The following is a 57,671-nucleotide window of genomic DNA, read 5'->3' as shown; positions in this document are numbered from 1 at the left end:
ACAGATCGAGCAAATGGATTCCGAAGAGCAGGAAGCGAATACCTGTATTATTTGCGGGCAGCAGAAATCGCAGGGCATTACCATTGTTTCTGAATTTATCTGTGAGGACTGTGAAACGGAAATGGTTCGGACCGACGTCAAAGACGATAAATACGATTACTTCATCCATCGAATGAAACAGATTTGGGTGCAATTAAATGCTTAAATCGATCTGATTAGGGCCTGCATGGGGATGTGGGTCCTTTTTAGTGTACATCGGTAGGCGAAGAAATTTTTTTACGTTAAAATAGGGTAAATGCTATTTTCGGAAGGACCCTTAACGTGAACAAGCATAAAGAAGGATCTGCCCCCTTATGGGAGGCTTTGAATCGGTATATGAAACGTGCGGATACATCTTTCCATGTCCCGGGGCATAAGAATGGAAGAATGTATGCCCAGACTGACAGCGGACCGCTCGGGAATGCCATGAAGATAGATGCAACCGAGATCACCGGGTTGGATGATCTTCATCATCCCGAAGGGGTTATCCGCGAGGCGCAGGAGCTGGCGGCTGATTATTTTGGAGCGGAGGAAACCCACTTCCTGGTGGGAGGAAGCACAGTGGGCAATCTGGCTTTGCTTCTTACGGTGTGCACAGCACCGGGCGACATCATTCTGGTGCAGCGGAATGTGCACAAATCCGTGATCCACGGATTAATGCTGGCGCGCGCACAGGCGGTGTTTCTTGCGCCGGAGATTGGCGGCGCAAGCGGTCTGGCAACCATCCCGGCGCTGCAGACGGTGTGTGAAGCCCTGCGCCGGTATCCCGGCGCCAAGGGCGTACTGATCACACACCCTAACTACTACGGGATGGGCGGTGAGCTGGCCGCGCTTGCGGAGCAGTGCCATGCGGCCGGTGTCCCGCTGCTCGTGGACGAAGCCCACGGAGCGCATTACGGGCTGGCCGCAGAGCTGCCGCCGAGCGCGCTGTCGCAAGGCGCGGACGGGGTCGTGCAGTCCACGCACAAAATGCTCGGCGCCCTGACGATGGGCGCCATGCTGCATGTGCAGGGACCGCTGCTGGACCGTCCGCTGCTGCGGCAGCGGCTGGCGATGGTGCAGAGCTCCAGCCCCTCCTATCTGGTCATGGCTTCGCTTGACCTATGTCGGGGCTGGCTGGAGCGCGAAGGCAGAGCGGCCTTCGCGGAAAGCCTGAATGCGGCCAGGAAGCTTAAGGCCGCATTGAAGCAGCTGAAGCGGATCAAGATGCTTGACTGTACCCGGCAGTCTGAGAACCGGGAGCAGAACGGCTCATCCGTGTTTAGCAGACCGGCTAGCGGTGGTAATAATAAAGGTGATATCCATCCGGACCACCTGCACTTGCACGATATGGACAATCCGGTTGTACACTCCTACACCAGCCAGGATCCCTTTAAAGCCGTGCTGTATGACGGAGAAGGGAAGTGGAGCGGATACAGGCTGCAGGAACAGCTGGAGCGCCATGGATGTGTGCCTGAGATGAGCGACGAGCGCTATACAGTTTTGGCGCTTGGGCCGGGCACTCGAATAGAGGATATTGATCATTTGCTGGGCGTTTTGCATAGTATGGAGGCAGAGATGGTTTTTGATTCTGCGCCGAATAGCGGAGATGACGGGATAACGAATATTGCATGCGTGGAACTTTCCACGTGGAACAATTTTGAGGGAGAAGCCGTCTCCGAACCCACCCCATTTGGACTTGAGCCTCCGGTGAAAGAGGAAATAGAAATGATAGAGCTGCAGCAGAGCGAGGGGAGAAAGGCAGCGGAGATGGTCATTCCTTATCCGCCAGGCATTCCGCTGCTGTATCCCGGCGAGCCCATTGCAGCAGGAGTTGTACAACGCCTGATCGCTCTAAGAAATGCCGGAGCGAGGTTTCAGGGAGCAACCGATCCTTCGCTGTGCCGGCTTCAAGTATACAAAAAACAGCAGGATACCGGAGGACGAAGATGAACACAGCCCATAAAAAAGGATTATTCATTACGCTGGAAGGAGGAGAAGGATCAGGAAAAACGACAATGATGCAGCAGCTTGCCGAATTGCTGGAGAGCAGAGGGCTGCCTTATATCGCAACAAGAGAGCCGGGAGGAATACGGATCGCTGAAGGCATTCGCGAGCTGCTTCTGCATCCGGACCATACGGAGATGGATATTCGCACCGAAGCGCTGCTATATGCGGCGGCACGGCGTCAGCATCTGGTCGAGAAGGTAGAGCCCGCGCTTGCGCAAGGAACGACAGTGCTGTGCGACCGGTTTATTGACAGCAGTCTAGCTTACCAGGGATATGCACGCGGCATTGGCATTCCGGAGGTACTATCCATCAATGCTTTTGCGACGGAAGGCCGTTTTCCGGATCTAACTTTTTATTTGGATGTGAAGCCCGAAACAGGCCTTGCCAGAATTGCAGCGGGCCGCGGGAGGGAAGTCAACCGGCTTGATCTGGAAGCTTTGCAGTTTCACCATAAAGTAAGAGAAGGCTATCAAAGGGTAGCAGCCATGTATCCGCAGCGGATTGTCATGATTGATGCCGAGAAACGGCCGGAGGAAGTGGCAAGGCAGGCCAAAGAGCGTTTATCAATGTTCTTACAGGAATTTTCAACAGATTTGTCAAATAAATAATAAAATATGCGATATAATAGAAGATAGATAAATCGATAGCATTTATCTATAAACCTAATGAGGAGGGGCTGCAATATGAAGCTGATTGTTGCGATTATCCAGGACAAGGACAGCAACCGTTTATCCGGAGCGCTTGTAAAAGCGAACTTTCGGGCAACGAAACTGGCAAGTACCGGTGGGTTTCTTCGTGCGGGAAACACAACGTTCATGATCGGGGTTGACGACAGTCAGGTTGAAACCGTACTGGACGTTATTCGAAGCAGCTGCAAGGTGAGAGAGCAATTGGTTACGCCTGTGACACCTATGAGCGGAACGACAGATTCGTATTTGCCGCTTCCTGTTGAAGTACAGGTTGGAGGAGCTACGGTATTTGTGCTTCCTGTAGATCGGTTTGAGCATTTTTAAGGGTTTCGTTCCCCTTTTAAAGATAGAATGTTTCTTCAAACTATAAGAAAGTATAAGCGAGAGGGGCCCCTATACTTTTTATAGTTCTCGCAGAAACGGATGCCGTCTTTTATAGGACGGCCTTGCGGTTTCTAATTGGCGCCAAAGAATGCTGCTGAATGGTCAGGCGGTTACGAGATCCTGTGGATTATGTAGCCGTTTTGCGCATGTTTTAAAATAATACGCTGTAGATGGGCGGAGATGACAGGTGAAGATCGAACCGGGGTATAGACCTTTAACCAGCAGAAGAGGCATATCGGAAGGAGCAGCGAAGCAGGTCACGGCCAAAAGCTTTTCGGACGTCATGCAGCAGCATGGTGAACAGGCGTCTCAGCAGGAATTGAACCGCCGGCTGAAGGAAATTCAGCAGCAGGGCGACCGTTTGGCCAGATCCATGACCGTACGCGAACTGAAAGCATACCGATTGATGGTCAAACGGTTTTTGGAGGACACAGTACGTCGCGGTGTCGGAATGAAGGAGACCAAGGGCTGGGACCGAAGAGGACGGGGGAAACGCTACAAGCTGCTCGACGAGATTGATTCCGCATTGCTGGAGATGGGCGAAGAATTGCTTGGCACCGAACAAGGAAGGCTTGAACTTCTGGAGAAAATCGGAGAAATTCGCGGACTGCTCATTAATTTAAGTTTTTAATATTGATCATAGAGGGATTATGCATAATCCGGGTAGAAAGTGTGAGCCTAATGTCATTTAAAGAATTGATCCGGCAGGATACGGCCAAAAAATTGCTGCAAAACGGGTTGAAGCGTAACCGAATATCGCATGCTTATATTTTTAACGGGCCTCCCGGAAGCGGACAGATGGAAATGGCGCTTGCTTTCGTTCAGGCTCTCTTCTGTTTGGAAGGGACGGAAGACGCGTGCGGCAAATGTCTGGAGTGCCGCAAGCTGCTTCATGGCAATCATCCGGACCTTCATGTCATCAGACCGGAAGGTTCGGCCATCAAGATTGACCAAATCCGTGATCTTCAGCGCATGTTCTCTTACCGTTCGGAAAGCGGAAATCCTAAAGCCTATATTATTGATCAGGCCGATAAAATGAACGTCCAGGCTGCCAACAGTCTGCTGAAGTTTCTGGAGGAACCGCCTTCTCCGGCGGTAGCTATTCTGCTGACGAATAACGGAAGATCACTGCTTCCTACCATTCAATCCAGAGGGCAATGGGTGCCTTTTGTACCGCTGGACCCCATGCACATGCTGCAGCGGCTTAGCGATGAAGGAATCCCCGATGCGATCGCCCGCTGTGCGGTTCATTTGGCTGCGGGAATCGACGCCTGCCGTGATTTGGCAAGCCAGAATTGGTTTGCAGAAATTAGAAACGTAGTGTTACAATTAGGGAAGGAATCTGCAGGCAGAGGCGGATCTCCTTTGATTACCGCTCAACAGAGCGTTTTTAAAGCCGGTTTGGGTGACCACTTGGAACTCATATTCGATATGTTCCATTTATGGTTTAAGGATTTGATTCAAGCTCAGGCGAACAAGCACGATAGTATCGTTTTTATAGATGAATGGGAGTTTATCTCCAAGACAGCCGGAACCCGCAGTGCCGGAGCCTGGGTTTCCTGTATGGCTCAAGCGGCAGAGGCCAAGAAAAAGCTCCGGTACAACATGAATGGCCAGCTTTGTTTAGAGCAATTTTTGATAGGTGTAGGACAAGCGGTTCCGGTCTGGAACTGAAGAGACAAGCTATCTCCCGGTAGTTTAAGGTTTACGGGAAACGGTGTTATCCCGGGAAGTGTTCTTTTGAACAATGTGCTGTAATACAAGGGGGTTAGTTTTTGTACACTGTAGTGGGCGTCCGTTTTAAAAAAGCGGGCAAGATTTATTATTTCGATCCGCTTGATTTCCCCGTAGAGAAGGATAACTTCGTGATCGTGGAAACCGCTCGCGGAGTGGAATACGGTAAAGTGGTGATCGGCAGGAAGACCGTAGATGAGTCGGATGTAGTGCTGCCGCTGAAGAAAGTCATCCGAATCGCCGATGAATCGGACAGTCGTGTTGTAGAGGAGAACAAGCTTGCGGCAAAGAACGCCTTTACGACATGTTTAAATAAAATCAAGGACCATGATTTGAAAATGAAGCTGGTTGACGTGGAGTATACGTTTGATCGCAACAAGGTCATTTTCTATTTCACGGCCGAGGGGCGTGTCGATTTTCGTGAGCTTGTCAAGGATCTGGCCAGCATTTTCCGGACCCGGATTGAGCTGAGACAGATCGGAGTCAGAGACGAAGCCAAGATGCTGGGAGGTATCGGTCCTTGCGGACGCATCCTCTGCTGTTCCTCCTGGCTGGGCGACTTTGAACCGGTGTCGATCAAGATGGCCAAAGATCAGAGCTTGTCCCTCAATCCGACGAAGATTTCAGGCTTATGCGGAAGATTGATGTGCTGTTTGAAATTTGAGCATGACAATTACGAGAGCATCAAAGAAGAGCTCCCGAGCGTAGGCAAGTTCGTTATTACCTCCCTCGGGGAAGGCAAAGTGGTCGGACTCAATTCCGGTTCTCGTACCGTGCATGTTCAACTTTTTGAAATCGGCAAAGTCAAGGAACTTTCGCTAGATGACGTTGTCATCAAGTAAATACCATAGAGACTGACTCTGGGGTGGGAACTTGGAGAAAAGAGATATTTTTGCACATTTACAGCAAATGGAATCGCAAATGGGCGAGGCTCAAAGTGAACTTGGAGTTTTGAAGCTGGAAGTCAAGAAATTGCTGGAAGAGAACCAGCGCCTCTCTACGGAGAACGAGCAGCTTCGCAAAGTGTTGAAGAGGGAAACCGAAGAGCGGGGAGACGCTTCTGTCCCGAACCGTGCAGAGCAGGCAGAAGGGGAGTCCAAATCCGATGTGGTTGGCGAAGGACACGATAATTTGGCGCGTCTTTACCACGAAGGCTTTCATATTTGCAATGTGTATTATGGGCATTTACGAACCGAAGGCGACTGCCTGTTTTGTCTGTCATTTTTGAATAAGTAGAAGGCCGTAGGTGAGAACCTACGGTTTTTTTTAAAGTATAGGGCCTAAAAGCGCCGCAATAAAGAGGGATCGAACTGGAATGAACGGGAACGTCGACATTTATGAAAACGAGCGGATCGATGATCTGATGAATGAAGGACTGCAGCTGATTCAAAGCGATGAGGTGTTTAGCTTCTCTATGGATGCCGTACTGCTGTCCAGGTTTGCCGCTGTGCCCAAAAAGGGAAGAATTCTTGATATGTGCACGGGCAACGGTGTCATTCCGATTTTGTTATCGGCCCGGACAAAAGCAAGGATTGAAGGCATTGAGATCCAGGAGAGACTTGCGGATATGGCGAGGCGCAGTGTCCGGCTGAACGGACTCGAAGATAGGATTGAAATCCGAACAGGCGACCTCCGCGATTTATCGAACGCAGTCGGTCCTAATATTTATGATGCGATTACGGTCAATCCGCCTTATATGCCGCTGCAGACGGGAGACCAGAAGCTGAACAGGCACCAGGCAATGGCCAGACACGAAATCCATGGCAGCCTGGAAGAAATCATTGCTGCTGGAATGCGATTGCTTCGTCCCGGGGGTAAAATATTTATGGTACATAAGCCCCAGCGTCTAGGAGAGATTATTACGCTGCTTCGGCAGTACAGGCTTGAACCGAAGGTGCTGCGTTTTGTCCATCCAAGAATTGACCTTGAGGCCAATATGGTATTAATAGAGGCGCTGAGAGATGGGAAACCGGATATCCGGTTGAAGCCGCCACTGATTGTATATGGGGAGGACGGAAAGTATACCGGGGAAATTATGGATATTTATTATGGAACCAGCGGAGGAAGAATATGAATGTAAGCGTACAGAAAAGTTTTGCGGAAGCGCGCCAGCCTGGGGCCGGAAAACTATACTTGGTGGGAACTCCTATAGGTAATTTGGAGGATATGACATTCAGAGCGGTCCGGACGCTTCAGGAAGCCGATCTGATTGCTGCCGAGGATACCCGGCAAACACGCAAGCTGCTCACCCATTTCGATATTGCAGCCAAAAAGCTGTATAGTTATCATGAACATAATAAAGCAGCCAGTGGTCCTGAACTGATTCGGTTTATAATAGAAGGAAAAAATCTGGCGCTTGTCAGCGACGCCGGTTTACCGGCAATTTCCGATCCCGGAAGCGACCTGGTCCGTCTCGCGATTGAGCACGGAATCGACGTCATTCCCGTTCCTGGAGCAAATGCGGCGCTGTCAGCACTCATCGTATCCGGGCTTGGGACCGAGCGTTTTCAATTTGTCGGCTTTTTGCCGCGGGACAAACGGGGGCGGGAGCAGGCGGTCGGTCAGGTGAGGGATTACGACGGCACCCTGTTGTTCTATGAATCGCCGCACCGGGTGATCAAGACGCTGCAGGATTTGCTTGCCCTTCTCGGCAATCGCCGGATTGTACTCGCGAGGGAATTAACCAAGCGGTATGAGGAAATGACCCGGGGAACGATTCAGGAATGTCTGGAGCGGCTTGAGGAGCATCCGCCCCTGGGGGAATATTGCCTTGTGGTTGAAGGCGCTTCGGCCGGGGATATTCAGGAAAGAAAGGAGCTGTGGTGGCAAGAGCTATCCATTGAGCAGCATGTGGCGCATTACGAGCAGGAAGGCATGCAGCGCAAGGAAGCCATGAAGAAAGCAGCAGGAGACCGCGGAGTGTCCAAGCGGGATATTTATAACGCCTTATTGTAAGCAAAGCACCTATTGGCGCCCTTTCGAAGATGTTGCCTGGGCCTTCACTTCGGGGCACATTCAGGTATTTTGCGGGGGCAAGCAAAACCGTATAGCGATGCATTGCACCGCTGCCGCTCGAGTATTTAAAAACAAGCAAAAAAAAAGACCTTCACTAGGCCGGGTTCAAGCCTAGGAAGGCGCCAAGGAGATATGAAAAGGTTAGAATTAACAGTTTGAGTAAACCTATTATATACTATAATTCTTAATTTGTCACAGGTGTAGGCATTTCACTGAGACATTCGTGGCACACAATTTTTCCTTTGAAATACGTTACGTTCTCAGCATTGCCGCAGAAAATACAAGCAGGCTCGTATTTCTTGAGCATGATGCGCTCACCGTCAACATAAATTTCAAGAGCGTCTTTCTCGCCAATACCCAAGGTGCGGCGGAGTTCAATTGGGATAACAACGCGTCCCAGTTCGTCTACTTTTCTAACAATACCTGTTGATTTCATCATAACCGAAGTTTGCCCCTCTCGCTATAATTTTTAAATGTCATAATTCGACAACATTCTATCTTTTATGATATTCATAATACCAACGATTGCCATAATAGTCAACCTATTAATGGAAAATATGCGTTACAATTCCTGAATACTTGCTGAATAAATTAAATTATCGCTGTAATATCAAGCAAGTTAGCGAGTTCGGCAACTTTTGCAAAAGTCATACAATATATTCTGTGATTCTACATAATTCGACAAAATTTGTCGAGAATTTTTATTTTGTCGATTATAAGGAGGCTGTGTTATGCGTCAATCTCTTGGCGAGGAAAAAGTATTCAAAGATCCGGTTCATAACTATATCCATGTCCAGGATGAGCTTATCTGGGCCCTTATCAATACGCCCGAATTCCAACGGCTTCGGAGAATCCGCCAGCTTGGAACAACCTTTTTGACCTTTCACGGGGCAGAACACAGCCGCTTCTCGCATTCCCTCGGGGTTTACGAAATTACACGGCGGATTATCTCCCAGTTTGAGCGAAACGGTTATGCGGATTGGCCCGAGGATGAGCGCATGGTGGCTCTTTGCGCAGCCCTTCTCCACGATTTGGGCCACGGGCCGTTCTCCCATTCCATCGAAGAAGCTTTCCATATGGATCACGAAGACTGGACCTGCAAAATATTGCTCGGCGATACGGAGGTCAATCGGATTTTAAAGCAAATTTCGGGAGATTTTCCGGAAAAGGTTGCCGGTGTCATTCGCAAAGATTATGACAAACGGATTGTGGTCAACCTGGTATCCAGTCCGCTTGATGCGGATCGGATGGATTATTTGCTCAGGGATGCTTATTTTACAGGCGTCAATTATGGTACGATCGACATTGATCGCATTTTGCGCATGCTTCGTCCGTTCCATGGGCGGGTAGTGGTCAAGGAATCGGGCATGCATGCCGTAGAAGACTATTTGATGTCCAGATATCAGATGTACTGGCAAGTCTATTTCCATCCGGTAACGCGAAGTTCGGAAATTTTGCTGAGGCAAATTTTCCGTCGGGCGAAGGAGCTGTGGGCATCCGGATACTCTTTTCAGTTTATGTTGGATCCCCTGCCCGGATTGTTCACCCGGGAGTTGACGGTACGGGAATATTTGCAGCTTGATGAAGCTTTGATCCAGACGGTCTTTATGAAATGGCAGAGTGAACAGGATCCGATTTTGAGCGATTTGTGCGGAAGATTTATGGAGCGCAATTTGTACAAGTATGTGGAAATGGAAACGATGGACTCGGAATTTATTGACGAAATCAAACAGTCTTTTGAAGCGGTCGGACTGGACCCTCTGTATGATCTGGAGATTGATTCTCCTGCCGATCTGCCTTATGATGTTTTTCGGCCGGAAGACGAACTGAGAACGCACCAAATTCTGCTGCTGGACCGGCAGGAAAGGCTGAAGGAAATCTCGGAGGTGTCGGATATAGTCCGTTCGATCAGCGGCATCCACCGGGGAAGATATCATTTGTATTTTCCAAAAGGTAAGCTGGAAGCCGTAGCAGACCGTTTGCCTGAGCATATTTCAACCTTTTTTAAGGCATGAGCTTGAAGCATAAGGAGGATTCATAAATGCTGTTCGATACACATACACACTTGGATGCCCCCCAATTTGACGGCGATCGGGAAGAAACGATTGCAAGAGCGGTTCAGCAGGGCGTAACGCGGATGGTGAATGTCGGATTTAATCGCGAAACGATTCCGTCCACGATGAAACTTGCCGAAACGTACGACTTTATTTATGCAGCGGTTGGCTGGCATCCGGTCGATGCGATTACGATGAAAGACGGGGATTTGGAGTGGATTGCCGAGCTTTGCAAACATGACAAGGTAGTGGCCATCGGAGAAATCGGCCTCGACTATCATTGGGATACGTCACCTAAAGAGGTGCAGCATGAAGTTTTTCGCCGTCAAATCGGACTGGCCCGGGAGTTGAAAATGCCGATTATTATCCATAACCGGGAAGCGCATGAGGATGTGATCCGCATTTTACGCGAGGAAAAGGCAAGTGAGGTCGGGGGCATTATGCATTCCTTCTCCGGAAGCTGGGAAACAGCCAAGCTGTGTCTTGACATGGGGTTCCATATCTCCTTCGGGGGGCCGATTACGTTCAAAAACGCCAAACAGCCCAAAGAGGTGCTCGTAAAAGTTCCCGATGACCGTTTGCTCATCGAAACGGACTCCCCTTATCTTACTCCGCACCCCTTCCGCGGAAAGCGGAACGAGTCCGGATATGTCCGTCTGGTTGCCGAAGCGGCAGCCGAGCTAAAAGGAATTGATTTGGAAGAAATTGCAAGAATAACAACCCGGAATGCACTGGAACGATTTGGGATTCGTTAAAATTCGAAGCAAAAAGCGAGAAAAAAAGAGCATGCGAGACAAATTAAAGTTTTTTAATCAATAAATCGTAGTTTATTACAGTTTTTTAACCATATTTTTTAAAATACGTGGTTGATTACTCCTTTACAATCGGCATCGAAACAGGATAGAATCTTTTCAGTAATCGAATTGCGTAATGGACTGACGCCATTACGTCACTTTGATCTATTGGTTCCATGAACCAGTCTCGCTGAATCTCCTTCTTTGGAGAACGGGGGAACCGATGCGGCAAGCCGCGAAGAACCTGTGATCATCACAGGCGGCTTTAAGCATTTGATTTCTTTACGTGAGTCTTTGGGGTGAATTTGAGATCATACGCCATGAGCGAATGAATCAAGATAGGACGTCTCTCATTCGTCCGAACCCGACAGCTAACCTCGTAAGCGTTCATGAGAGAGGCAACCTCGTGCATCCTACAACACCCTAGACAGTAACGGAAGCCACGGAAGAGTTCCTCTAACTCTTTCCTGGCTTCTTTTTGTTTTTGAATAAAAGGGGGTAGGGTCATCATACTGTTGTATAACAGGTGATGAAACCTGAGCAGAGGCAGACTGGGGAAGGATGCGGGATGCGGTTTTTTACGTATTCCGTATAAAAATCGTCATATAGTCGCGTCATATGTATTCTTATTTCGACCTAGGACGACGGGGCTATGGAGGAGGACTGAAGAAGTGGGCTTTTTCCGAAAGAATGAAACCCATGAATCACGATCATCCAGTATGTCTTACGTTTTGCGGTGGAGTTTTCAAAATACTCGTCAAATTGCAATCTATGCCATACTTGCTATTGCGGTGTTATCCAGTTTTTTTGCCTATCTTTACAGTCAGGGCAGGAAAAGCATCCAGCTGAAGGTTGACGGCAAGACCATGGCCGTGGAAACCAGGCAAACGAATGTAGAGGATTTCCTGAAGGAGCAGGAAATCGTCATTAAGACGGAGGATGCGGTAACCCCGGCAATAGACAACAAGCTGAAGGACGGGGACCAGGTTGTCGTTGACCATGCCGCCCCGGTAACGGTTATAGCCGACGGCAAGAACAGCAAGCGCTTCACAACAGCAGATACCGTCAAGATTGCACTCTTGGAAGCCGGCGTATCCGTAGCGGAGCAGGATAAAGTGTATCCCTCCCTGGACAGCCAGGTCACGCCAGAGATGAAGATTCGCGTAGTTCGTGTAAACAAGATTACCGTCCGGCAGCCTGTGTCAGTCCCTTTCCAAACGGTAAAGACTTCGGATCCGAAGCTTCTTGCCGGCAAGACGAAAGTGATTCAGGACGGCAGCAACGGACAGACCGTTCACTACGTCGAGAAGGTGTTTCAGGATGGGCAGCTGATTTCGAAGCGATGGGTGAGCAAAGCGGTTGCAAAGCCGGCAACAGCCAGAGTGATTGCGGTCGGCACGAAGAAGCCTGAACCTGTAAAGACGGCAGTGCTTGCGGCCAGCATCACGCGAACTTCGAATAAGGTCAAGATCAGCGGAAGTGGTTCTATTACGAAGAACGGCATCAGTTTTAGTTACAAAAAAGTATTGAAGAATGTATCGATGACTGCGTACTCAGCCGAAGAGGATGGAATCGGAACAAAAACAGCTTCCGGCACGCGAGTTACGGAAGGAAGAACCATCGCCGTGGATAAAAATGTGATTCCGCTTGGCTGGTGGGTTTATATTGAGGGGCTCGGCTTCCGCCGTGCGGAGGATACCGGCGGCGCGATTAAAGGCAATAAAATTGATGTGTATTATGATACATTGAAAGCAGCCAATAATTTTGGACGTCAAAAGGGCCGGACGGTTTATGTGATCGGTCCAGTAAAACCTGAACTCAACTGATTCGTTTACTTTAGCTTGAGAATTCGCTATTATAATGATGATGTTATAGATAAGAATAAAGAAGAGGAGTCCTCCTCTTCTTTTTGTTTGCCATAATAAAAGGCGGCTTTGCCGTTTCTACATGTATAGAAAGGACGGCCCTGCAAATGATTAAAGAAGTCATTGTGGTGGAAGGCAAGGATGATACCGTCGCGATCAAGCGCGCGGTTGACGCTGATACGATTGAAACCGGCGGTTCGGCCATCGGGCCGGCAGTGCTCCGCAAGATCGCTTTGGCGCAGGAGCGGCGGGGGGTTATTATTTTGACGGATCCCGATCATGCCGGCGAGCGGATCCGCAAAATTGTGGCGGCCAAGGTGCTCGGCTGCAAGCACGCTTTTCTGACGGAGTCCGCGGCCACGAAGCGCGGCGATATCGGCGTGGAGAATGCTGCGCCGGAGGCGATCCGGGAAGCCCTTGCACGCGTGCGGAGCGAGGCTGCACAGGAGGAGCCCGAGATCGGCTGGGAAGACCTGATGGACGCCGGGCTTATTGTCCACCCGAGCGCTGCGGCAAGGCGGAGATTGCTCGGTGAGATTTTGGGGATTGGCTACTGCAACGGCAAGCAGCTGTACAAGCGGCTGTGCATCTTTCGGATCAGCCAGGAGGAATTTGCGGCAGCTTTGCGCCAATTGGAAGACAAAGGAGTCTGAAGCGAACATGAACAGGAGAGAAGAAATCTCCACGCCAAGGCGGACCAAGGAGATTATTCAGAAATACGGATTTTCATTCAAAAAAAGCTTGGGTCAGAATTTTCTGATCGATCAAAATATACTTGGCAAAATCGTCGGGGCTGCCGGGCTTGATTCCACAAAGGGGGCGCTGGAAATCGGCCCCGGTATCGGCGCATTGACGGAGCAGTTGGCGTCGGCGGCAGGGAAAGTCGTTGCTGTGGAAATCGATCAGCGTCTTATTCCGATTCTGGGAGAAGTGCTGGGCCCGTTTCCGCAGATCAAGCTGGTGCACGGGGATGTGCTGAAGCTTGATCTAAAGACGCTTTTTCAAGAGGAATTCGCTGGCCTTTCCGGAATAAGCGTTGTGGCGAATTTGCCGTATTACGTGACGACCCCGATTCTGATGAAGCTGCTGGAAGAACGGCTGCCGCTGGAGAATATCGTCGTCATGATCCAGAAGGAAGTCGCGGAGCGGATGGCGGCTGCTCCGGGAGGCAAGGATTACGGAAGTCTAAGCATCGCGGTTCAGTTCTTCAGCGAGCCTGAGCTGATCTGTACCGTGCCTCATACGGTGTTCATTCCGCAGCCGAATGTGGATTCTGCCGTCATCAGGCTGAAGGTGAGACAGCAGCGGCCGGTAGACGTGACGGACGAGAGCTTTTTCTTTCAGGTTGTACAGGCATCTTTTGCTCAGCGGCGAAAAACGATCTCGAACAATCTGAAGAGCCGCTTCTTCCCTAAGGGAGACCGGACCGAGCTCGAGCGGCTGCTGAAAGCCGCCGAAATCGATCCTGCCAGACGGGCGGAAACGCTCAGCATCCAGGAGTTCGCACGTCTTTCGAATGTTGTTCATGAAGCCGGACTTAAGTAGCGCCCGTTTGCTCTTCTAAAATCGCCCGCAGGCTGGAACCATTATCCTCATCTGCCCATAGGATGGGATGGAGGTGATGGACTTGACGAAAATAGGAGACCTGGTTGTTCGCAAATCGTACGGAAAAGACGTAACGTTCCGGGTAGAGGCGCTGGAACGGAGCCAGGCGATTATCAAGGGAACCGAATTTCGGCTGCTCGCCGATGCCCCCGTTAGCGATCTGGTCCCCGTAACGAGCGATATCCCGACAGGCAAAGCCAAGCAGGCCAGAATAAAAGCACAGCAAACCTTGCAGCGTCTTCATCAGGACCGGCACTCTTTGGATGCCCAGAATCAAGCGATTCTGGGAACCGACAGATCGGTTTCAGGCACTGGAATAGGCGCGCATTCTTATTTCGAGGTACCGGGCATGGTACTGCATCTGGACGGTGATCCGCTCTATCTGCAGAAGAGCCTGGACTTGTATGAAAAGCTCAGGGTGCCGGCTCAGGGCCACTATGTGCATGAGAAGACGATGGCAGATGCGCTCTACCGGCTTCTCCCCAGCGTACGTCCCGATATTGTAGTGATTACGGGGCATGACGGCGTGCTCAAGAACCGGATAAATACCGATTTATACAGCCTGGCGAGTTATAAAAATTCACGGAGCTTTGTGGAGGCCGTTCAGATCGCGCGCCAATACGAACGTAATTTCGATTCGCTTACCATTGTGGCCGGAGCCTGCCAATCCCATTTTGAAGCGCTCCTTCAGGCCGGGGCCAATTTTGCCAGCTCTCCTGGCCGCATTCTGATTCACGCGCTGGATCCCGTTTATATCGCGGCTAAGGCGGCCTTTACGTCAGTCCGCGATACGATTCATATTACGGATGTGCTCAGCCATACGGTCAGCGGCATTCAAGGAGTGGGCGGCATCGAGACAAGAGGAAGCTACCGGATCGGACTTCCCAAGTTTCAGGAATTGTCACAACTGAATGTTGTTCCTTCAGCCACTTAGAGCTAAAGGAGACGAATATAAAGCCAATGCATGCTCCGGCAACGGGCCTAAGGCTTGGCTAAGGAACTGGAAAGGATAAGCAGCTGCCTTATCCTTTTTATTTTTCTGGAAAGCGGTTACTGCCTTAAAAAACACGGACCCTTGAAATGATCTGTATTTCATTGGATTTCTTTCATTTTCCAAAAAAAATCGTTGACAATTACTTTTTCATCTTGGTATAATAATTAAATTTTGACATCACCTCTTTGATGTGGTACAATGGTTAAGAAAAGAGGTGGTCACAGGTATGGCAAAAAATGCATTGTCTGATATCAAAAACAGTCTCGATGCTTATGTAGGCCAGAAGATTACGCTTCGTGCGAACGGTGGCCGTCGGAAGACGGTGGAGCGGACGGGCGTGTTGGAGGAAACCTACCCCTCTGTATTTATTGTAAAGCTGGACGAGGAGCAAGAGACTTTTAAAAGAGTGTCTTACAGCTACGCCGACATCCTTACGGAAACGGTCGAAGTGACTTTGTTCGAGGATCCGGGCGAGCCGAATTTGCTTTCCTGAAGCAGCAAGTTTTGACCAAACAAGCGGCCCTATAGGGGTCGCTTTTTTCGATGGAATAACATTTAGACCTGAGACATGCTGCAGAACCTTCACAAGCGGATACAACAATTACCGGGGTATTTGAAAAGGGGCAGGGGAATACTACATTTTGTTCACTGAAGATAAGCTTTATGGGTTATTCCATCACTGTTATATGAGGAGGACTAGCCATGTCGCGAAGAAGACGAAGCATCATGTCGGACAATCTGAAGATCGAACTGGCCAAGGAACTGGGATTCTATGATACGGTCCGTGAAGAGGGCTGGGGCGGAATCAAAGCGAAGGATGCGGGCAATATGGTCAAAAGAGCGATCGAGCTCGCCGAGAAGGCGGCAGCCAAACGGAAATAGAAATGGCATGAGCGAGATCTCCGGCGTCATCCGGAGGTCTTGTTGTCCATATACGGGAAAACGCGCAACGGACAGCAGCAAGATTTATACGGACCCCGCTTCTAAATTGGGATCGGGCTTTCATTTCTGCTAAAATGGTGGAAAGCGGCTCTCGGACCTGTTTAGATAAAAGGCGATGGACTTTGGAAGCGGTTTTCCCCTATAATATGTTAAGTTGTTCAATGGAATTGCTGAAGGTGGGTGAAGCGCCTTGAAAATTTACGAAAAAGCACCGGCAAAGATCAATTTGATGCTGGACGTATTACATAAAAGACCTGACGGCTACCATGAAGTCGAAATGGTGATGACCATGGTTGATCTGGCGGATCGGCTTGAGATGAGCGCTTTGCCAAGGGACACCATTATTATTTCAAGTCAGGCCGGATATATTCCTCTGGATGAGAAAAATCTGGCGTTTCAGGCGGCCCGCCTGATCAAAGAGCGTTACAATGTCCGAAGCGGCGTTTATATCCATCTGGATAAGCATATCCCGGTCGCAGCCGGACTTGCCGGAGGCAGCAGCGACGCCGCTGCAACGCTTCGCGGCTTGAACCGGCTTTGGAATCTCGGGATCAGCGATGAGGAGCTGTGCCGGCTTGGCGCGGAGCTGGGGTCGGATGTGCCTTTTTGCGTGACCGGAGGAACAGCTCTGGCTACAGGCCGCGGCGAGGTCCTCACACCCTTGAACAATCCACCTCAATGCTGGGTTGTGCTGGCCAAGCTGCCGATTAATGTGTCGACAGCCCAGGTGTACGGGCGGTTCCGGGCGGATCGGGTAGAGAAGCATCCTTCAGCACGGCGGATGATTGAGGCGATCAGCCGGGAATCTTTTTCGGAGGTATGCCTGGAGCTTGGCAATGTGCTTGAAGATGTGACCTTCCAGCTTCACCCTGAGGTTCAGCAGCTGAAGGAGACGATGAAACGGCTAGGCGCCGACGGCGTGCTGATGTCGGGAAGCGGACCTACCGTGTTCGGTCTGGTATCGAAGGAAGCCAAAGTGGCGCGTGTTTATAACGGACTGCGCGGTTTTTGCAAAGAGGTATATGCCGTAAGGCTTCTTACCTGAGAGATAAGAACACTTTTTCTAATATCCGGAATTTTATTTGATAAACACGTACAAAGGTGGTATATTTTCTATAAAATATTCGGATTTTAGCGAGGGGTTTTTCGTGAAGAAATTGAAGAGAAGCGCGCGCCTGGTGGAAATGACGGAATATTTGCTGGTCCGTCCGCACCAGTTGATTCCGCTTACGACTTTTGCAGAGCGCTATGGAGCAGCGAAATCGTCCATCAGCGAAGACTTGGCGATCATTAAGGAAGTATTTGAAGAAGAAGGGATGGGAGAGCTTCATACCTTGGCCGGCGCAGCCGGAGGTGTGAAATTTATCCCCAAAGCCCCCCCCCATCAAGCCAAAGAATTTATCGATCAATTATGCCGTAAGTTATCCGAGCCGGACCGCATTTTGCCGGGCGGATATTTATATATGTCGGACCTTCTCGGATTGCCGGGATTGATGAACGAAGCCGGCAAGCTGTTTGCCACCGCTTTTGCAGACCTTGAAATTGATGTGGTTATGACCGTGGAAACGAAAGGCATCCCTCTCGCATACGCTACCGGGGCCCAGCTCAATTTGCCCGTTGTTCTCGTAAGACGAGACCATCAGGTAACGGAAGGTTCTGCCGTAAGCATTAATTACGTATCGGGATCGCATAAGAGCCTGCATACGATGACCTTGTCCAGACGAGCTCTTAAAGAGAACTCGCGTGTGCTGATTGTGGATGATTTTATGAAGGCAGGGGGAACCGTCCAGGGGATGGTGGATCTGCTCGCCGAGTTTAATGCCACCGTCGCGGGTGTGGGCGTCCTGGTAGAGTCAGGAGCTGTGGAGCAGCGTCTGCTTCAGGACTATGTGTCACTGGCTTCTCTCGGGGAAGTGGATGCGAAAAACAAAAGTGTGTCCGTTCATCCGGGGAACTATTTTGACCGTTTATAGCCAGCTAGCTTCGTTTGTCGAAACTTAGCAGAATGGCAACGGATTCGGGTGAATCCTGTCGAAAACACCGTTTTTCAAAAAAAATTCCTGAATTTAGGTTAATTTGTACGGAGAAAAAAAAGGATTTCGCTTTGCTGTGTGGAATAATACACCAAGTCTCAGTTGGAAAAAGGTGGTGAACACACATGCAAATAACGGACGTAAGACTCCGCCGAGTGAGCTCGGAAGGGCGAATGAAGGCAATTGCTTCCATTACGATCGACAACGAATTTGTTGTCCATGACATTCGCGTTATCGATGGAAACAATGGAATGTTTGTAGCAATGCCAAGCAAACGCACACCAGATGGTGAATTCCGTGACATCGCTCATCCAATCTCTTCCGGAACTCGTGAGAAAATCCAGGCTGCAGTGCTTGCCGAATATGAACGCGCTGCTGTTGAGGAAGAGGTCATTGAAGAAGGAGCCTAAGCTGCCGTTTTCATTTTTAACTTAATTGGGGTTCAGGGAAAAGAGACCATGTGGCATGGTTCTCTTTTCTTTTTGTCCAGAATGAGATATATTCAGTATTGAGTTTATGAGAAGGAGGACGGGAACTTGAAGAGATTAGCCATTGTTCTTGCTGCAGGGCAGGGCAAGCGCATGAAATCGAAACTGTATAAGGTGCTTCATCCCGTTTGCGGTAAACCGATGGTCGGACATGTTCTGGACACCGTGAATAAAGTGGGTTGCGATCGAAAAGTCGTAGTCGTCGGTCACGGTGCAGAAGCCGTCAGGTCCTATCTTGGAACAACAGCAGAGTTTGTATTGCAAGAGCAGCAGCTGGGTACGGGTCACGCCGTCAAGCAGGCGAAAGAGCTCCTCGGAAGCGAGAACGGAACAACCGTTGTCATCTGCGGAGATACGCCTCTCGTGACACCGGAGACGCTGGAGGCTCTTTTCGCGCTTCATGAAGAGCAGGGAGCCGCCGTGACTGTGCTTACGGCATCCATGGACGAGCCTCATGGCTACGGACGTGTGATCCGTGATGAGCAGGGCCGTGTGAAGCGGATTGTTGAGCAGAAGGATTGCTCCCCTGAGGAGAACCTTGTTAAGGAAATCAATACAGGCACCTACTGTTTCGATAATGCCAAACTGTTTGATGCTCTTGACAAGGTTACCAATCAAAATGCGCAGCAGGAATATTATTTGACCGATTGTTTAGGGATTCTTGTATCCCAGGGGGAGAAGGCTGCCGCTTATATGACAAGCGACGGGGCCGAGTCGATCGGAGTGAATGACCGTGTGGCGCTGTCACAGGCCGAAGCTTTTATGCGTGCCAGAATTGTAAGACAGCATATGCTGAACGGAGTCACCATTATAGACCCGGGTGCCACTTATATTGGCGCGGATGTGGAAATTGGCGCCGATACGGTGATTTACCCAGGCTCGATCCTTAGCGGCCGGACGAAGATCGGTGAAGATTGCAAGATCGGACCCCAAACCGAAATCGATAACAGCATCATTCATGACGGAGCCGCCGTGAAGCATTCGGTACTCTCTCAGGCCGAGGTTGGAAGCGGGACAACGGTTGGACCGTTTGCGTATTTGCGTCCCGGTGCCGTGCTCGGTGAAGACGTGAAGGTCGGCGATTTCGTTGAAATCAAGAATGCGACTTTAGGAAACGGCTCCAAAGTTTCCCATCTGAGTTATATTGGCGACGCCAAAGTGGGTAAGAACGTAAATATTGGCTGCGGAGCGATAACCGTAAACTACGATGGATATAATAAATCCATTACAGAAATTGAGGATGACGCTTTTATCGGCAGCAACGTCAATCTGATCGCCCCGGTAAAAGTAGGCAAGGGCGCTTATGTCGTAGCGGGTTCGACCATCACCCAATCGGTCTCCGACAACGATCTGGCTATTGCCCGCCAGCGGCAGGAGAACAAAGCGGGCTACGCGGATAAAATCCGGGCCCGGGCGAAAGCCAAAAAGCAAAAACAAGACAGCGAGAACAAGTAACCCGGTGCCTTGATGAACCGGTGAATATCAAACATGCACAACATTTATCAATGACCTTATAGATTGTTATGCCAATCTATTACAGCACGGAGGGTTTTTATTCTATGACTTATTGTGATTCGAAGTTAAAAATATTCACCTGCAACTCCAATCCCAAGCTTGCCCAGAAAATAGCCGATTACATCGGTATTCCGATGGGGGATTCCGACACAACGAGCTTTAGCGATGGCGAGATTCAGGTCAAGCTGTCAGAGAGTGTGCGCGGTTCTCACGTCTATGTGATCCAGTCTACCTGCGCGCCGGTCAATGACAATCTGATGGAGCTTCTGGTGATGGTTGACGCGCTCAAGCGTGCTTCCGCCAAAAGCATTAACGTCGTTATTCCTTACTATGGTTACGCACGGCAGGACCGCAAAGCCCGTTCCCGCGATCCGATTACCGCCAAGCTCGTCGCCAATCTCATTGAGAAAGCCGGAGCGCACCGCGTGATTACCATGGATCTTCATGCGATGCAGATCCAGGGCTTCTTCGATATTCCGGTCGATCATATGTTCGGCGTGCCGATTCTGGCCCAGTATTTCCGCTCCAAGCATATTGAGAATCCGGTAGTCGTATCTCCGGACCATGGCGGCGTGGTCAGAGCTCGCAAGCTGGCGGACTTCCTGAACGCCCCTCTGGCAATTATCGATAAACGCCGTCCTGAGCCTAATGTTAGCGAAGTCATGAACATCATCGGTAATATCGAAGGCAAAACGGCGATTTTGGTCGATGACATCATTGACACGGCAGGAACAATCGTGCTGGGCGCCAATGCGCTTAAGGAAGGCGGCGTGAAGGAAGTATATGCCTGCTGCACGCATCCGGTCCTTTCGGGACCTGCGATGGAACGACTTGAGAACTCTCCGCTGAAAGAAGTCATTGTTACAGATACGATTCCTATCACTCATCCGAATCCGACAAGCAAGCTTAAAGTGCTGTCCGTAGCACCGCTTATGGGTGAAGCGATTATTCGTGTGCATGAAGAGCTGTCTATCAGCAAGCTGTTTGAAATCGAATAAGCTGCTTTTCGAAGAGTAAAACAGGGGCTAACTCTTCCCGGTCCGGGAGGAGTAGCCCCTAGCTTGCTGTGAACGTTCTTTGGTGACAAGCGGATTTTTGAAAACCGGGTTTGGGTTCGAAAGGTCTGCAGCGATCAGTAACCCGGACGAGAAATAAACGAATAGGATTTCCGGTTGTAAAGCGTCCCTTCGATTTCGACAAAAAAGCGATTATAACCTGTTATTCGGCCGATTCCTTCATGGATGCCGCGAAAATAAATCTGAACAGGAATATGATGTTCGAGGTGCTCACGAAAATGGGAATCCAGGACAAGTTCGGAACCGAATGCAAGCAAGATGCGTTCACCTTCTTATGAGTAGTGCTATACCCGAAATCGATCAGGTTTATTGTAACAAAGAATAACAATTTGAAACAGGTTTACCTGAAGTCTTGCGGCCTCTTTATTTGCGAAAGAAAGGATTGTAACCTATGAAATGGATTGTCGGGCTCGGCAACCCGGGGCCAAAATACGAGAAAACACGCCATAATATCGGCTTTATGGCTTTGGATGAGATGGCAAAGCGCCATCATATAGACGTTAGGCAGCATAAGTGCAAAGCGTTACTCGGCGAAGGGATGATTGGCGGTACGAAGGTGTACCTGATCAAGCCGATGACGTATATGAATCTGTCCGGCGAGTCGGTCAGGGCTTTTATGGATTACTACAAAGTCCCGCTCGAGGATATGATCGTCGTGTACGACGACCTGGACACGGAAGTGGGAAGAATCAGGCTCCGCTACCAAGGCAGCGCCGGGGGGCATAACGGAATCAAGTCCATCATCCAGCATACCGGAACGCAAAGCTTCAACCGGATTCGCATGGGCATATCCCGTCCGGAGCCGGGCTATTCGATCATTGACTACGTGCTGGGCACCTTTCCGAAAAAAGAAGCCGAGCCGCTGCATGCTTCCATTGAGCAAACCTGCGACGCACTGGAATTCAGCCTTCAAGCTACCTTTGAGCAGACGATGGCGAAATTTAACCGCTAATCTATACGCTTTGGCGGCTAATAGAGACGGTCTCCGGGCATAATGAAGGTATAATTCAACCTTCAGGAGGCGTACAGATGGCAATAAACTATGTTTGCAGACATTGTAAAACGTTCATTGGAAGAATCGACTCCCCCTTTGTGTCCGAGGGGCAGCTCGGGTTTCATGCCTTGACCCCTGATGAACGTAGAGATATAATAGCGTATGATTCTAATGGGGAAGTAACCGTTCGGGTTACTTGCGATTATTGCAGGGAAGCAATGGAAATGAATCCGGAACTGATTCTGATCGGCAACCCTCTGCAGTAAGGCATGAAGCAGCGAGCCGGAAGGATCAGGGAACCGATCAAATGAGACGCTATAGAGCCTTGGCCATTTTGCTGAGGCTTATTTTGGTTAGTTTGGAAGAGAAATACTTAAAGAGAAGGATAGGAGGCAAAAACGCCTATCCGAAGAAGATAAGAGAGGTGCCGCTTTTGTTACAAGCACTCATACAGGCTTTTTCCAAGGATTCCGATTTTCAGTCGCTGACAGCCGGCGTCGAGGCCGGCATGAAGGAGCAGCTGGTTTCCGGACTGTCCGGATCATCCCGTCAGGTGATGCTGGCTGCGCTCCATGAACAATTAAAGCGTCCGCTGCTCGTCGTGACCCATAATATGTTTTCGGCCCAGAAAATTGCAGAAGATTTGCAGGAAGCGCTCTCACCGGATCAGGTGCTGCTCTATCCGGCGAATGAACTGGTGGCGGCGGAATCAGCCATATCGAGCCCCGAGACGCTGGCCCAGCGCATTGAAGTGCTCCTAAAATCGTCGCAGGGGTTCCGCGGCATAATCGTCGTCCCTTTTTCCGGCGTTCGCAGGCTGCTGCCTTCACCGGACGTTATGGCCCGTGCAGGCGTCCACCTGAAGCTTGGTGGAACACTAAAGCTCGATGCCTTCCTGAGCAGCATGGTAGAGCTTGGCTACGAGCGCGTGGAACGGGTGGAGTCGCGCGGGGAGATGAGCATTCGGGGCGGAATCATAGATTTTTACCCGTTGACTTCAAGCTTGGCTTACCGTGTCGAGCTGTTTGACGATGAGATTGATTCGATCCGCATTTTTGACCCGTCCGACCAGCGCTCGGTGGACCAGGTGAAGGAGGTCTCTATTACGCCGTGCAAGGAATTGATTGCCGGGACGGATCGCCTTGCGCGGGCGGCCGATCAGGCGGGACAGCGCCTCGCGGCGCAGCTTGAGAAAATGACGGACCGGCAGGCGCGTCATCATCTGGAACAGGAAATTTCCCGCGAGATCGAGCTGCTGCGCGAGCATGTCTATTTTGCGGAAAATTACAAATACATCTCCTTGATTTACCCGGAGCAGCAGACGCTGTTTGATTATATGCCGAAGGATGCGCTGCTTATCCTGGATGAGCCCGCACGGCTGCTGGAGACAGCCAAACAGCTGGAGCGGGACGAGGCCGAGTGGAACCTGCATTTGTTCCAAAACGGCAAAAGTTTGCCGGAAATGCCGCTATCAGTGCATAGCGACAAGGTGCTGTACCATCGTCCGTTTCAAACGTTGTTCCTTTCGATCTTCCTGCGCCAGGTGCCTCATACGCAGCCGCAAAATATTCTGAACTTCGTCAGCCGGAGCATGCAGGACTTCCATGGACAAATGAACGTCCTCAAGGCCGAGATGGAACGATGGAAGAAGAGCGGGGCAGAGGTGGTCATGCTCGCCAGCAATGCCGAGCGCAAAGATCGGATGATTCGTGTGTTGGAGGATTATGGAATTGAGATGCCTTCCATTGTGCAGGGGAATTTGCAGACCGGCTTCGAGCTGCCGTCCGCTCATTTCGTAGTCATTACGGAAGGAGAGATGTTCTCGCAGAAGCAGCGTAAGATCCGCAAGGGCGGACGCAGCATGGACAACGCTGAACGGATCAAAAGCTATACCGAGCTTAAAGTGGGGGACTACGTCGTTCACCAGAATCACGGCATCGGCAAATATATGGGCATCGGAACCCTTGAGGTAGCCGGTATTCATAAGGACTACATGCACATCCTTTATGCCGGCGGCGACAAGCTGTCGGTACCGATCGATCAGATCGATCTGATCCAGAAATATGTCGGGTCCGAAGATAAAGAGCCCAAAGTTTACAAGCTTGGCGGAAATGAATGGGCACGCGTTAAAAATAAGGTGCGGTCTTCGGTTGAGGATATTGCCGACGACTTGATCAAGCTGTATGCCGAGCGGCAGGCTTCGCCCGGGTATGGCTTTGACAAGGACACGCCGGAGCAGGGGGAATTTGAGGGAATGTTCCCTTATGAGGAAACCCGGGACCAGCTCCGCGCGATCGAAGAGATCAAGAAAGACATGGAGAAGAGCCGTCCGATGGACCGGCTGCTGTGCGGAGACGTAGGCTACGGCAAGACGGAGGTAGCAATCCGGGCGGCTTTCAAGGCGGCGATCGAAGGCAAGCAGGTAGCCGTGCTCGTGCCGACCACTATTTTGGCCCAGCAGCATTATGAGACGTTCCGGGAGCGGTTTGCCGGCTATCCGTTCAACATTCAGGTGCTCAGCCGCTTCCGCAGCCGGAAGGAACAGAACGAGACTATCAAGGGGATCCGGGCCGGAACCGTCGATATCGTGATCGGCACGCATCGCCTCCTGTCCCAGGATCTTGTCTTCAAGGACCTTGGACTGCTGATTGTCGATGAGGAGCAGCGGTTCGGCGTGACGCACAAGGAGAAGCTGAAGAAGCTCAAGATCAATGTGGACGTGCTTACGCTGACGGCGACGCCGATTCCGCGCACGCTGCATATGTCGATGCTCGGAGTACGCGACCTGTCCGTCATCGAAACGCCTCCGGAGAACCGCTTCCCGGTTCAGACCTATGTGGTGGAGCACAGCCAGTCGCTGGTCCGCGAAGCCATTGAGCGGGAGCTTGCCCGGGGCGGCCAGGTGTATTACCTGTATAACCGCGTGCAAGGCATTCAGGAGATGGCGGCCCAGATTTCAGGACTTGTTCCGGATGCCAAAGTAGGCATCGGGCACGGGCAAATGTCCGAGCAGGAACTGGAGAAGACGATCCTTGATTTTCTCGACGGGGAATATGATGTACTGGTGAGTACGAGCATTATCGAGACCGGCGTAGATATTCCGAATGTCAATACGCTCATTGTCCATGATGCGGATAAAATGGGGCTGTCCCAGCTGTACCAGCTCCGGGGGCGCGTCGGACGTTCGAACCGGATTGCTTACGCCTATTTTACTTACCAGCGCGACAAATCGCTCACGGAAGTCGCCGAGAAGCGGCTGCAGTCGATCAAGGAGTTTACCGAGCTCGGCTCGGGATTCAAAATTGCGATGCGGGATTTGTCCATCCGGGGGGCGGGCAACCTGCTTGGGGCGGAGCAGCACGGCTTCATTGCGTCCGTCGGCTTCGACCTGTATTCGCAAATGCTGGCTGAAGAAATTCAGAAGCGCAAGGTGACGATGCTTGGCGAAGAGCCTCCGGAGCAGGAGAAATGGACGACCGTCATAGATCTTGGCATCGATGCTTATCTGCCGCCGGAGTATATTTATGACAGTGTGCAGAAAATTGAAATTTATAAGAAAACGGCGGCGATCTCCTCGTTCGAAGATGCTTCGGAGCTGGCCGACGAGCTTCTGGACCGCTTTGGCGAACCGCCGGCTGCCGTAGTCCAGCTTCTGACGGTTGCAAGGCTCAAGCTGTATGGCAGAAAGTACGGCATTGAATCGATGAACCGCCGCGGGGACGACGTTATTTTGAAGTTTCATGCGGAACGCGCGAAGGATATCATTCCGTCCGCGCTTGCGAAGGTTGGCAATCAGTACGGAAGACGTGTACAATTTACTCAAGGGGCGGACATGGAGATCCATATCAAAGCAAAAGGAATGGAAGACAAGGACATGCTGGATTTGCTTGAACAATTCCTTGAGTCTTTAAGCCAGGCATTTAAATCGAAAGGGGAACTACAAGATGTTGCAAAGTAAGAGGCGTTCCTGGAAAATGATGCTCATTGCCATGGTGGCGGTGCTGACCTTTTCCGTGATAGCAGGATGTGGCAAGAAGAAAACGGATAATGCCGCAGAGGGAACCGATAGCGGCAAAGTGGTGGCAACTTATGACGGAGGGCAGATCACGGAGGGTGAATTTGACCTGGAACAGCGGATTATGCTGATTCTTTCCCCTGAGATGCAACAATATATGCAAGTGGAGGATTTCCGTCAGTATCTGATCAAACAGCAAATTGCCTATAAGTATCTGGCGGCAAAGGCGGATGACAAAGCGAAGGAAGAGGGGGCCAAGCAGGCCGAATCCCAGCTTTCGCAAATGAAGACCCAGCTCGGCGACGAGCAGTTCAAGAGCATGCTGGATGCCCAGAAGGTATCGGAGCAGCAGTTCAAGGACTATATGGTTCGGATCTTCACCGTCGTTCAAGGCGAAACTTCCAAAGTAACGGATGATGAAATCAAGCAGCAGTTTGATAAAACGAAAGACAGTTATACGGTCGCCTCCGTACGCCATATTCTGATCGGATTTACCGACGCCGAAGGCAAGGAACGCAGCAAAGAGGATGCCCTTAAGCTGGCTAAAGACGTTAAAGCCAAGCTGGAAGGTGGAGAGGACTTCGCGAAGCTGGCGAAGGAATATTCCGAAGATCCGGGTTCCAAGGATAAAGGTGGGTTATATAAAGATACCGAGGTCAGCAACTGGGTGGACGAGTTTAAAAAAGCTGCCCTGACGCTGCCGATTGATAAGATCAGCGATCCGGTTCAGACGAGCTATGGTTACCATATCATGCGCGTGGAATCCCGTACGGCCAAGACGTTCAAAGACTTGACCAAGGAGCAGCTCGATACCATCAAGAACACGATAGGCTCCAACAAGCTGGATGAATTTATGAAAGGTGACCTGGAGAAGAAGATCATCAAGAAGATCGACTTGCCGAAGGTCGAAGCAAGCAAGCCAAGCGCCGCACCTGAAAGCGGGACAAGCGGTACCGGAGGAAGCAGCAGCCCTGAGGCTTCTACAGCACCAGCGAAGTAAGGATTTGAGCTATAGTTACTGGCAGCGCAGGTTACTGCGCTGCTTTTTTATGGAGTATCAGAATGTTTAGTCGCTGATGATTTCCCTTTTTTTGGATATGTTAATCGAAAAAAAATCCAGGGCATTTTCGTGTATGTTTTTGCGGCGGAATGCCTGCTTTAGCCCGGCAATTTATCGTTCATCGGCATGTATAAGGAATTGGGAACAGATGAATACTATGGTCAAGAATTTAACCAAACTTGGAACTTCGAAGCCCGGCAAGAACCTAAACTCGCCGGAAACGAATGAATGATCCTGGAGTTATGGTCTGTATCCTAAAGCAAAAGGCGCGAAGGGTGCCTTTGATGAAGCTTTTCGTTTAAACAGTAGTTAAAAACTTCTTATGAAAGCGAGGCAGCATGTAATGAAAGCTACTGGTATTGTGCGTCGTATCGATGATCTCGGAAGGGTGGTGATCCCGAAGGAAATCAGACGGACGCTTCGGATTCGCGAAGGAGATCCGCTGGAAATTTTCGTGGATCGGGATGGAGAGGTCATTCTTAAAAAATATTCGCCGATCGGCGAGCTTGGCGATTTTGCAAAGGAGTATGCGGAATCGCTGTATGAAAGTACTGGCCATATTACCCTCATTTCAGACCGTGACACCATTATCGCCGTGGCTGGCGCTTCCAAAAAAGAATATTTGGATAAACAGGTCGGCTTGATTTTGGAGAGCAGCATGGATGGCCGGAAAACCGTTATTGAAACGAATACAGGTACTTATGAAATCAGCAAGGATCATTCCGAGACGATTTCAACCTTTGTGATTGCTCCAATTATTGCCGGCGGCGATCCGATCGGCACTGTAGTTCTGATCAACAGGGATGAATCCGTCAAAATGTCGCAACTTGAGACCAAAATGGCGGAGACGGCTGCCGGATTCCTCGGCAAACAGATGGAACAATAAGAACCAGCCCTGACGCTAAAAGAATACGAGGCTCCTGCTATGTTTCTTTCCCCTGCGAGAGAGACCAAGAAGCAGGAGCTTTTGCATGCAGCGAAAAAACTTCTATAATGGACAAAGGACAAAAATAGAGAAGCAAGTCCGTATCCAATTAAAGAAGGCCGCGTCATCCGGCCGCCGGGGAAGAGGATTATGAAAGAATCAACGGCAGCATCAAGGCTGCTTAAGGGTGCGTTTCTGCTAGGTTTGGCTGCGATTCTCTCAAAGCTGCTCGGCACCTTGCAAAAGATACCGCTGCAAAATATAGGCGGAGACGGAGTATTCGGCATTTATAATACGGTTTACCCTTTCTATACGCTACTTGTGACACTGGCCACGGCCGGCTTTTCCACAGCTGTTTCGAAATTTGTAGCTGAACGGGAGGCGGACGGCGACGAACGTGGAGGCCGTTACGTGCTGCGGATCTCGGCCGTCATTATGGTGGCGCTTGGGCTGCTCGGAAGCCTGCTCTTGTTCTTTGGAGCGCCGCTGCTCGGAAGCTGGATCGGCAGCACGCACACGATACCCGCGCTCCGGGCTGCAGCGCCCGCGCTGCTGTTCGTACCGGCCTCGGCCGCGCTGCGTGGCTATTTTCAGGGGCTGCAGAACATGTTTCCCACCGCCTTATCGCAAGTAATCGAGCAGGCGGTTCGGGTCGCCGTTATGATTGTGCTGCTGCTCTACTTGACCTCAATCGGCGCCCAGGAAAGCGGCATTGCGGGCGGCGCCATGTTTGGTTCGGCGGCAGGCGGCGCTGCGGGTCTTGCCGTCATGCTGTTCGTATGGCGCCGCCACCGCCATAGGTCTCGGACCGGGGTTCAGGAGTCAGCTAGCGGGGTAAAGGAAATCAAAGAGGGCAGCTCCTTCGGAACCGGAGCGAATCCGGCCATGGGCAGAGCGCTGCTGAAGTCGCTGCTGGCTTACGCGCTTCCCATCTGTCTGGCCGCGCTGGCCATCCCGCTGCTGGGGCTGGTCGATACGTTTACGCTGCCGAGACTGCTGGCGGACGGAAGCCGGACAGGGACCGAGGTGATGGCGCAGATCGGCATTTACAACCGCGGGCTTCCGCTTGTGCAGCTGGTGACGATGATGGCGGCGTCATTATCGGTGCTGTTCATACCATCCATGGCCGAGCTGAAATACAAAGGCGATTGGCCGCGCGCAGCCAATCAGGCGGGACTTGCGCTGCGCTGGTTCTGGCTCATCGGCTGCGCCGCGTCGGTTGGGCTTGCGGTCCTGGCCGAGCCGATCAACATGATGCTGTACAAAAACAGCGAGGGCAGCGACACCTTCGCCTGGCTGGCCATGTCGGCCGCTCCGGCGACGATAGCCACCATCTCGGCCGCGCTGCTGCAAGGCCTGGGCAGTGTACGTGCCCCGGCCCTGGCCATGACGCTGGCCGCCGTCCTGAAGGCGGCGCTGAACGTGCTGCTCGCGCCGGCCTTCGGCATAGACGGCGCGGCCGCGGCAGGCATCGCGGCCTATGCGCTTGCGGCCGCGCTGAACATGGCGCTGCTGGTCCGGCGCCTGGGTCTTGCGCCGAACCTGCGGGCGGCGCTCTTGCGGCCAGCGCTGTGCCTGGCCGCGATGGCAGCAGCCGTGCTGCTGCTGCGCCTGGGCTGGGCCGCCGCAGGGCTGGACGGCCGGCGGCTGGACGCCGCCGCCGAAAGCCTGCTCGGCGTGCTGCTGGGGGCCGCCGTGTTCCTGGCGGCCGCGCTGCGCCTGCGCCTGATCAGCGGGGCAGAGCTGAGCGCCCTGCCCCGGGTCGGCCCGCAGCTTGTCCTCGTGCTGGACAAGCTGCGGCTGCTGCCCCGGCAGGCATAACCCTGCCTGCCGGCCCCCCTTGCTGCCGTCACAATCCGGCAGCCCCGTCAGGGCGAAAACTTGGAGGCGGGGCGGGGCAGATGATATAGTATTCATATTGACGATTTCGTCGTTAAATGCGAGAGCCGGGAGTGAAGAGCTGTGAAGCCAATAATTACAGTAGTTGGCCTTGGATCGGGAGATCCGGATCGGCTGACGTTGGGTAATATGAAGAAGCTTCAGGAAGCGGGCAAGCTGTATGTAAGGACCAAGGAGCATCCGGTGCTGGACTGGCTTGCCGCCTCCGGCGTGTCTTTTGAGTCTTTCGACAGCATTTATGAAGCGAACGACGATTTTCCATCCGTATACAAAGAGATTGCCGACCGGTTGATTGCGGAAGCTGCCGCTGGAAGCGGTTCGGTGGTCTATGCCGTTCCGGGCCATCCGATGGTGGCCGAAGCCACGGTTCAGCTGCTGCGGCAGCGCTGCCCAGAGGAAGGCATCGCGCTTGAAGTGATCGGCGGAGAAAGCTTCCTGGACGAAGCCTTCTCCCGGCTTGGCTTTGATCCGATCGAAGGGTTTCAGCTGCTGGACGCTTCAGGCCTCGCCGTATCTCATCTGCAGCCCCGGCTGCATACGCTGATCGGGCAAGTGTACGACACGTTTACGGCTTCCGACGTGAAGCTCAGCCTGATGGAGCGTTATCCGGAGGATTACGAAGTGGTCGTTGGCCACGCGCTCGGTGTCGAAGGGCAGGAAGAGATTCTGAAAGTGCCGCTGTATGAGCTCGACCGGGTACAGGGCTTCGGCAATCTCTCGCTCGTTTATATCCCTCGCAGCGAGGATCCGCTTTTGCAGATCAAGAGCTTTGACCGCCTGCATGAAATTGTCGATATTTTGCGGAGTCCCGAAGGCTGTCCGTGGGACCGGGAACAGACCCACAGCTCGATCCGGAAGAATCTCATCGAAGAAACCTATGAAGTGCTGGAAACGATTGATGAAGATGATCCGGAGCATATGCAGGAGGAGCTTGGCGATCTGATGCTTCAGATTATGCTCCACGCCCAGATGGAAGAAGAAGAGGGCGCCTTCAATGTATATGACGTCATCGGCAGCCTGAATGAAAAGCTCATTTTCCGCCATCCGCATGTATTTGGGGGGATGGGCGCGGAGGATGCCGAAGCCGCGCTCGCAAACTGGGAAGCCATGAAGGCGGAAGAGAAGCGCCGCAAGGGCCTTGTGCCTGAAGCGATGTCGGCGCTGGACGGCGTGCCGCAGGATCTTCCGGCTTTGATGAAGGCCTACAAGCTGCAAAAGAAGGCGGCCAAGGTTGGTTTTGACTGGGACGATGCAAGCGGCGCAATAGCCAAGATGGAAGAGGAGCTGTCCGAGCTGAAGGAAGCGGTGCGCCTTGGGCAATCCTCCGAGGAAACGGTGCAGGAGCTTGGCGATGTGCTGTTCTCGGTCGTGAACGCGGCGCGGTTTATCGGCGCCGATCCGGAAGAGGCGCTGTCCAAGACGAACCGCAAGTTCGTTTCCCGGTTCCGCTATATCGAGCGGAAGCTTGCAGAGCGCGGACTTACGCCTAAGGACAGCAGCCTCGAGGAAATGGACAAGCTTTGGGAGGAAGCCAAAGCGGAGGAGCGGCAGGCGTAGGGTGTGAAGGCAAGCTGGTGAAGAAGGAAGTTCACCAAATTATTTTGGGAAATGAGCTTTCGCCAGCAGGATTTTGATGAAAGAACAAGAATTAACTATAGGTCGATTGCTGCTTCTCAAGAGCAGGATGGGCTAAATTCGGCAGACCGGTTTCCCGAAAGAAACGGGCAAAGTCTATTTTTTTGAATGTGGGAGGCTTTTAAACATGAACAAAACAGATTTGATCAACAATATTTCCAGTAAAAGCGGCTTGACCAAGCGTGACGTAGAGGCCGTGCTTAACGAACTGCTTAACGAAATCACCGATACGCTTGCTGACGGAGGCAAAGTGCAGCTGATCGGCTTCGGTACATTCGAAACCCGCAAACGCGCAAGCCGTACTGGCCGCAACCCGCAAACCGGCGAAAATATCGAAATTCCGGAATCCAATGTTCCGGCATTCAAAGCGGGCAACAAACTTAAAGAAGCAGTAAAATAATGCGCTTAGATAAATTCCTTAAAGTATCTCGCTTGATCAAGCGGCGTACGGTTGCCAAGGATGTCTCCGAGCAAGGCAGGGTTTTGATTAACGGGCGGGAAGCGAAACCGAGCAGCACGGTCAAAGCGGGCGATGAAATTACCGTCCAATTTGGGCAGAAGCTGGTTACCGTCCGTGTGGAACGCCTGGCCGAGACAACCCGTAAGGATGAGGCCGCAAGCCTGTATACGGTCATCAAGGAAGAACCGATTGCCAAGAAGAACGATCTGGACTGGAATTAGAAACGAAGAAGCATGCCCTAAAGAGAAGGGTGTGCTTCTTATTTATTTTTCGAGGCTCCCGGTCAGGTTCTAAAGCTGCGCACCCCTCCATAAGCTTAACAATAGAAGGAGGGTACATGCCATGAATGAACCAGGGAAGAACAAGGTGCAGGATGTGAGGCTCCATAACCGCAAGCTGCTTGAGATTTCAGGCGTGAACAACGTCGAAAGCTTTGATAACGAGGAATTCCTGCTGCAGACAGAGCTGGGACATTTAACGATTCGGGGCAGCAATCTGCATATTAAAAATTTGAATCTGGAACAAGGATTCGTCTCGATTGAAGGTACCGTGAATTCCTTGTCCTATCTTAGTCCGGGCTCCCAACCTAAAAATAAAGGATTGCTTGGCAAGCTGCTGCGATGAGTTTACAGGTACAGTGGATTACTCTGCTGTGGATGCTGGCCTCGGGAAGCGTGCTCGGCGTCGTTTACGACAGCATGCGGATCATAGAGGGAAGATACCGTTTCCCAAGGTGGTCCATCCACGGTTTGGACTTGCTTTATTGGCTTTGGGCGGCCCTGTTTGTATTTCGAACGCTTTATCACAGCAATGAGGGAGAAATCCGGTTCTACGTATTCCTCGGTTTGTTTGTAGGGGTGTGGATTTATTTTTTATTCTTAAGTGTTATAACCGGGCGTTTTGTGGTAATGTTATTGAAGGTAGTGGACAAGATCTGTTTTGCAAGCGTACGGTTATTTCAGGTGTTGATCATTGGGCCGCTTCGGCTTGCGCTGAAAGCTGCCAAGCTTTTGCTCGGATTTTTTTGGGCTGTGCTGCTGTTTTTGCTTCGGCTGCTGCTGCCTGTATGGAAGCTGCTCAAGTTTTTGCTTCTTCCGCTCATTCGGCGGCTTAAACTCCCAGAAGGCTGGCAGTGGGTGAAAGCGAAGGTTCAGGCGGTTCGAAGCTGGTTTACCAAGGAATAACGCTAATTGATGGGGGGATCATCATGCGCACTGCAGTCGCTGCAAACCATCGGGAACGCAAGGGGAGCGGAAATGCCGGCACTAAAAGACGGCTAAGGCTGTGGCTAGGTTTTGTCATTCTCTTTGCGGGCTGGGCAGGATATATGTTTTATTCCCAGTCTGTCGAACTAACAGGCAGGTCCAAGCAGCTTGCGCAGGCACGGGCAAACGAGCAGGCCAGTATAGAAAGTCTGAATCAGGTAAAATACGAGGTCAACCGTTTAAAAGATCCGGAATATATCGGACAGATTGCAAGGAAGAAATATGGTTTGTATAAACCGGGGGAGACGCCAATCCTGAAGTCCCCGGACGGAAAATGATTTTTATATATTCAGAGGGCCCAAAATCGGGATAATCCTTGTTATAACAGGCTTCCAACCGGTTGACCTGTTATGAGTCATTCGGTATAATCAAATCACCGCAGCAATGTATTCTAAGTCTTGCTGTATATTTTTAAGGGAGGATCATTTTATTTTATGGCAATTGAAGTGGGCACCAAGTTAGAGGGTAAAGTGACAGGCATCACGCACTTTGGAGCATTTGTGGATCTGTCAGGGGGTGTCACCGGTCTCGTTCACATCTCGGAAATCGCCGACAATTACGTTAAGGATGTCAACGACCACTTGAAGCTTAACGACATTGTGACAGTTAAAGTCATCAATGTGGATAAGGACGGCAAGATCGGGCTTTCGATCAAGCAGGCTGTTGACAAGCCGGTTGAGTCGACCAGACCTCCGCGTGCCCCAAGACCGGATCGTCCGGGCAGGGATGGAGAATTCGGCGGCGGATATAATCGTGAGCGGGGCGGACGTTCTTTCAAACCTCCAGCCAGCAAGACTTCATTTGAAGATAAGGTGTCACGCTTCCTGAAAGATAGTGAAGAGCGCATTTCGTCGCTGAAGAAGAACACCGAAGGCAAACGCGGTGGACGCGGCGCGAAACGCATGTAATATCTTTTTATTATGATACGAGATCAGAACCGTAGGTGCATTTTCGCACTCTACGGTTTTTTTGTCGCTACTTCGGTTCTTGACGACAGTTTCCAACGCTTTTCCAGCTATCTCCTTGCTAATCGCTATAAAGGGAGCGGGCGGAGAAGTCCGTCATTTCCCCTTAACATGCGAACATAAAAGCGTCTAAGTCGCTTCTTTTCAAGCAGCAGCAACGGGTCGCAAAATTATGCGGAAGCCTCTCAATTTGTCGTAAATTTCTTTGGACGACCTCCCGGTTTATGACAAACTTTCCAGCAGCCCCCGCCTATAATGGGACATACCCAATCTTGAGAATAGGTGGTGCTGAACAATGGAGAAGCGAAATGTGATTGCGTTTCCGGGAATGAAGAAAGGCAAGGAGCAAAGAGAGAGAAGCGGCCTGGCAGACAAATGGAGAGAGTGGCCGGCTGCGGTTCGAACGGTGCGATTCATCACGGCTAATAAATGGGGAATGCTGCTGACTCTGATCGGATTCCTTCTCGGCAAGGCTACCATATTGAATGAGCTGACTCCGTTTCCTGCCGCCTTTTTTGCGGTTATTGCTTTTATGCGGCGAGATTTGATTCTTCCGGTATTCGGCTCGATTTTGATTGGTTCATTGTTTGGCGTGCAAAACCATTTTCTGACGGTTCTCTGTGAAATGGTCATGATTTTGCTGATGAAAAAAGGCATGGAGACCTTCGAACGTTCCGAATTGTCCTATGCCCCGATTATGGTATTTACCTCCACCTTCTTTGTGAATCTGTTTGAGGCGGTAATTGGACCCTCGCTAACCTGGTATGCGCTTACCATGGCGGTTATGGATGCGGTGCTCAGTTTTGTGCTTACGCTTGTTTTTATACAAGCCGTTCCGGTATTCACCTACCGCAAAAAAAATATCCATCTCAGGAACGAAGAGATTCTCTGTCTCATCATTCTGCTGGCTTCCGTCATGACAGGCGCGGTCGGGTGGAGCGTGTATGGATTGTCGATCGAACATATAATGTCCAGGTATTTAATTCTGTTGTTCGCCCTGGTCGGCGGGGCTCCGCTCGGAGCTTCCGTAGGGGTGGTAACGGGCCTGATCCTCAGCCTTGCGGATATGAGCGCAGTCTATCAGATGAGTCTGCTGGCCTTTTCGGGCATGCTGGCCGGCATGCTTAGGGAAGGGAAGAGGTGGGCTGTGGGATTCGGCATGCTGCTCGGTTCATCGATACTGTCCATTTATTTATCGGGTCCGGGCGATATAATGAACTCGACATGGGAGACCTGTGCGGCGGTCATGTTATTTCTGCTTACACCAAAGACGTTGTTAAGCCTGATCGCAAGATATGTTCCGGGAACCCAGGATCACAGCCGGTCACAACATGAATATGCGCGGCGCATCCGGGATATAACCGCCGAGCGGGTAACGCAGTTTTCCCAGGTGTTCAAGCAGCTGTCCCGCAGCTTTGTGCAGGTAACGGGTTCCTCCGAAATTGCCAAGCGGGGGGAGGAGCTCGACCATTTCATGAACGCCGCGGCCGAAGGGGCCTGCGCCACCTGCTTCCGCAAAGGGCAGTGCTGGGACAGCAAGTTCTATCAAACCTATAAATATATGACAGAAATGATGTCAGCCATTGAAGAGAACCCTAACTTTGGAAAAGAGGATTTTCCAGCGAAATGGCATAAAATTTGCAGCAAAACCGACCAGGTGCTTGCAGTAATGAAACGTGAATATGACCTCTATCAGCATGATATGCACTGGAAACGGCAAATATACGACAGCCGGCAGCTTGTAGCCGAACAATTATCGGGCGTGTCCCAGGTGATGGAGGATTTGGCCAAAGAAATTAAAAGAGAAGGGCAGGAGATGTCCCATCAGGAGGAACAAATCCGGGAAGCGCTGGAGCAAATGGGTTTATCCATTCATAGCGTGGATATTATCTCCCTGGATCACGGCAACGTCGAAATTGAAATTGTCCATAACTATACGAAAGGGTATGATGAATGCCGCAAAATCATTGCCCCGCTGCTCTCAGACATTTTGAGCGAACAAATTGCAGTCGTGAACGAAACCTCCGGTTTCCGGGAAGGGATGCAGACGGTGACGTTTGGTTCCGCCAAAACTTTTGAGATCACGACCGGAGTTGCGGGGGCGGCGAAGGGCGGAGATTTGCTGTCGGGAGACAGCTTCAGCGCCGCCCAGCTGGGCAACGGGAAATTTGCCGTCGCTCTCAGCGACGGGATGGGCAACGGGGAAAGGGCAAAGCTGGAGAGCAGCACCGCCCTGGGCATATTGGAACAGCTTTTGCAGTCCGGCATGGATGAAACGCTGGCCATTAAATCTGTCAATTCGGTTCTGATGCTGAGGTCTCCGGATGAAGTTTATGCCACGGTGGATATGGCGATTATCGACGAGTATTCCGCACGAACGACTTTTCTGAAAATCGGTTCATCTCCAAGCTTCATCAAGCGGGGCAGCGAGGTCATTCCGGTGACGGCAAGCAACCTGCCGGTCGGCATCATCCAGGATATCGAAGTCGATCTGGTGACGCTGAAGCTGCATCCGGGAGATACACTGATCATGATGACAGACGGGATTTACGATGCGCCCGGACATGCCATTAACAAAGAGCTCTGGATGAAACGCCTCATTATGGAGATGGAGGGCGATGACCCGCAGGAAATGGCAGACTGCCTGCTTGAATCCGTAATCCGTTATCAGAAAAATCAGATTGACGACGATATGACGGTTGTTGTCGCCAAAGTCAATCATCATATGCCGAAGTGGTCGACACTTCATATCCCGGGCGTTCAGCGCATGGACCGTCCGAGGACGGTCAGCTGATGAATATTCCGGCTTTGAATCTTCCCTCCCCCCCGTACAAACGTATCACAGCGCAGCAAAAGACCGTCCGGCGATTTTTCCGGACGGTTTTTCTTAGGAAAGCGACTGCCCGTCCTATCAGAACCCCCATGTTTAAATGATAGGTTTGATGGAAAAGCTAGAGAAGAACAGTCAAGGCCTTATTGTCCGAATCAGACCGCTTCCAGGCGGAATCCATCGAAACGGGGGAAACGAAGATGAAGCAGATTCTATTAATTACGGACGGGTGTTCCAATGTCGGTCAAAGTCCGGTTATGGCAGCATCGTTCGCCAAACAGGAAGGGATTACGGTCAATGTGATCGGTGTCGTCGATTATGGAACGATCGGGGAACTTGGAGCCATGGAAATCGAGGAGATTGCCAAAGCCGGCGGCGGCATGAGTGAGCTGGCCGAGACGCGCCAGCTTGCGAAGACGATGCAGATGATGACCCGGAAAACAGTAGTTCAAACCATTCAGCAAGCGGTTAATAAAGAGCTGAAACAAATTTTGGGGTCTGGCTCCGTGGAATCGCTGCCTCCCGACAAACGGTCCGAAGTCGTTGAAGTCATGGATGAGCTGACCGAGACCACTCCTCTTGATGTAGCGCTGCTGATCGATGCGAGCGCGAGCATGAAGCCGAAACTGGCGGCTGTGGAGGATGCGATCCGTGATCTGATGCTCAGTCTTGGCGCCAGGGAAGGCGAAACCCGACTGGCCGTCTTTCATTTTCCGGGCAAACACAGCGGGGAAGATGCCGTACTGGATATGGACTGGACCTCGAAAATCAATGAGGCCCGCTCTTTGTTCCAGCGCCTTGTGATGAAGGGTGCGACTCCTACTGGCCCGGCGCTTCTTAAGGTGATTGATTTCTTCCGATATGGTACACTTAATGGATACCAAACGGGTCTGGGTGAAGCCGATGAAAGAGAAGGAATTCTCAGTGACTACGTCCACTGATCTAGCATTGACGCCGGGGACCGTCATCCGGGGCCGCTGGCATGAAGGAAGATATATCGTTAAACGGCTGCTGGGCCGCGGCGCCAACGGCATTGTCTATTTGGTGCAGCAAGAGGGCGGCAGCCGGTATTTTGCCCTGAAGCTGGGCTTCGATACCGTAGATCTGCAATCCGAGATCAATGTGCTCAAAACGCTTCAGAAGCAGGAGGCCGGACGGCGGGGCGGACAGCCTACATCCTATTTGGTGGAAGTCGATGACATCCAGCTTCCTGAGGGACAAATCCCCTTTTATGTCATGAGATATGTGAAAGGGGAACCCTTAAGCGCATTTATTGCACGAAAAGGAGCGGATTGGCTTGATCTGGCCGGGCTTAATGTGCTGAGACAGCTGAGGAAGCTGCATGAGGCGGGATGGGTCTTCGGCGACTTGAAGCCGGACAATATAATGGCAGCGCCTTATGGGGAAGTTGAATTGATCGATTACGGCGGGGTCAGCCAGATCGGACGAAGCGTCAAACAGTTTACCGAGTGGTATGACCGCGGATACTGGAATGCCGGGAGCCGCACAGCCGATGTGGCGTACGATTGGTTCGCTTTCTCCGTGGTTTGCATCCACCTGCTTGCCGGCGATGAACTGAAAAAGGCCGCGCGAGGCCTGCCGCAGACGCGAACCGCCGAAGATTTGCTGGCTATTGTAGCGGGCAAGCCCAGTCTCAAGCCTTATGCCGGCTGGCTCAAACGCGCGATTTCCGGCAGCTTTGCAACGAGTGAAGAGGCGTGTACATACTGGGAAAAAAACATCTGCAGACGTTTACCGCGGAAAAAAGGCTTTGCTACCCCCGGATGGTTGAAAAGCGCCTTTATCATGTCGCTTGCGCTGCTGATTTGCGCGCTTTACTGGAGCCTGCGTTAAAGGTAAACAAACTTTACATAAACAGTGATGTCGCGAAGCGGTGTCGGAAAGAGGGGAGTCTCTGATGGAGCTGAACCTGAGCCGTATGGTGAAACAGATATGCGAGCTTGCAGAGGAACACGGCTTGTGGGCGCCAAGGCATATGATTGTGGTCGCAGTTTCGGGTGGACCGGACTCTGTGGCCCTTTTGCATATATTAAGCCTCATCAGTCAGGATGAATCGGCTGCATTGCGGCTTGTCGTGGCGCATGTCAATCACGGTTTCCGCCCGGCCGAATCGGCTGAAGAAGCCGAATTTGTACGCGGACTGGCGAAGAAATACGGCTGTCCGTTTGAACTGGCTGAACTGGATGTTCCCTCATATATGAAAGAGAGCGGGATGGGCGGACAGGAGGCTGCGCGCGAGCTGAGGTACCGGTTCCTGCATCAGGTCGCGGACAAATACGGGGCAGCTTCCATCGCGCTGGCCCATCATGGGGACGATCAGGCCGAGACGGTTTTGCTCAGGCTTCTGAGAGGAAGCGGACTGACGGGACTTGGGGGAATGCGAATCAAACGGAAGGAAAAAAATGTGGAACTTATTAGGCCGCTGCTTCGTATGTACAAGACAGACCTTATAAGGGCCTGTGAAGAAGCGGGTCTTTCCTTTGTAACGGACAGCAGCAACCTTTCGAACAAATATGCAAGAAATGCGATAAGACTGGATGTGCTCCCTTTTTTGGGGCAATATAATGGGCAACTGGTTCAATCTTTAAACCGGCTGTCGCTTGTCGCCGAAAGTGAGGATGACTATATGTCCAAGGCTGCCGAAGAGGCTGTGGAGAGGCTGACCGTAAGAGATAAGGACGGCACCATCAGCCTGAAAATCGCTGCATTGGCCGGGCTACATGTCGCTTTACAACGGAGGTTGATTAAACTAATATTAACTTATCTGCCTATAAACACGGAAGAATCGGATTTTGCCAAAATTGAGGCTATCCGCAGCGGAGCGCTGCAGGATCGTCCGACTACATGGAGAATAGATTTAGGAGGCGGTTCGCTGTGCCGCCGGGAATATGGCGACCTGTCTTTCCTTTCCCAAAGCGTGGAGGAAGCGGGGTTTGCTTATCGTGTGGAAGCTATTCCGGCTTCAGTTCCGGTTGCCGGAACTGGCCGGGTTTTGTCTTTCCGGCAGCTGTCTGCAGAATCCGTACCGCCGGCGCTGAAACCGCTTAGCAGGGATGAAGCCTTATTCGATGCGGACGAGCTTTTATGTCCTCTTACCGTACGTTCCCGCCTTCCGGGCGATACCATGAGAATGATGGGACTTGCCGGAAGCAAAAAGGTTAAAGATATCTTCATTGATGCGAAAATTCCGCCTTCTCTGCGCGGTCGTATCCCCATTGTAACGGACGCCCTCGGCCGGATTGTCTGGATTCCCGGCGTACGCCGCTCGGATCTGGCTCCGATTAAGGGGAGTACCGGTAGGGTGATCGTTATGAAATGGGAGAAAGCAAGCGGTTAAGCCGGGCTGGTTATCGGTGGGAACGGATATTCATAGTATAACTTTAGGAGGTTCGCGTAAGTTGCAGAACGACATTCAAGAAGTACTGATTACCCGGAAACAGATTGAAGACAAAGTAAAGGAACTGGGGGCTATTCTTAGCAAAGAATACGAGGGGCGCAACCCGCTGGTGATTTGTGTCCTCAAAGGCGCTTTTATTTTTATGGCCGATTTGGTAAAAGAAATTACGGTACCGGTTGAGCTCGATTTTATGGCTGTGTCCAGCTATGGAGCTTCCACAAAATCTTCCGGGGTAGTCAAGATCATCAAGGATCTGGATGCCTCAGTTGAAGGACGGGATGTCCTGATCGTCGAAGACATCATTGACAGCGGACTGACACTTACTTATCTGATTGATGTGCTTCGTCGCCGTGGAGCAAAGTCAACGGTTATCGTTACGTTGTTTGACAAGCCGGCACGCCGTACTGTAGATTTGCAAGCAGATTATACCGGCTTTGTATTGCCTGATGAATTTGTTGTAGGATATGGTTTGGATTACGCCGAGAAGTACCGCAACCTCCCATTTATCGGGGTATTGAAGCCGGAGATTTACACAACCTAAAGACAGGCGGCGAGAGCCCTTTGGCTTCGCGGGTCCGTCCGGTTGAGAACGCCGCAGCGGCTATGTTAAAATAACTTATGCGTCATTGAGAGGAGGTAGGGGATGAATCGGTTCATCCGGAATTCTGGTTTTTATTTGATACTTTTCTTAGTAGTGGTGGGCATTGTCCAATTCCTAAGCGGCGGCAATGAATCGGCGAATACCCCTAGATACGATCAGCTGCGCCAGCAACTTGCAGCGAATCAGATAGAGGAAATGACCGCACAATTTGACGGTTATACCTACCGGTTAACCGGCAAATATAGAGAGCAAATTGGCAAATCCAAAAATTTCACCACCTATGTTCCTTATGACACTGCAGTGATAAGCGAATTAACTGCTAAGGCCGAACAGAATAATATCCAATTCAGTGTGAAGCCCATGGAAGGGGAAAGCATTTGGCTTACTTTCCTGACCTCAATCATTCCATTGGCGATCATGTTTATTTTGTTCTTCTTCCTGTTTAATCAAGCCCAGGGCGGCGGCGGTAAAGTCATGAACTTCGGCAAGAGCCGGGCCCGGTTATATAATGAAGAGAAGAAGAAGGTTACTTTTGAAGATGTAGCGGGGGCAGATGAAGAGAAGCAAGAGCTGGTGGAGGTCGTCGAGTTCCTTAAGGATCCTCGTAAATTCTCCGCAGTAGGCGCTCGCATTCCTAAAGGCGTCCTGCTTGTCGGGCCTCCGGGTACAGGTAAGACACTGCTCGCCAGAGCCGTTGCCGGTGAAGCGGGCGTACCGTTCTTCAGCATTTCGGGTTCGGACTTCGTGGAAATGTTCGTCGGTGTCGGCGCTTCGCGGGTTCGCGACTTGTTCGAAAATGCCAAGAAGAATGCCCCATGTATTATCTTCATCGATGAAATTGATGCCGTAGGTCGTCAGCGCGGCGCCGGTCTTGGCGGCGGACATGACGAACGGGAACAAACGCTCAACCAGTTGCTGGTTGAGATGGATGGATTCGGCGCCAACGAAGGCATTATTATCGTAGCGGCTACGAACCGTCCGGACATTCTGGACCCTGCGCTCCTGCGTCCGGGCCGTTTTGACCGGCAAATCACAGTGGATCGCCCTGATGTTAAAGGCCGTGAAGCTGTGCTGAAGGTTCATGCACGCAACAAGCCGCTTACGAAAGATGTGAAGATGGACGTCATTGCGAAACGTACTACCGGGTTTACCGGCGCTGATCTCGAGAACCTGCTTAATGAAGCAGCCCTTCTGGCGGCTAGACGCAACCGCAGAGATATTTCGATGACCGAGGTGGATGAAGCGATCGACCGTGTCATTGTCGGAACCGAGAAACGCAGCCGTGTCATCAGCGACCGCGAGAAACGGATTGTCGCTTTCCACGAAGCGGGCCATACGATTGTCGGCTACTTCCTGGAGCATGCGGACATGGTCCACAAAGTAACGATTATCCCGCGCGGTCGCGCAGGCGGATACGTAATCATGCTGCCGAAGGAAGACCGCACGCTTGTTACCAAGCAGGAATTGCTCGATAAGGTAACGGGGCTGCTCGGCGGACGTGTTGCGGAAGAGCTGTTTATCGGCGAAATCGGTACCGGCGCTTACAGCGACTTCCAGCAAGCAACAAGCATTGTGCGCAGCATGATTGTGGAATACGGTATGAGTGAAAAGCTTGGACCGATGCAGTTTGGAACCTCCCAAGGTCAGGTGTTCCTGGGCCGGGATATCGGTCATGAGCAGAACTACAGCGATCAGATCGCTTATGAAATTGATCAGGAAATGCAGCGCTTTATAAGAGAGTGCTATGAACGCTGCCGCGAGCTGCTCACGGCGCATTCCAAAGAAGTGCATTTGATTGCTGAAACGCTTCTTGAACGTGAAACGCTGGAGCTGGAAGATATCAAGCAATTGATTGAAGGCGGCCGTATCCAGGATGGAGCGGACAGCGGAAACGGAGAAAGCGGCACTGGAGGAACGGACTCCGGGGAACCGGTTGTTGACAATGTCGGCGATGTGCGCGTGCGCATTCAAGGCAAGGACGATTCCGAGCCTGCCATTCCGGAAGGCAGAGACATCCCGAACTTTGTTCCGGGACAGGATGATATCACCCGGGATAAACCGGTGGATAAATCGCAAGGTACGGTAAGAGACCTGCCGACAAACCCTCCGGAAGGCGGCAATGACGATGACCGCAGAGATCCGAACGGCGGAGACAACCGTACGGTCTAACAGGTTTTCCGGATAAGCGGTTCTGAAAATAATAGGAAAAGGAGAGACTGTCTTTGGTGTCTGGATTAGACGCTGGAGGCAGTCTTTTTTCTGGTAATAGCCATGACTCCTGGATGATAATATGGACTGTTATTTCTACTCACAAGAAGACTCTGCCGAAAAAACGAAAGCCCTTCCGTGTTCATGGATCTCCCGAATTGACAGGGGAACTAACGTTGTGTAAATTAGTTGTTATCAATAGAGACTTTCCTATTTTCCGTAGAAAAGGTATCATTTCTGATGTAAGGTAACCCGTTTAACGTGAAATTCCATGTATTCGGTTTAGAACATAATAAACGCCGCGGCAAGCTGCCGCGAGAGACTGGGGGTACTACGGGTGGAAGCATTGGCTTTGGAGCGGAAGGCGGAGCAAAACCGTGAGCTGCGCGAAAAGCTCCTTCAGCTTAAGAAAGAGCGTAATGCTATTATACTTGCTCATTATTATCAACGTGACGAGATTCAGGAGGTCGCCGATTTCAGGGGGGACTCTTTTCTGCTTGCCCAAAAAGCGGCCGCGACAGATGCGGACGTTATCGTATTTTGCGGGGTTCACTTTATGGGAGAAAGCGCTAAAATTTTGGCGCCGAATAAAACGGTCCTGATTCCGGATGAACGGGCGGGCTGCCCGATGGCCGATATGGTGAATGTCGACGGACTCAGAAAGCTCAAGGCACAGCATCCAAAAGCCAAGGTCGTCACCTACATTAACTCTTCAGCCGAAATCAAGGCGGAGACGGATATTTGCTGTACCTCTTCCAATGCCGTAAAGGTCATTGAATCGCTGGATGCCGAGGAGATTATCTGGGTGCCGGATAAAAATCTCGGTCATTATGTACAGGAGAAAACCGGCAAAAAGCTTATTATATGGGAAGGCTACTGCAACACACATGACATGCTTACCGTAAAAGATGTTGTGGAGATGAAGGCCAAATATCCGGACGCTCCATTCGTAGTCCATCCGGAATGCAGACCGGAGGTTGTGGCGATGGGAGACTTCATAGGAAGCACCACAGCCATCATCGACTACTGCAAAAAATCGGACAGCAAGGAATTTATTGTGGGTACAGAGGACGGAACCGGTTATCAGCTGCGGCTAGACAGCCCTGATAAGCAATTCCATTTCGCCACCAAATATCTGGTTTGTCCGAACATGAAAGTGAATAATTTGAAGAAGTTCGTCAAATGTCTGGAAACGATGCAGCCTCAAATCTACGTCCCGCCAGCAGTTGCTGATAAAGCTAGAACATCTCTAGAGCGCATGTTACAAGTTCAGTAGCATGCGCTACTCTCTTGTTTAAGATAGGTGAAGGAAATGATTCCACAATTTTTGGTGGATTTTGATCTTGAGAAGATGCCGATCGCTTATACCGATATCATCGTGATTGGATCCGGTATCGCCGGCCTGTTCACCGCTTTAAAAGCTGCAGACAGCTGCAGGGTTACCGTCATTACAAAGAAAGAACTGCTGGAGAGCAATACGCGGTATGCCCAGGGCGGCATCGCCGCTGTTATGGCAGAGGATGATTCCCCTGCCGAGCATATGCAGGACACGCTGGTGGCCGGGGCAGGGCTTTGCCGAACCGATGCCGTTAACGTGTTGACTCAGGAAGGGACCGCTGCCGTCAAGGAGCTGATCGCGCTTGGAGCCGAGTTTGATCTTGAAAATGGGCGGCTCGCTTTAACCCAGGAAGGAGCTCACAGCCATCGGCGCATTCTCCATGCGCATGGGGACGCTACCGGATATGAAGTGGTCCGGGCTCTTTCGGAGAAAGTGCTAAGCCATGCCAATATCAAGGTTTTGGAGCATCACTACGCGATAGATATCATTGAGGATGGCGAAGGCTGCCGGGGCGTTCTCGTGCAGCGTCCGGGAGGAGAGCGTCTGTTCCTTCAGAGCAAAGCGGTCATTCTCTGTTCCGGAGGAGCCGGACAGCTGTACCGGTATACAACCAATCCTGATGTGGCAACGGCGGATGGCATTGCCATGGCTTACCGGGCGGGCGCCGTCATTCGGGATGTTGAATTTGTCCAATTCCACCCGACAGCGCTTTGCTATGCGGGAGCCCCGCGCTTCCTGATTTCGGAAGCGGTCCGCGGGGAAGGCGCGGTGCTGCGCAACAGCCGCGGAGAACGGTTTATGCATAAGTACCATCCCCAGCTTGAACTGGCTCCCCGCGACGTGGTCGCCCGGGCCATCGTAGACGAGATGGAACAGACCCATGCTTCGATGGTATATCTGGATATTACCCACGAGCAGCCGGAGGTTGTTCGTCACCGATTCCCTACGATCTACGAAACCTGCCTTAAGTACGGGCTCGACATGACAACCGATTGGATTCCGGTGGCTCCTGCTGCGCATTATATGATGGGAGGCGTGCGAACCGATCTGTTTGGCGAGACGAGCATTCCGCGCCTGTTCGCCTGCGGCGAGGTATCCTCTACCGGAGTGCATGGAGCCAATCGCTTGGCCAGCAACTCGCTGTCCGAAGCGCTGGTGTTCGGCAACCGGATTGTTAAGCGGCTCCAGCAGCTTACGCCCCCTTCGGAGCCGGTCAACGCAGCTTGCGAATTAAGCAGAACCGGCATGCCTCCGAAGGATATTGCGGAAAGAAAGCTTAAGCTGCAAAAGACGATGGTTCGAAAAGTCGGACTGCGTCGTAATGCCCGTTTGCTTCAGGAAGGGCTGCAGGAATTGAAACAGGAGCTGTCCATATATTCGGCCAAGCTTACGGCGGCAGACCAATTGGAATATGCCAATATGCTGACCTCGGCGCTGCTTGTGGCGGAAATGGCGCTCAAACGGGAAGAAAGCCGGGGAGGACATTACCGGGAGGATTATCCGGAGCGGGATGATGCCAAGTGGCATAAGCATCAGCTGTGCTGCCGCGATCAACAATTGCTGGAGGAAATCAACCTATGATATTAAACGGCTATAACGAAGCCCTGGTGGAATCGATTCGCGGGTGGCTTAGGGAAGATGTGGGCTCGGGAGATGTATCTACCCAATCCACGATTCCAGCCGGACACGAATCCAAGGGGATCATCCATGCCAAGCAAGAGGGCATTGTCTGCGGAATCCCCGTAGCCCGGCTTGTGTTTGAAATCGTTGATCCTGCGCTGGTTTTTACAGCCTATGTCCAGGACGGAGAGCGGATCTCGAAGGGGACGGTTCTTGCGACCGTGGAAGGCAGTACGCACAGCATTTTGACAGGGGAGCGGCTGGCCTTAAATTTGCTGCAGCGTTTATCCGGGATTGCTACCCGGACCCGTACTTATGTCGATGCATTGGAAGGCCTTGGGACTCGGCTGGTGGATACCCGGAAAACAACCCCGGGACACCGGATGCTGGAGAAATATGCGGTGCGTACCGGTGGCGGCCATAACCACCGCTTTGGTTTGTACGACGCGGTCATGATCAAGGATAATCATATTAAAGGAGCCGGGGGAATCGCCCAGGCCGTAGGACGCGCCCGGGCCCAGATTCCGCATACGATGACTATTGAAGTAGAAGTTGAAAGTCTCGAGCAGACAGAGGAGGCGCTGGACGCCGGTGCCGATATTATTATGCTGGATAATATGCCGGCTGATCTCATGCGTGAGGCCGTGAAGCGGATTAAAGCGAAGGCGCCGCATGTCCGTGTAGAAGCTTCCGGCAATGTCACACTGAATACGATTCGGACCATTGCGGAAAGCGGGGTCGACATCATTTCGGTGGGACGGCTCACGTACTCTTTTGAAAGTCTGGATATCAGTCTGGATCTGAACGGGAAGAAAGAGAGGTAAAGCCATGATTGTTGTGGTGGACGTAGGCAACACCAATATTGTTCTGGGGATTTATGAGCAGCGTGAACTGCTGCATCATTTCCGGCTCAGTACGAATCGCCAGGCTACGGTTGACGAATATGGCGTGATGATTTACAACCTGTTTCAAATGTCGAAGATTGATGTAGCAAATATAGAAGGGGTTATCATTTCCTCCGTAGTGCCGCCGCTGATGCATGTACTGGAGCAAATGTGCGAAACCTATTTGAAGAAAGTGCCGCTTGTTGTAGGTCCCGGCATCAAGACAGGGCTGAATCTGCGTTATGAAAACCCGCGCGAGGTAGGGGCTGACCGGATCGTCAATGCGGTAGCGGCCGTGGAACAATATGGTGGAGGTCCGCTTGTTGTCGTTGATTTCGGTACGGCAACCACGTTTGACTGTATCGACGAAAACAATAATTACCTGGGCGGGGCGATTGTTCCGGGGATTGGCATTTCTACGGAAGCTCTGTACATTCGGGCATCCAAACTGCCGCGCATCGAGCTGGAGAAGCCGAAAAAGGTGATCGGCCGCAACACGGTGCATGCGATGCAGGCCGGGATTATTTTTGGGTACGCCGGGCAGGTGGACGGCATTGTCGGCCGGATCGCCAAAGAAATGAACTCGACTCCCAAAGTAGTGGCTACCGGGGGCTTAGCGGATCTAATTGCCAGTGAGGCACAGACGATTGATGAGGTCAATCCGCTGCTTACCTTGGAGGGACTTCGCCTGATTTACGAAAGAAACGCTTGATGAATATAAAAATGCAAAGACAGTCAGGACCTGCGGGATGACGGATGCCGTTATTGCCGGCAGGATGATAAGGAGGCATGTGCTATATGGAACAAGAAAAAGACCGGTTGATTCGGGGAATGGCATTTGACGGAAAAGTACGTGCCTTTGCTGTGCGCACAACTGCGCTGGTTGAAGAACTACGGACTCGTCATGACACCTATCCGACCGCAACGGCTGCTCTCGGACGTACGGTTACTGCCGCAGCTATGATGGGCGCCATGCTGAAAGGCGATGAAAAACTGACGGTTCAGGTCAAAGGCGACGGGCCGCTCGGCCAGATCGTTGCGGACGCCAATGCCAAGGGCGAGGTGCGCGGTTACGTTTATGAGCCTCACGTACATTTGCCAAGCAACAGCCAGGGCAAGCTGGATGTTGCCGGCGCGGTCGGAACGACGGGCTTCATCCATGTCACGAAGGATCTAGGACTGAAGGAGCCTTACCGTGGAAGCGTGCCGATTATTTCAGGCGAGCTCGGCGAGGACATCACGTATTATTTTGCCTTGTCGGAGCAAACGCCTTCCGCCGTTGGACTTGGCGTGCTGGTCGATACGGACAACTCGGTGATTGTAGCGGGCGGCTTTATCATTCAGCTGCTTCCGGGCCTTGATGACAGTGAAATATCGGCGATTGAGCAGGCGGTCGGCCAAATGCCGCCGGTTACCTCGCTGCTGGATCAGGGGATGGAGCTTGAGGAAATGCTTCGCTGGCTGCTGCCGGATGTGAAGGTTATGGATGAAATGGAGATTAAGTTCAAATGCTCTTGCTCCCGGGAACGTGTGGAGCGGACCCTGCTCAGCCTTGGGGAACAGGAGTTGCAGAACCTCATGGAGGAAGAAGAAGAAACGGAAGTGGTTTGCGACTTCTGCCGGGAGGCCTATAAGTTCACCCGTGACGAATTGAAGGAGCTTTTGGAACAGGCCAAATCTTAACCTACCATCCGGGTGCCTAAACTTCGCTTGACCGCTTGCTTAACTTTGGCGGCTGGCGAAGTTTTTAAATTCTTGCGTCGTTTCACAAGCATTGAGTTTTGGGCTCTCTTGAAAGGTAAATCTGCATAAGCTGCCGGCCCAGCTGTTATTTTGTACCTATTGTTGACAACGGGGAATCAACATTGTTAAGATAATAGTAATAAATACATACCTAATCACTCGGAATTAATAAATTTTAAATGAATCCCCGATCTACTAATTGGACTAAGGCTCGATCTACCCTATGTTTTATATCAATGAGACCAAATATTGCTTTTTCATCATTTCAAGGAGGGTTTATTTATGGCTAGAATCGTAAACAACGTAATCGAACTGATTGGAGATACTCCGCTGGTGCGTTTGAACCGCATCGTTCCGGAAGACAGCGCTGAAATCTATGTTAAGCTGGAATACCAAAATCCGGGTTCCAGCGTTAAAGACCGGATCGCTTACAGCATCGTTGAAGAGGCCGAGAAATCCGGACGCCTCAAACCGGGCGGAACGATTGTAGAAGCAACGAGCGGCAACACCGGGATCGGACTTGCACTGGTAGCTGCCGCCAAAGGCTATAAAGCCATTATCGTTATGCCGGAGACGATGAGTATTGAACGCCGCAACCTGCTCCGTGCTTATGGGGCAGAGCTTGTTCTGACACCTGGCGCGGAAGGAATGAACGGTGCCGTTAAGAAAGCCGAGGAAATCCTGTCAGCCAACCCGGATTATTTCCTGGCCGACCAGTTCAGAAATCAGGCGAACGTGAAGATTCACCGTGAAACCACCGGACCGGAAATTGTAGAGGCGATTAATTCTTTGGACGGCAAGCTGGACGCGTTTGTAGCCGGTATCGGCACAGGCGGAACTATTAGCGGAGCTGGCGGAGTGCTGAAGGAGAATTTCCCGGATATTAAAATCTATGCGGTAGAACCAGCAGCTTCCCCTATTCTGGCCGGCGGCAAACCGGGCCCGCATAAAATTCAAGGCCTTGGACCAAACTTCATCCCTGAAATTTTGAACCGGGATATCTATGATGAAATTATTCATGTTGAAAATGATGATGCTTTCGAACAAGCGCGCAAGGTTGCGAAGGAAGAAGGCATCCTCTCCGGTATTTCATCCGGCGCAGCTGTCTTCGCCGCTCTGAAGGTGGCCAAGGACCTGGGCAAAGGCAAACGCGTGGTTGCCGTTATTCCAAGTAATGGTGAGCGCTACCTGAGCACTCCGCTGTACAACTTCGAACTTTAAGCGAGAATCGACATAAAGCCAAGCCCCGCGGCATTCCAGTTATTGGGATCAGCGGGGCTTGTTCTGTATTAGCCCGCTTTTCAAGAAGGGGTACGGTTTAGTATACTAGCAGACAACAAGAAGCTGATCACATCTTTAGCGGAGGATCTGATGGTTAAGGTTTTGACGGACTTAAAAGACTGGCTGGCATGGCGGAACAAGGGATGGAGCCTTCTCCCTTACGCGATCAGCGTGCAGGATCAGGACCTTCCGGGTAGCTGGGAAGGACTGTGGGAACAAGCCTCGCCATACTCTTTTGTGTTGGAGAGCGGGAAAGACGGGCACTATACGTTTGCGGGCATTCATCCGGCCGAGGTGCTGCGGGGAAAAGGAAGCACCGGAACGCTAATTAAACCGGGCGTTTCCGAAAGCCAGGTTCTCCATGGGCAACCGCTGCAGCTGCTGGAAGAATGGATGAGTCCATACCGGGCCCCGCTTATCCCTGGACTGCCAAAGTTCGGCGGCGGGTTTGTCGGCTATTTGAGCTATGACGTTGTCCGTACACTGGAGAAGCTGCCGCGTCTTTCGGAAGACGATCTGGCATTGGATGATTATATCTGGATGCGGATGGACGAAATTTGGGTGTATGATCATTTGAAACGGAAGATTTACTGTATCGTGCATCTTCCCCTTGGATTGGATAGAGATGAACATGAGTCGGAACCGGAATCGCTAATGCCGCTGTATGAGGCGGCGAGTCAAAGAGCACAGCGCATGATGGAGCAGTGGAACAAGGTGATGCAGCAGGCGCGGGAATCGGGAGCGGCTGGTAGCAGGCGGCAAATCATGGCCTCCCGGCCGGCTTTGGATATGAGTCTCCCCATGGCGGAAGAGGGGTGGACGACGCCGTTTGAACAGGACAAGTTCGAAGCGGCAGTTCAGCGGATTCAGGCTTATATTGCGGCCGGCGACGTCTTTCAGGTCAATTTGTCGCTGCGGCGGCAGCGCAAGCTGAGCATAAATGCCGAGGAGCTGTATGAATGGTTTAGGCTGATCAATCCCTCCCCTTATATGGGACTGCTCCGGTTTCCCGATTTTCAGCTTGTATCCGGTTCCCCTGAGCTTCTGGTGAGCTTGCGTGAGGGAAGGATGGGCGCCCGGCCGATCGCAGGAACGCGGAGGAGAGGGAATCGTTCTGAAGAGGATGAAGCGATGGCCGCTGAACTGCTCGGCAGCGAGAAAGAAAGAGCAGAGCATATTATGCTCGTGGATTTGGAGCGCAATGATCTGGGACGGGTCGCCGCATATGGAACGGTGAAGGTCAGCGAGCTGATGAAGGTGGAGTATTACTCGCATGTGATGCATCTGGTTTCCCAGGTGGACGCGGAGCTTGACTCCAAGTACAGTCTGTTTGACCTGATCGCGGCGATGTTTCCGGGCGGAACGATTACCGGTGCTCCGAAGGTAAGGACAATGGAAATTATTGAGGAGCTGGAGCCCGTTACCAGAGGACCCTATACGGGTTCCATCGGCTGGATTGACTATCAGGGCAATATGGAATTAAATATTGTCATAAGGACAATGATTGTGAAAGACGGGTCGGGATATATACAGACAGGCGCAGGCATTGTCATCGATTCCGATCCATACAGGGAATATAGAGAATGTGAGAATAAGGCGAGGGCGGCCAGGGCGGCGGTTTACTACAGTGAAATTGCCGCTAATGCCGCCAAAGACCGAGGAAGAGGAGCTGAGCCTGGATTATGATCTTGGTGATAGATAATTATGATTCTTTTACGTACAACCTGGTTCAATATTTAGGCGAGCTTGGTGAAGAGGTAACGGTACGACGCAATGACGAAATCGATCTGGCGGGGATTGAAGCCATGAATCCGGATCATATTCTGATTTCCCCCGGGCCTTGTACGCCTAATGAAGCGGGAATCAGTCTGGATTTGATTGAACACTTTAAAGGGAAAATCCCGATGTTCGGCGTATGTCTCGGCCATCAGGCGATGGGCCAGGCCTTCGGCGGGAAGGTTGTCCGCGCCGAGCGGCTGATGCATGGCAAGACATCACCGATCTTCCATAGCGGCGGATCTGTCTTTGCCGGTCTGCCTTCGCCTTTTACGGCTACAAGGTATCATTCGCTTCTCGTTGAGCGCAGCACGCTGCCGGATTGCCTGGAAATTACGGCGGAGACTGAAGAAGGAGAAATTATGGGGCTGAGACATAAAGAGTATGATGTTGAAGGCGTGCAATTTCATCCCGAATCGATCGTCACCGATTACGGCCATCAAATTCTGCGCAATTTCCTGAGCCGGAAGAAGGCAGTCAGGGCATGAAGTATATCGGGTTAAACGGCCTCATTGTACCCGAAGCCAAAGCCATGGTCTCCGTAATGGATCATGGCTTTTTGTACGGGGTCGGCTTGTTTGAAACGTTCCGGACCTACGGGGGCGTTCCGTTTTTGCTGGGTCGCCATATGGCCAGGCTGCGGGAAGGCTGCGCTGAAGCGGGGATTACGCTTGAAATAGATGAACATCAGGTAAACCGTCACGTGAAGGAGCTGTTTGAGGCGAATGGGCTTGAAGACGGATATATCCGGTATACGGTGACGGCGGGTCGGGCTGATTTCGGACTGCCAACCGCAGATTACAAGTCGCCAACAGTTGTTGTTTATGTCAAGCCTCTTTCAAGCCCTTCCGAAGCGTTAGATGTGCAAGGCAAAGCGCTTCGCGTCCTGAAGACGCGCAGGAATACGCCGGAAGGAGAAGTTCGGCTGAAGTCGCTTCATTACTTGAACAATATTTTGGCCAAGCGGGAGCTTTTGGATTATGATCCGGAGGAGAAGGTTCCCGCAGAGGGATTGATGCTCACTCGGGAAGGCGATCTGGCCGAAGGCATTGTGAGCAATGTCTTCCTTGTAAGCGGCGGAAGCCTGCTCACACCTGCGGTGGATACCGGCGTTTTGCCGGGCATTACCCGGGAAGCGGTCATCCGTCTGGCCCGCCAGTTCGGAATCGAAGTGCAGGAAGGCCGTTTCGGGCCCGACCAGCTTGATCAGGCGGACGAAATATTCGTGACCAATTCCATTCAGGAGATTGTTCCGATTACCCGGGTCTACCCTTTAGATGCAGAACCGTTCACCGTTGGAGACGGCACAAGAGGCCCTTTGACGGCGCGGCTGCTTGAAGCTTACCGGGAATGGACAGGAGGATATAGACGATGAAACCGAAAACGTATAAACGCTCCTATAACTTCGGCGGCGTGAAATTTGAACTGGGACAGACTACGTTAATTATGGGGATTCTGAATGCGACCCCGGATTCTTTTTCCGATGGCGGGCGTTATAACGAAACAGACAAGGCCGTCGCCCATGCGCTTGAAATGATTGAAGACGGCGCAGACATCATAGATATTGGCGGGGAATCGACCCGGCCGGGTCATGAAAGCGTCAGCCTGGAAGAGGAGCTGCGGCGGGTGCTGCCTGTTGTCGAGGCGGTGCATCAGGCTGCTCCGCATATTCCGATCTCTGTAGATACGTATAAGGCGGAAGTGGCCAGACAGTCGCTTTTGGCCGGCGCCCATATCATCAACGATGTGTGGGGATTCAAAAAGGATCCGAAGATGGCGGTGACGGCAGCCGAATTCGGCTGTCCCGTCGTTCTGATGCATAACCGGCAGGACCGCAATTACCGGGATCTTGTTGAAGACATGATAGCCGATCTGAATGAAAGTGTTGAAATCGCGCTGAATGCCGGCGTCAAGGCGGAGAACATTATTTTGGACCCCGGGATCGGTTTTGCCAAAGATTATCATGAAAATCTCAAGGTGATGCGTTCGCTGGACAGGCTCGCCGACATGGGCTACCCCCTGCTGCTGGGCACATCGCGAAAAAGATTTATCCGGACCGCGCTGGACGTCCCGGTGGAGGAAACCGTGTTTGGAACCGCCGCTACAGTGGCATTGGGTATTGCTCAAGGCTGCCAGATCGTCCGTGTCCATGATGTGAAAGAAATCAAGCGCACGGCGCTTATGTGCGACGCCATGCTGTACGGCTAAGCACCCAGAAGGCTCTTTTCAATAAGTTTTTAGTGGTTAAGCCTTTTCATTTAATATGTCATATTGACAAATAGGAATGATGATTGTTAAGATCGTACTAATACAGAAAAACCAACTTAACAACTCGGATATAAATGAATACTTTAATCGAGCAACGTTTTAATGAATTGCATAGAGCCGTGCGTACAGACAAGACAGAAGGGTAAGAAAGCGATGATCAAGACAGAAGATTACCTGAAATATGCCACGATTGAGGAAGCTTTTGCGTGTCAGCCCAAGAAGTCAATTGGCATGATCCGTAATGAGTTTGAGGGGAATCCGGCCGTTTTTTTCCTGATCAAAGGGTATGACGATGGGCCGGTAGTATGGATTCAAGCCGCTCTGCACGGGGATGAGTATGACGGTGTTATAGCCTGTGCCCAATTGTTAAGTCATCTGGACGTGAACCGCTTAAAGGGGAGTATTCTTGTTTATCCTGTAGCAAATCCAGCTGCTTTCTTGGCGGGCAGTAACGGGAGTCCCGCTGACCATGTAAATTTAAACCGGATCTTTGCTCAGGAATGGAAGGATTCTTATTCGTATCATTACGGAGCTTGGCTGCTCGACAGAATCATCCAATATGCGGATTTCTTTATAGATTTGCATGGTGGCGGCAAATATTTGGATGTATGTCCGTTTGCTATGGTGCCAAGCAGCCAGGAAGCCGTATATAAGAAGACGATGGCGGTAGTAAACAACCTAAATCTAACAGCCGTCTATGAGTGCAATTCGGGCCAGAAAGGCATGTTCATCAACGAAGTTGCCAAAAATGGAATACCTGCCGTGTTGCTGGAAAGCGGGGGCGGATTGTCCTGGTCCAATGACGGCGTGAAGCAGCATGAGCAGTCTATACGTTCTATTCTGATCACGCTGAGTATGCTCTCGGAGCAGCCTGCGCCGGGTGAATGTATAAAGACCACCAAGAGTACATATCACATCACTGAAATAAAGGAATTAAGATTTGATACAACCGGGCTACAAGTCCATCAAAAATGTGCAGGGGACCTTGTACAGTTTGGCGATTCGATCATAGAAATACTCACTTTCCCGCATTATGAAGACAAGAAAATAACTTGTCCCATAGAGAAAGCCATTATTTTATCCATTCACACAGCCTCTCTTGTTAAACCTGAAGATTATGCTGTGATGTTAGGAATTATACACTAAACACCATAGAAAGGTTGTCGAAAAATGGAGAGAAGGAAAATTTTTTAGTTTTACTTATTTTAGTGATGGTTGCCACAGGATGCTCGACGACAAGTAAAAATGCATCCAAGAAAGAAGATGGCCCGCTAGAAATCACAATTGCGCGAGCATTTGATATAAACGGACTCGATCCGGGTTTTCTGACCGAGAATGCGCAGGTCGTTGATAACATCTTTGATACGCTCGTCAAACGTGATCAGAATGAGCAGTTGATACCAGGCCTCGCCACAAGCTGGAGTCAGATCAATGATACAACATGGGAATTCAAATTGCGTCAAAATGTTTCCTTTACGAATGGAGAACCGTTTAATGCAGCGGCTGTAAAGTATTCGATCGACAGAGTGCTGAATCCGGATCATAACGCTCCGACGGCCAGCTACATTTCAACGATAAAAGAAGTAAAAGTGATTGACGATTACACCGTACACGTCATCACTAAAAAAGTCGATCCGCTCATTCCAACCCGTTTCAACAGATATCCAACGGAAATCGTGCCGCCGAAGTATGCAGAAGAAGCCGGGCAGGAGAAATTTGCTCAAAATCCGGTAGGTACAGGCCCTTATAAATTTGTGAAATGGGAAAAAGGCACCAACGTGCAGCTTGAAGCGAACCCGAATTATTGGGGAGGTGCCCCTGCTGTAAAGAAAGTGACTTTCCGCTCGATTCCGGAAGCTTCAACCCGGGTAAGCGCGCTTCTAAATGGCGAAGTGGATATCATTACGGCGGTCTCCCCGGAAAATCGGGAAAAAATCGAGTCCTCTTCTACAGCCAGATTATCTACCGTTGAAAGAGCGGGCAATACCGTATATGTAGGATTTAAAACGGAGAATACGCCTTTTAGTAATAAAAAAGTCAGACAAGCTCTGAATTATGCGATTGATGCAAAATCCATCGTAGACAATGTTTTGCAAGGGGCTGCAGTTCAGACCAACAGCTTGATCGGTCCAAAAGATTTCGGCTATGCCGGTGAATTTGACGGCTATGCATACAACCCGGAAAAAGCAAAACAACTGCTGGCGGAAGCCGGATATCCAAACGGCTTCTCAGCCACCCTGGATACGGTAAGCTGGTATATTAAAAATACGGATGTAGCACAGGTTATTGCCGAACAGCTGAAACAAGTTGGAGTAAACATTAAAGTAAATAACGTAGAAAGCTCGGTATACCGTACTTTGGTGCCGTCCGGCAAGCAATCCGACATGTATGTATTAGGATGGAGCAGCACGAATACGCTGGATGCGGACGCCGCGATTTATGCTATTTTGCACTCGGGCGAATCTTATTCCACCTATAACAATCCAAGCGTGGATGCGAAGCTGGACGAGGCTCGTTCTACATCGGATGCAGAACGCCGCAAGGCTCTTTACAAAGAAATTCAAGAGGAAGTTTTGGAGGATGCTCCGCGAATTTTCTTGTATCAAGAAAATCAATATTACGGTGTATCGAAAAAGCTCAATTGGAATGGTCGTATAGATGGTTCTATTCCTGTTTCAACGATTACTCCTAATCAATAAGGGATATGATTTTGTTCGAAACCGGAGGAGTTGGATAGGAGCGTGATTTGATTGAGGCAGTACGTCGTCAAGCGATTTTTGCAGTCCCTTTTAGCGATTCTAGGTGCAGCCACCGTAGTATTTTTCATTATCCGGTTATCTGGAGACCCGGCCAGGTTAATGCTGCCGCCTGAAGCCACCGAGGAACAAGTCGCGTCCCTGAGAGAAAGTTTAGGATTTAATCGGCCTTTATTTGTGCAATATCTGGACTATATCAAGGACTTGGCAACAGGACATTTGGGAGATTCGTTATATTTCAAAGAATCCGCGCTAAAGCTTGTTCTGGAGCGGATGCCTGCAACCCTTGATTTGGCAGTGACTGCCATTATTATTGCAGTCATTGTTGGACTGCTGGCAGGAATTATCTCCGCCTATCGAAAGAATTCTTTTATTGATTATTTAATTGAGCATTTTGCATAATTCCGTGATTGAGAATTAGACAGCAGAATCTAAGGAGTAGTTGGTGGTGTATTTTCGTCTCAGGTGACTTCGGACATAAAAAAGGGCAGACCTGCAGAATTTCTGTTCGTT

57 protein-coding genes and 1 riboswitch (1 of these 58 running past the window's edge) are annotated in these 57,671 nt (G+C 51.2%); of the genes, 55 read left to right on the top strand and 2 right to left on the bottom strand.

From position 1 onward, the window contains the following. From K7397_RS16600 to rsmI, 10 genes are all read left to right on the top strand, one after another. A protein-coding gene (locus tag K7397_RS16600) for a sigma factor G inhibitor Gin (protein WP_237690988.1) crosses the window boundary here: on the top strand, positions 1 to 205 show its 3' portion. Its footprint begins 8 nt before the window's first position; only the last 205 of its 213 coding nucleotides appear in the window; its start codon lies off the left edge, out of view; it ends in the stop codon at positions 203 to 205. Positions 206 to 321: 116 nt separating this feature from the next. Further along, on the top strand, positions 322 to 1,971 hold the full coding sequence (locus tag K7397_RS16595) for an aminotransferase class I/II-fold pyridoxal phosphate-dependent enzyme (RefSeq protein WP_223069052.1): 1,650 nt from the start codon (positions 322 to 324) through the stop codon (positions 1,969 to 1,971). Next, positions 1,968 to 2,636, top strand: a complete 669-nt coding sequence (tmk, locus tag K7397_RS16590) for a dTMP kinase (protein ID WP_223069051.1) — start codon at positions 1,968 to 1,970, stop codon at positions 2,634 to 2,636. The genes K7397_RS16595 and tmk overlap by 4 nt, the downstream gene beginning before the upstream one ends. Before the next feature lie 75 nt (positions 2,637 to 2,711). Beyond that, the gene (locus tag K7397_RS16585; RefSeq protein ID WP_223069050.1) at positions 2,712 to 3,041 is read left to right on the top strand and encodes a cyclic-di-AMP receptor; all 330 of its coding nucleotides are present in this window, start codon (positions 2,712 to 2,714) and stop codon (positions 3,039 to 3,041) included. Between the two features lie 247 nt (positions 3,042 to 3,288). Next, positions 3,289 to 3,732: a YaaR family protein gene (locus tag K7397_RS16580; RefSeq protein WP_223069049.1), complete on the top strand. Its 444-nt coding sequence runs from the start codon at positions 3,289 to 3,291 to the stop codon at positions 3,730 to 3,732. A 50-nt stretch (positions 3,733 to 3,782) separates the two neighbouring features. Continuing rightward, positions 3,783 to 4,775 carry a DNA polymerase III subunit delta' gene (holB, locus tag K7397_RS16575; protein ID WP_223069048.1) on the top strand — a complete coding sequence of 331 codons (993 nt, stop codon included), beginning with the start codon at positions 3,783 to 3,785 and terminating at the stop codon, positions 4,773 to 4,775. Positions 4,776 to 4,876: 101 nt separating this feature from the next. Next, a complete protein-coding gene (locus K7397_RS16570; protein WP_223069047.1) occupies positions 4,877 to 5,677 on the top strand; it encodes a PSP1 domain-containing protein in 801 nt (266 codons plus the stop codon). A 31-nt stretch (positions 5,678 to 5,708) separates the two neighbouring features. Beyond that, positions 5,709 to 6,071 carry a DNA replication initiation control protein YabA gene (gene yabA / locus K7397_RS16565; protein WP_223069046.1) on the top strand — a complete coding sequence of 121 codons (363 nt, stop codon included), beginning with the start codon at positions 5,709 to 5,711 and terminating at the stop codon, positions 6,069 to 6,071. 79 nt (positions 6,072 to 6,150) lie between these two features. Beyond that, positions 6,151 to 6,909, top strand: coding sequence for a tRNA1(Val) (adenine(37)-N6)-methyltransferase (locus tag K7397_RS16560; RefSeq protein WP_223069045.1), 759 nt, complete (start codon positions 6,151 to 6,153; stop codon positions 6,907 to 6,909). Further along, the gene (gene rsmI / locus K7397_RS16555) at positions 6,906 to 7,790 is read left to right on the top strand and encodes a 16S rRNA (cytidine(1402)-2'-O)-methyltransferase (protein WP_223069044.1); all 885 of its coding nucleotides are present in this window, start codon (positions 6,906 to 6,908) and stop codon (positions 7,788 to 7,790) included. The genes K7397_RS16560 and rsmI overlap by 4 nt, the downstream gene beginning before the upstream one ends. Positions 7,791 to 8,034: 244 nt before the next feature. Here rsmI and K7397_RS16550 read toward each other — a convergent pair whose 3' ends face one another. Then, entirely contained in the window at positions 8,035 to 8,289 is a 255-nt protein-coding gene (locus K7397_RS16550; RefSeq protein WP_094094716.1) for an AbrB/MazE/SpoVT family DNA-binding domain-containing protein, read from the bottom strand. Positions 8,290 to 8,581: 292 nt separating this feature from the next. On the opposite strand from K7397_RS16550, the gene K7397_RS16545 reads away from it, so the two are divergent. The 13 genes from K7397_RS16545 (at position 8,582) to K7397_RS16485 (ending at position 21,138) form a co-directional block, all read left to right on the top strand. Next, a complete protein-coding gene (locus K7397_RS16545; protein WP_223069043.1) occupies positions 8,582 to 9,865 on the top strand; it encodes an HD domain-containing protein in 1,284 nt (427 codons plus the stop codon). 26 nt (positions 9,866 to 9,891) lie between these two features. Then, on the top strand, positions 9,892 to 10,659 hold the full coding sequence (locus K7397_RS16540; RefSeq protein WP_223069042.1) for a TatD family hydrolase: 768 nt from the start codon (positions 9,892 to 9,894) through the stop codon (positions 10,657 to 10,659). A 217-nt stretch (positions 10,660 to 10,876) separates the two neighbouring features. Further along, positions 10,877 to 11,099: riboswitch (cyclic di-AMP (ydaO/yuaA leader) on the top strand. A gap of 270 nt (positions 11,100 to 11,369) precedes the next feature. Continuing rightward, complete coding sequence (locus K7397_RS16535) at positions 11,370 to 12,524, top strand: 3D domain-containing protein (RefSeq protein WP_223069041.1); 1,155 nt, start codon at positions 11,370 to 11,372, stop codon at positions 12,522 to 12,524. A gap of 146 nt (positions 12,525 to 12,670) precedes the next feature. Continuing rightward, positions 12,671 to 13,216 carry a ribonuclease M5 gene (gene rnmV / locus K7397_RS16530; protein WP_223069040.1) on the top strand — a complete coding sequence of 182 codons (546 nt, stop codon included), beginning with the start codon at positions 12,671 to 12,673 and terminating at the stop codon, positions 13,214 to 13,216. Between the two features lie 7 nt (positions 13,217 to 13,223). Continuing rightward, positions 13,224 to 14,108, top strand: coding sequence for a 16S rRNA (adenine(1518)-N(6)/adenine(1519)-N(6))-dimethyltransferase RsmA (gene rsmA / locus K7397_RS16525; protein ID WP_223069039.1), 885 nt, complete (start codon positions 13,224 to 13,226; stop codon positions 14,106 to 14,108). A 76-nt stretch (positions 14,109 to 14,184) separates the two neighbouring features. After that, positions 14,185 to 15,102 carry a sporulation peptidase YabG gene (gene yabG / locus K7397_RS16520; RefSeq protein WP_223069057.1) on the top strand — a complete coding sequence of 306 codons (918 nt, stop codon included), beginning with the start codon at positions 14,185 to 14,187 and terminating at the stop codon, positions 15,100 to 15,102. 286 nt (positions 15,103 to 15,388) lie between these two features. Further along, positions 15,389 to 15,655 carry a biofilm formation stimulator Veg gene (gene veg, locus K7397_RS16515; protein WP_223069038.1) on the top strand — a complete coding sequence of 89 codons (267 nt, stop codon included), beginning with the start codon at positions 15,389 to 15,391 and terminating at the stop codon, positions 15,653 to 15,655. A 209-nt stretch (positions 15,656 to 15,864) separates the two neighbouring features. Further along, the gene (locus K7397_RS16510; protein ID WP_223069037.1) at positions 15,865 to 16,044 is read left to right on the top strand and encodes a small, acid-soluble spore protein, alpha/beta type; all 180 of its coding nucleotides are present in this window, start codon (positions 15,865 to 15,867) and stop codon (positions 16,042 to 16,044) included. A gap of 250 nt (positions 16,045 to 16,294) precedes the next feature. Beyond that, a complete protein-coding gene (gene ispE / locus K7397_RS16505) occupies positions 16,295 to 17,149 on the top strand; it encodes a 4-(cytidine 5'-diphospho)-2-C-methyl-D-erythritol kinase (RefSeq protein WP_223069036.1) in 855 nt (284 codons plus the stop codon). A gap of 103 nt (positions 17,150 to 17,252) precedes the next feature. Beyond that, a complete protein-coding gene (gene purR, locus K7397_RS16500) occupies positions 17,253 to 18,077 on the top strand; it encodes a pur operon repressor (RefSeq protein ID WP_223069035.1) in 825 nt (274 codons plus the stop codon). A 185-nt stretch (positions 18,078 to 18,262) separates the two neighbouring features. Continuing rightward, the gene (spoVG, locus tag K7397_RS16495) at positions 18,263 to 18,547 is read left to right on the top strand and encodes a septation regulator SpoVG (protein WP_108463756.1); all 285 of its coding nucleotides are present in this window, start codon (positions 18,263 to 18,265) and stop codon (positions 18,545 to 18,547) included. Positions 18,548 to 18,673: 126 nt separating this feature from the next. Next, positions 18,674 to 20,080 carry a bifunctional UDP-N-acetylglucosamine diphosphorylase/glucosamine-1-phosphate N-acetyltransferase GlmU gene (gene glmU / locus K7397_RS16490; protein ID WP_223069034.1) on the top strand — a complete coding sequence of 469 codons (1,407 nt, stop codon included), beginning with the start codon at positions 18,674 to 18,676 and terminating at the stop codon, positions 20,078 to 20,080. A gap of 104 nt (positions 20,081 to 20,184) precedes the next feature. Next, complete coding sequence (locus tag K7397_RS16485) at positions 20,185 to 21,138, top strand: ribose-phosphate diphosphokinase (protein WP_223069033.1); 954 nt, start codon at positions 20,185 to 20,187, stop codon at positions 21,136 to 21,138. Positions 21,139 to 21,272: 134 nt separating this feature from the next. Here the strand turns inward: K7397_RS16485 and K7397_RS16480 are convergent, their stop codons facing one another. Next, a complete protein-coding gene (locus tag K7397_RS16480; RefSeq protein WP_223069032.1) occupies positions 21,273 to 21,473 on the bottom strand; it encodes a hypothetical protein in 201 nt (66 codons plus the stop codon). A 134-nt stretch (positions 21,474 to 21,607) separates the two neighbouring features. Between K7397_RS16480 and pth the strand changes: the two genes are divergently transcribed. The 32 genes from pth to K7397_RS16320 all read left to right on the top strand — a co-directional run bounded on the left by pth (position 21,608) and on the right by K7397_RS16320 (position 57,560). Then, positions 21,608 to 22,168 (top strand): aminoacyl-tRNA hydrolase, encoded by a 561-nt coding sequence (pth, locus tag K7397_RS16475; RefSeq protein WP_223069031.1) that lies wholly within the window; start codon positions 21,608 to 21,610, stop codon positions 22,166 to 22,168. Positions 22,169 to 22,245: 77 nt separating this feature from the next. Beyond that, a complete protein-coding gene (locus tag K7397_RS16470; protein WP_223069030.1) occupies positions 22,246 to 22,476 on the top strand; it encodes an anti-sigma-F factor Fin family protein in 231 nt (76 codons plus the stop codon). A 167-nt stretch (positions 22,477 to 22,643) separates the two neighbouring features. Further along, positions 22,644 to 26,168, top strand: a complete 3,525-nt coding sequence (gene mfd / locus K7397_RS16465; RefSeq protein WP_223069055.1) for a transcription-repair coupling factor — start codon at positions 22,644 to 22,646, stop codon at positions 26,166 to 26,168. Next, on the top strand, positions 26,155 to 27,225 hold the full coding sequence (locus tag K7397_RS16460) for a peptidylprolyl isomerase (RefSeq protein ID WP_237690986.1): 1,071 nt from the start codon (positions 26,155 to 26,157) through the stop codon (positions 27,223 to 27,225). The genes mfd and K7397_RS16460 overlap by 14 nt, the downstream gene beginning before the upstream one ends. Before the next feature lie 403 nt (positions 27,226 to 27,628). Further along, on the top strand, positions 27,629 to 28,171 hold the full coding sequence (gene spoVT / locus K7397_RS16455) for a stage V sporulation protein T (RefSeq protein WP_223069029.1): 543 nt from the start codon (positions 27,629 to 27,631) through the stop codon (positions 28,169 to 28,171). Between the two features lie 189 nt (positions 28,172 to 28,360). Continuing rightward, positions 28,361 to 30,031: a putative polysaccharide biosynthesis protein gene (locus K7397_RS16450; protein ID WP_223069028.1), complete on the top strand. Its 1,671-nt coding sequence runs from the start codon at positions 28,361 to 28,363 to the stop codon at positions 30,029 to 30,031. 141 nt (positions 30,032 to 30,172) lie between these two features. Then, positions 30,173 to 31,666: a bifunctional methyltransferase/pyrophosphohydrolase YabN gene (gene yabN / locus K7397_RS16445; protein ID WP_223069027.1), complete on the top strand. Its 1,494-nt coding sequence runs from the start codon at positions 30,173 to 30,175 to the stop codon at positions 31,664 to 31,666. Positions 31,667 to 31,871: 205 nt separating this feature from the next. Continuing rightward, positions 31,872 to 32,144, top strand: a complete 273-nt coding sequence (locus K7397_RS16440) for an HU family DNA-binding protein (protein WP_223069026.1) — start codon at positions 31,872 to 31,874, stop codon at positions 32,142 to 32,144. Beyond that, a complete protein-coding gene (locus K7397_RS16435) occupies positions 32,144 to 32,425 on the top strand; it encodes an RNA-binding S4 domain-containing protein (RefSeq protein ID WP_223069025.1) in 282 nt (93 codons plus the stop codon). Before K7397_RS16440 ends, K7397_RS16435 begins: the two co-directional genes overlap by 1 nt. A 121-nt stretch (positions 32,426 to 32,546) precedes the next feature. Continuing rightward, positions 32,547 to 32,828: a sporulation protein YabP gene (gene yabP / locus K7397_RS16430; protein WP_223069024.1), complete on the top strand. Its 282-nt coding sequence runs from the start codon at positions 32,547 to 32,549 to the stop codon at positions 32,826 to 32,828. Next, positions 32,825 to 33,388 carry a spore cortex biosynthesis protein YabQ gene (gene yabQ / locus K7397_RS16425; protein ID WP_223069023.1) on the top strand — a complete coding sequence of 188 codons (564 nt, stop codon included), beginning with the start codon at positions 32,825 to 32,827 and terminating at the stop codon, positions 33,386 to 33,388. The genes yabP and yabQ overlap by 4 nt, the downstream gene beginning before the upstream one ends. Then, entirely contained in the window at positions 33,337 to 33,747 is a 411-nt protein-coding gene (locus K7397_RS16420) for an FtsB family cell division protein (RefSeq protein ID WP_337926746.1), read from the top strand. Before yabQ ends, K7397_RS16420 begins: the two co-directional genes overlap by 52 nt. Before the next feature lie 156 nt (positions 33,748 to 33,903). Next, on the top strand, positions 33,904 to 34,377 hold the full coding sequence (locus K7397_RS16415) for a S1 domain-containing RNA-binding protein (protein WP_223069021.1): 474 nt from the start codon (positions 33,904 to 33,906) through the stop codon (positions 34,375 to 34,377). A 352-nt stretch (positions 34,378 to 34,729) separates the two neighbouring features. Next, positions 34,730 to 37,228 carry a stage II sporulation protein E gene (spoIIE, locus tag K7397_RS16410; protein WP_223069020.1) on the top strand — a complete coding sequence of 833 codons (2,499 nt, stop codon included), beginning with the start codon at positions 34,730 to 34,732 and terminating at the stop codon, positions 37,226 to 37,228. A gap of 236 nt (positions 37,229 to 37,464) precedes the next feature. Further along, positions 37,465 to 38,205, top strand: coding sequence for a vWA domain-containing protein (locus K7397_RS16405; protein WP_223069019.1), 741 nt, complete (start codon positions 37,465 to 37,467; stop codon positions 38,203 to 38,205). Next, positions 38,189 to 39,118, top strand: a complete 930-nt coding sequence (locus K7397_RS16400) for a serine/threonine protein kinase (RefSeq protein ID WP_223069018.1) — start codon at positions 38,189 to 38,191, stop codon at positions 39,116 to 39,118. The genes K7397_RS16405 and K7397_RS16400 overlap by 17 nt, the downstream gene beginning before the upstream one ends. Before the next feature lie 64 nt (positions 39,119 to 39,182). Continuing rightward, on the top strand, positions 39,183 to 40,622 hold the full coding sequence (gene tilS, locus K7397_RS16395) for a tRNA lysidine(34) synthetase TilS (protein ID WP_223069017.1): 1,440 nt from the start codon (positions 39,183 to 39,185) through the stop codon (positions 40,620 to 40,622). 61 nt (positions 40,623 to 40,683) lie between these two features. Next, on the top strand, positions 40,684 to 41,223 hold the full coding sequence (hpt, locus tag K7397_RS16390) for a hypoxanthine phosphoribosyltransferase (protein ID WP_223069016.1): 540 nt from the start codon (positions 40,684 to 40,686) through the stop codon (positions 41,221 to 41,223). A gap of 102 nt (positions 41,224 to 41,325) precedes the next feature. Beyond that, positions 41,326 to 43,452 (top strand): ATP-dependent zinc metalloprotease FtsH, encoded by a 2,127-nt coding sequence (ftsH, locus tag K7397_RS16385; RefSeq protein ID WP_223069015.1) that lies wholly within the window; start codon positions 41,326 to 41,328, stop codon positions 43,450 to 43,452. A gap of 376 nt (positions 43,453 to 43,828) precedes the next feature. Beyond that, complete coding sequence (gene nadA, locus K7397_RS16380) at positions 43,829 to 44,767, top strand: quinolinate synthase NadA (protein WP_223069014.1); 939 nt, start codon at positions 43,829 to 43,831, stop codon at positions 44,765 to 44,767. A 36-nt stretch (positions 44,768 to 44,803) separates the two neighbouring features. Then, entirely contained in the window at positions 44,804 to 46,411 is a 1,608-nt protein-coding gene (nadB, locus tag K7397_RS16375; protein ID WP_223069013.1) for an L-aspartate oxidase, read from the top strand. Then, on the top strand, positions 46,408 to 47,274 hold the full coding sequence (gene nadC / locus K7397_RS16370) for a carboxylating nicotinate-nucleotide diphosphorylase (protein WP_223069012.1): 867 nt from the start codon (positions 46,408 to 46,410) through the stop codon (positions 47,272 to 47,274). The genes nadB and nadC overlap by 4 nt, the downstream gene beginning before the upstream one ends. 4 nt (positions 47,275 to 47,278) lie before the next feature. Next, positions 47,279 to 48,046 carry a type III pantothenate kinase gene (locus K7397_RS16365; protein WP_223069011.1) on the top strand — a complete coding sequence of 256 codons (768 nt, stop codon included), beginning with the start codon at positions 47,279 to 47,281 and terminating at the stop codon, positions 48,044 to 48,046. Between the two features lie 86 nt (positions 48,047 to 48,132). Further along, positions 48,133 to 49,017, top strand: coding sequence for an Hsp33 family molecular chaperone HslO (gene hslO / locus K7397_RS16360; protein WP_223069010.1), 885 nt, complete (start codon positions 48,133 to 48,135; stop codon positions 49,015 to 49,017). Between the two features lie 342 nt (positions 49,018 to 49,359). Continuing rightward, on the top strand, positions 49,360 to 50,298 hold the full coding sequence (gene cysK, locus K7397_RS16355) for a cysteine synthase A (RefSeq protein ID WP_223069009.1): 939 nt from the start codon (positions 49,360 to 49,362) through the stop codon (positions 50,296 to 50,298). Positions 50,299 to 50,448: 150 nt separating this feature from the next. After that, complete coding sequence (locus K7397_RS16350; protein WP_223069008.1) at positions 50,449 to 52,044, top strand: anthranilate synthase component I family protein; 1,596 nt, start codon at positions 50,449 to 50,451, stop codon at positions 52,042 to 52,044. Further along, positions 52,041 to 52,622 (top strand): aminodeoxychorismate/anthranilate synthase component II, encoded by a 582-nt coding sequence (pabA, locus tag K7397_RS16345; protein WP_223069007.1) that lies wholly within the window; start codon positions 52,041 to 52,043, stop codon positions 52,620 to 52,622. Before K7397_RS16350 ends, pabA begins: the two co-directional genes overlap by 4 nt. After that, the gene (gene pabC / locus K7397_RS16340; protein ID WP_223069006.1) at positions 52,619 to 53,509 is read left to right on the top strand and encodes an aminodeoxychorismate lyase; all 891 of its coding nucleotides are present in this window, start codon (positions 52,619 to 52,621) and stop codon (positions 53,507 to 53,509) included. The genes pabA and pabC overlap by 4 nt, the downstream gene beginning before the upstream one ends. Next, positions 53,506 to 54,342, top strand: a complete 837-nt coding sequence (folP, locus tag K7397_RS16335) for a dihydropteroate synthase (RefSeq protein ID WP_223069005.1) — start codon at positions 53,506 to 53,508, stop codon at positions 54,340 to 54,342. The genes pabC and folP overlap by 4 nt, the downstream gene beginning before the upstream one ends. Positions 54,343 to 54,555: 213 nt before the next feature. Then, positions 54,556 to 55,548, top strand: a complete 993-nt coding sequence (locus K7397_RS16330) for a M14 family metallopeptidase (RefSeq protein ID WP_223069004.1) — start codon at positions 54,556 to 54,558, stop codon at positions 55,546 to 55,548. 14 nt (positions 55,549 to 55,562) lie between these two features. After that, on the top strand, positions 55,563 to 57,101 hold the full coding sequence (locus K7397_RS16325) for an ABC transporter substrate-binding protein (protein ID WP_237690984.1): 1,539 nt from the start codon (positions 55,563 to 55,565) through the stop codon (positions 57,099 to 57,101). 51 nt (positions 57,102 to 57,152) lie between these two features. Further along, a complete protein-coding gene (locus K7397_RS16320; RefSeq protein ID WP_223069003.1) occupies positions 57,153 to 57,560 on the top strand; it encodes an ABC transporter permease in 408 nt (135 codons plus the stop codon). Positions 57,561 to 57,671 lie beyond the last annotated feature (111 nt).

Source organism: Paenibacillus caui (genome assembly GCF_019904135.1).
GTDB lineage: Bacteria > Bacillota > Bacilli > Paenibacillales > Paenibacillaceae > Fontibacillus > Fontibacillus caui.
Note: the sequence above shows the minus strand (reverse complement) of the source record. Positions and strands in the feature narration are given on the sequence as shown.

Coding starts and splice junctions, on each gene's coding strand:
- tmk (WP_223069051.1), top strand. CDS start 1,968: ATGAACACAGCCCATAAAAAAGGATTATTCATTACGCTGGAAGGAGGA.
- K7397_RS16585 (WP_223069050.1), top strand. CDS start 2,712: ATGAAGCTGATTGTTGCGATTATCCAGGACAAGGACAGCAACCGTTTA.
- holB (WP_223069048.1), top strand. CDS start 3,783: ATGTCATTTAAAGAATTGATCCGGCAGGATACGGCCAAAAAATTGCTG.
- K7397_RS16560 (WP_223069045.1), top strand. CDS start 6,151: ATGAACGGGAACGTCGACATTTATGAAAACGAGCGGATCGATGATCTG.
- rsmI (WP_223069044.1), top strand. CDS start 6,906: ATGAATGTAAGCGTACAGAAAAGTTTTGCGGAAGCGCGCCAGCCTGGG.
- K7397_RS16550 (WP_094094716.1), bottom strand. CDS start 8,289: ATGATGAAATCAACAGGTATTGTTAGAAAAGTAGACGAACTGGGACGC.
- K7397_RS16545 (WP_223069043.1), top strand. CDS start 8,582: ATGCGTCAATCTCTTGGCGAGGAAAAAGTATTCAAAGATCCGGTTCAT.
- K7397_RS16540 (WP_223069042.1), top strand. CDS start 9,892: ATGCTGTTCGATACACATACACACTTGGATGCCCCCCAATTTGACGGC.
- rnmV (WP_223069040.1), top strand. CDS start 12,671: ATGATTAAAGAAGTCATTGTGGTGGAAGGCAAGGATGATACCGTCGCG.
- rsmA (WP_223069039.1), top strand. CDS start 13,224: ATGAACAGGAGAGAAGAAATCTCCACGCCAAGGCGGACCAAGGAGATT.
- yabG (WP_223069057.1), top strand. CDS start 14,185: ATGGACTTGACGAAAATAGGAGACCTGGTTGTTCGCAAATCGTACGGA.
- veg (WP_223069038.1), top strand. CDS start 15,389: ATGGCAAAAAATGCATTGTCTGATATCAAAAACAGTCTCGATGCTTAT.
- K7397_RS16510 (WP_223069037.1), top strand. CDS start 15,865: ATGTCGCGAAGAAGACGAAGCATCATGTCGGACAATCTGAAGATCGAA.
- spoVG (WP_108463756.1), top strand. CDS start 18,263: ATGCAAATAACGGACGTAAGACTCCGCCGAGTGAGCTCGGAAGGGCGA.
- K7397_RS16485 (WP_223069033.1), top strand. CDS start 20,185: ATGACTTATTGTGATTCGAAGTTAAAAATATTCACCTGCAACTCCAAT.
- pth (WP_223069031.1), top strand. CDS start 21,608: ATGAAATGGATTGTCGGGCTCGGCAACCCGGGGCCAAAATACGAGAAA.
- K7397_RS16470 (WP_223069030.1), top strand. CDS start 22,246: ATGGCAATAAACTATGTTTGCAGACATTGTAAAACGTTCATTGGAAGA.
- K7397_RS16460 (WP_237690986.1), top strand. CDS start 26,155: ATGTTGCAAAGTAAGAGGCGTTCCTGGAAAATGATGCTCATTGCCATG.
- spoVT (WP_223069029.1), top strand. CDS start 27,629: ATGAAAGCTACTGGTATTGTGCGTCGTATCGATGATCTCGGAAGGGTG.
- K7397_RS16450 (WP_223069028.1), top strand. CDS start 28,361: ATGAAAGAATCAACGGCAGCATCAAGGCTGCTTAAGGGTGCGTTTCTG.
- K7397_RS16440 (WP_223069026.1), top strand. CDS start 31,872: ATGAACAAAACAGATTTGATCAACAATATTTCCAGTAAAAGCGGCTTG.
- K7397_RS16435 (WP_223069025.1), top strand. CDS start 32,144: ATGCGCTTAGATAAATTCCTTAAAGTATCTCGCTTGATCAAGCGGCGT.
- yabP (WP_223069024.1), top strand. CDS start 32,547: ATGAATGAACCAGGGAAGAACAAGGTGCAGGATGTGAGGCTCCATAAC.
- yabQ (WP_223069023.1), top strand. CDS start 32,825: ATGAGTTTACAGGTACAGTGGATTACTCTGCTGTGGATGCTGGCCTCG.
- K7397_RS16415 (WP_223069021.1), top strand. CDS start 33,904: ATGGCAATTGAAGTGGGCACCAAGTTAGAGGGTAAAGTGACAGGCATC.
- spoIIE (WP_223069020.1), top strand. CDS start 34,730: ATGGAGAAGCGAAATGTGATTGCGTTTCCGGGAATGAAGAAAGGCAAG.
- K7397_RS16405 (WP_223069019.1), top strand. CDS start 37,465: ATGAAGCAGATTCTATTAATTACGGACGGGTGTTCCAATGTCGGTCAA.
- tilS (WP_223069017.1), top strand. CDS start 39,183: ATGGAGCTGAACCTGAGCCGTATGGTGAAACAGATATGCGAGCTTGCA.
- ftsH (WP_223069015.1), top strand. CDS start 41,326: ATGAATCGGTTCATCCGGAATTCTGGTTTTTATTTGATACTTTTCTTA.
- nadB (WP_223069013.1), top strand. CDS start 44,804: ATGATTCCACAATTTTTGGTGGATTTTGATCTTGAGAAGATGCCGATC.
- nadC (WP_223069012.1), top strand. CDS start 46,408: ATGATATTAAACGGCTATAACGAAGCCCTGGTGGAATCGATTCGCGGG.
- K7397_RS16365 (WP_223069011.1), top strand. CDS start 47,279: ATGATTGTTGTGGTGGACGTAGGCAACACCAATATTGTTCTGGGGATT.
- hslO (WP_223069010.1), top strand. CDS start 48,133: ATGGAACAAGAAAAAGACCGGTTGATTCGGGGAATGGCATTTGACGGA.
- cysK (WP_223069009.1), top strand. CDS start 49,360: ATGGCTAGAATCGTAAACAACGTAATCGAACTGATTGGAGATACTCCG.
- K7397_RS16350 (WP_223069008.1), top strand. CDS start 50,449: ATGGTTAAGGTTTTGACGGACTTAAAAGACTGGCTGGCATGGCGGAAC.
- pabA (WP_223069007.1), top strand. CDS start 52,041: ATGATCTTGGTGATAGATAATTATGATTCTTTTACGTACAACCTGGTT.
- pabC (WP_223069006.1), top strand. CDS start 52,619: ATGAAGTATATCGGGTTAAACGGCCTCATTGTACCCGAAGCCAAAGCC.
- folP (WP_223069005.1), top strand. CDS start 53,506: ATGAAACCGAAAACGTATAAACGCTCCTATAACTTCGGCGGCGTGAAA.
- K7397_RS16330 (WP_223069004.1), top strand. CDS start 54,556: ATGATCAAGACAGAAGATTACCTGAAATATGCCACGATTGAGGAAGCT.